54 protein-coding genes (1 of these 54 cut by a window edge) are annotated in these 56,419 nt (G+C 65.7%); 41 read left to right on the top strand and 13 right to left on the bottom strand.

The annotated features are described in order from the left end of the window. From nuoG to VHC04_RS17355, 10 genes are all read left to right on the top strand, one after another. Positions 1-782, top strand: partial view of an NADH-quinone oxidoreductase subunit NuoG gene (gene nuoG / locus VHC04_RS17400; protein ID WP_325683604.1) — the 3' end only. 1,294 nt of this gene lie to the left of the window's left edge; only the last 782 of its 2,076 coding nucleotides appear in the window; its start codon lies off the left edge, out of view; it ends in the stop codon at positions 780-782. A gap of 3 nt (positions 783-785) precedes the next feature. Next, positions 786-1,823 (top strand): NADH-quinone oxidoreductase subunit NuoH, encoded by a 1,038-nt coding sequence (gene nuoH, locus VHC04_RS17395; RefSeq protein ID WP_325683602.1) that lies wholly within the window; start codon positions 786-788, stop codon positions 1,821-1,823. Positions 1,824-1,888: 65 nt separating this feature from the next. Then, on the top strand, positions 1,889-2,377 hold the full coding sequence (gene nuoI / locus VHC04_RS17390) for an NADH-quinone oxidoreductase subunit NuoI (RefSeq protein ID WP_325683600.1): 489 nt from the start codon (positions 1,889-1,891) through the stop codon (positions 2,375-2,377). Next, the gene (locus VHC04_RS17385) at positions 2,374-3,090 is read left to right on the top strand and encodes an NADH-quinone oxidoreductase subunit J (RefSeq protein WP_325683598.1); all 717 of its coding nucleotides are present in this window, start codon (positions 2,374-2,376) and stop codon (positions 3,088-3,090) included. The genes nuoI and VHC04_RS17385 overlap by 4 nt, the downstream gene beginning before the upstream one ends. A gap of 45 nt (positions 3,091-3,135) precedes the next feature. Then, positions 3,136-3,447, top strand: coding sequence for an NADH-quinone oxidoreductase subunit NuoK (gene nuoK, locus VHC04_RS17380; protein WP_413789123.1), 312 nt, complete (start codon positions 3,136-3,138; stop codon positions 3,445-3,447). 2 nt (positions 3,448-3,449) lie between these two features. Continuing rightward, complete coding sequence (gene nuoL, locus VHC04_RS17375; RefSeq protein WP_325683596.1) at positions 3,450-5,390, top strand: NADH-quinone oxidoreductase subunit L; 1,941 nt, start codon at positions 3,450-3,452, stop codon at positions 5,388-5,390. 5 nt (positions 5,391-5,395) lie between these two features. After that, a complete protein-coding gene (locus VHC04_RS17370; protein WP_325683594.1) occupies positions 5,396-6,934 on the top strand; it encodes an NADH-quinone oxidoreductase subunit M in 1,539 nt (512 codons plus the stop codon). Next, positions 6,934-8,358 (top strand): NADH-quinone oxidoreductase subunit NuoN, encoded by a 1,425-nt coding sequence (gene nuoN / locus VHC04_RS17365; protein WP_325683592.1) that lies wholly within the window; start codon positions 6,934-6,936, stop codon positions 8,356-8,358. Before VHC04_RS17370 ends, nuoN begins: the two co-directional genes overlap by 1 nt. Before the next feature lie 180 nt (positions 8,359-8,538). Continuing rightward, a complete protein-coding gene (locus tag VHC04_RS17360; protein WP_325683590.1) occupies positions 8,539-9,660 on the top strand; it encodes a hypothetical protein in 1,122 nt (373 codons plus the stop codon). 139 nt (positions 9,661-9,799) lie between these two features. Then, positions 9,800-10,759 carry a sugar kinase gene (locus VHC04_RS17355; protein ID WP_325683588.1) on the top strand — a complete coding sequence of 320 codons (960 nt, stop codon included), beginning with the start codon at positions 9,800-9,802 and terminating at the stop codon, positions 10,757-10,759. Between the two features lie 118 nt (positions 10,760-10,877). On the opposite strand, the gene VHC04_RS17350 is transcribed toward VHC04_RS17355, so the two are convergent. Beyond that, positions 10,878-11,339 carry an RrF2 family transcriptional regulator gene (locus tag VHC04_RS17350; RefSeq protein WP_325683586.1) on the bottom strand — a complete coding sequence of 154 codons (462 nt, stop codon included), beginning with the start codon at positions 11,337-11,339 and terminating at the stop codon, positions 10,878-10,880. 154 nt (positions 11,340-11,493) lie between these two features. Here VHC04_RS17350 and ric point away from each other — a divergent pair, with 154 nt between their 5' ends. The 4 genes from ric (at position 11,494) to VHC04_RS17330 (ending at position 16,511) form a co-directional block, all read left to right on the top strand. Beyond that, positions 11,494-12,213, top strand: a complete 720-nt coding sequence (ric, locus tag VHC04_RS17345) for an iron-sulfur cluster repair di-iron protein (RefSeq protein ID WP_325683584.1) — start codon at positions 11,494-11,496, stop codon at positions 12,211-12,213. Positions 12,214-12,242: 29 nt separating this feature from the next. Continuing rightward, the gene (locus VHC04_RS17340; protein WP_325683582.1) at positions 12,243-12,725 is read left to right on the top strand and encodes a hypothetical protein; all 483 of its coding nucleotides are present in this window, start codon (positions 12,243-12,245) and stop codon (positions 12,723-12,725) included. A gap of 53 nt (positions 12,726-12,778) precedes the next feature. Further along, on the top strand, positions 12,779-14,059 hold the full coding sequence (gene hmpA / locus VHC04_RS17335; protein ID WP_325683580.1) for an NO-inducible flavohemoprotein: 1,281 nt from the start codon (positions 12,779-12,781) through the stop codon (positions 14,057-14,059). A gap of 361 nt (positions 14,060-14,420) precedes the next feature. Then, positions 14,421-16,511, top strand: a complete 2,091-nt coding sequence (locus VHC04_RS17330; protein WP_325683578.1) for a hypothetical protein — start codon at positions 14,421-14,423, stop codon at positions 16,509-16,511. Positions 16,512-16,715: 204 nt separating this feature from the next. Here the strand turns inward: VHC04_RS17330 and VHC04_RS17325 are convergent, their stop codons facing one another. Next, entirely contained in the window at positions 16,716-17,345 is a 630-nt protein-coding gene (locus VHC04_RS17325) for a glutathione S-transferase family protein (RefSeq protein ID WP_325683576.1), read from the bottom strand. A 79-nt stretch (positions 17,346-17,424) separates the two neighbouring features. On the opposite strand from VHC04_RS17325, the gene VHC04_RS17320 reads away from it, so the two are divergent. Both VHC04_RS17320 and VHC04_RS17315 read left to right on the top strand, forming a co-directional pair. Next, positions 17,425-18,216 carry an alpha/beta fold hydrolase gene (locus VHC04_RS17320; protein ID WP_325683574.1) on the top strand — a complete coding sequence of 264 codons (792 nt, stop codon included), beginning with the start codon at positions 17,425-17,427 and terminating at the stop codon, positions 18,214-18,216. A 102-nt stretch (positions 18,217-18,318) separates the two neighbouring features. Next, positions 18,319-18,813, top strand: coding sequence for a hypothetical protein (locus VHC04_RS17315; RefSeq protein ID WP_325683572.1), 495 nt, complete (start codon positions 18,319-18,321; stop codon positions 18,811-18,813). Between the two features lie 109 nt (positions 18,814-18,922). Here the strand turns inward: VHC04_RS17315 and VHC04_RS17310 are convergent, their stop codons facing one another. Together VHC04_RS17310 and VHC04_RS17305 are read right to left on the bottom strand one after the other, a co-directional pair. Continuing rightward, complete coding sequence (locus tag VHC04_RS17310; protein ID WP_325683570.1) at positions 18,923-20,077, bottom strand: LLM class flavin-dependent oxidoreductase; 1,155 nt, start codon at positions 20,075-20,077, stop codon at positions 18,923-18,925. Positions 20,078-20,127: 50 nt separating this feature from the next. Continuing rightward, positions 20,128-20,979 carry an MBL fold metallo-hydrolase gene (locus VHC04_RS17305; protein WP_325683568.1) on the bottom strand — a complete coding sequence of 284 codons (852 nt, stop codon included), beginning with the start codon at positions 20,977-20,979 and terminating at the stop codon, positions 20,128-20,130. Between the two features lie 103 nt (positions 20,980-21,082). On the opposite strand from VHC04_RS17305, the gene VHC04_RS17300 reads away from it, so the two are divergent. The 5 genes from VHC04_RS17300 (at position 21,083) to VHC04_RS17280 (ending at position 25,582) form a co-directional block, all read left to right on the top strand. Then, positions 21,083-21,688 (top strand): 2-hydroxychromene-2-carboxylate isomerase, encoded by a 606-nt coding sequence (locus tag VHC04_RS17300; protein ID WP_325683566.1) that lies wholly within the window; start codon positions 21,083-21,085, stop codon positions 21,686-21,688. Beyond that, positions 21,688-22,734: a TIGR03617 family F420-dependent LLM class oxidoreductase gene (locus tag VHC04_RS17295; protein WP_325683564.1), complete on the top strand. Its 1,047-nt coding sequence runs from the start codon at positions 21,688-21,690 to the stop codon at positions 22,732-22,734. Before VHC04_RS17300 ends, VHC04_RS17295 begins: the two co-directional genes overlap by 1 nt. Before the next feature lie 12 nt (positions 22,735-22,746). Beyond that, positions 22,747-23,895 carry an acyl-CoA dehydrogenase family protein gene (locus VHC04_RS17290; protein WP_325683562.1) on the top strand — a complete coding sequence of 383 codons (1,149 nt, stop codon included), beginning with the start codon at positions 22,747-22,749 and terminating at the stop codon, positions 23,893-23,895. Between the two features lie 12 nt (positions 23,896-23,907). Continuing rightward, complete coding sequence (locus tag VHC04_RS17285) at positions 23,908-24,990, top strand: acyl-CoA dehydrogenase family protein (protein ID WP_325683560.1); 1,083 nt, start codon at positions 23,908-23,910, stop codon at positions 24,988-24,990. A 397-nt stretch (positions 24,991-25,387) separates the two neighbouring features. Beyond that, positions 25,388-25,582, top strand: coding sequence for a hypothetical protein (locus VHC04_RS17280; RefSeq protein ID WP_325683558.1), 195 nt, complete (start codon positions 25,388-25,390; stop codon positions 25,580-25,582). 257 nt (positions 25,583-25,839) lie between these two features. On the opposite strand, the gene VHC04_RS17275 is transcribed toward VHC04_RS17280, so the two are convergent. Continuing rightward, the gene (locus tag VHC04_RS17275) at positions 25,840-27,531 is read right to left on the bottom strand and encodes a gamma-glutamyltransferase family protein (protein ID WP_325683556.1); all 1,692 of its coding nucleotides are present in this window, start codon (positions 27,529-27,531) and stop codon (positions 25,840-25,842) included. Positions 27,532-27,670: 139 nt separating this feature from the next. Between VHC04_RS17275 and oxc the strand changes: the two genes are divergently transcribed. The 3 genes from oxc to VHC04_RS17260 all read left to right on the top strand — a co-directional run bounded on the left by oxc (position 27,671) and on the right by VHC04_RS17260 (position 31,863). Next, on the top strand, positions 27,671-29,329 hold the full coding sequence (gene oxc / locus VHC04_RS17270) for an oxalyl-CoA decarboxylase (RefSeq protein WP_325683554.1): 1,659 nt from the start codon (positions 27,671-27,673) through the stop codon (positions 29,327-29,329). Between the two features lie 66 nt (positions 29,330-29,395). Next, on the top strand, positions 29,396-30,391 hold the full coding sequence (locus VHC04_RS17265; protein ID WP_325683552.1) for a hypothetical protein: 996 nt from the start codon (positions 29,396-29,398) through the stop codon (positions 30,389-30,391). A gap of 185 nt (positions 30,392-30,576) precedes the next feature. Beyond that, positions 30,577-31,863 (top strand): MFS transporter, encoded by a 1,287-nt coding sequence (locus VHC04_RS17260; protein WP_325683550.1) that lies wholly within the window; start codon positions 30,577-30,579, stop codon positions 31,861-31,863. A 92-nt stretch (positions 31,864-31,955) separates the two neighbouring features. Here VHC04_RS17260 and VHC04_RS17255 read toward each other — a convergent pair whose 3' ends face one another. Further along, entirely contained in the window at positions 31,956-32,777 is an 822-nt protein-coding gene (locus tag VHC04_RS17255; protein ID WP_325683548.1) for an NAD-dependent epimerase/dehydratase family protein, read from the bottom strand. A gap of 221 nt (positions 32,778-32,998) precedes the next feature. Between VHC04_RS17255 and VHC04_RS17250 the strand changes: the two genes are divergently transcribed. Further along, the gene (locus VHC04_RS17250) at positions 32,999-34,483 is read left to right on the top strand and encodes an aldehyde dehydrogenase (protein WP_325683546.1); all 1,485 of its coding nucleotides are present in this window, start codon (positions 32,999-33,001) and stop codon (positions 34,481-34,483) included. A gap of 42 nt (positions 34,484-34,525) precedes the next feature. Here VHC04_RS17250 and VHC04_RS17245 read toward each other — a convergent pair whose 3' ends face one another. Beyond that, positions 34,526-35,332, bottom strand: a complete 807-nt coding sequence (locus VHC04_RS17245; RefSeq protein WP_325683544.1) for a hypothetical protein — start codon at positions 35,330-35,332, stop codon at positions 34,526-34,528. Between the two features lie 120 nt (positions 35,333-35,452). Beyond that, entirely contained in the window at positions 35,453-36,424 is a 972-nt protein-coding gene (locus tag VHC04_RS17240; protein ID WP_325683542.1) for an Hsp33 family molecular chaperone HslO, read from the bottom strand. Between the two features lie 327 nt (positions 36,425-36,751). On the opposite strand from VHC04_RS17240, the gene VHC04_RS17235 reads away from it, so the two are divergent. Further along, positions 36,752-37,930 carry an MFS transporter gene (locus VHC04_RS17235; protein ID WP_325683540.1) on the top strand — a complete coding sequence of 393 codons (1,179 nt, stop codon included), beginning with the start codon at positions 36,752-36,754 and terminating at the stop codon, positions 37,928-37,930. Positions 37,931-38,077: 147 nt separating this feature from the next. On the opposite strand, the gene VHC04_RS17230 is transcribed toward VHC04_RS17235, so the two are convergent. Continuing rightward, positions 38,078-38,614, bottom strand: coding sequence for a regulatory protein RecX (locus VHC04_RS17230; RefSeq protein ID WP_325683538.1), 537 nt, complete (start codon positions 38,612-38,614; stop codon positions 38,078-38,080). A 288-nt stretch (positions 38,615-38,902) separates the two neighbouring features. Between VHC04_RS17230 and VHC04_RS17225 the strand changes: the two genes are divergently transcribed. Continuing rightward, complete coding sequence (locus VHC04_RS17225; protein WP_325683536.1) at positions 38,903-40,093, top strand: aspartate aminotransferase family protein; 1,191 nt, start codon at positions 38,903-38,905, stop codon at positions 40,091-40,093. Then, positions 40,090-41,046, top strand: coding sequence for an ornithine carbamoyltransferase (gene argF, locus VHC04_RS17220; protein WP_325683534.1), 957 nt, complete (start codon positions 40,090-40,092; stop codon positions 41,044-41,046). Before VHC04_RS17225 ends, argF begins: the two co-directional genes overlap by 4 nt. Before the next feature lie 107 nt (positions 41,047-41,153). Here argF and VHC04_RS17215 read toward each other — a convergent pair whose 3' ends face one another. Next, the gene (locus VHC04_RS17215; protein WP_325683532.1) at positions 41,154-42,389 is read right to left on the bottom strand and encodes an ABC transporter substrate-binding protein; all 1,236 of its coding nucleotides are present in this window, start codon (positions 42,387-42,389) and stop codon (positions 41,154-41,156) included. A gap of 240 nt (positions 42,390-42,629) precedes the next feature. On the opposite strand from VHC04_RS17215, the gene VHC04_RS17210 reads away from it, so the two are divergent. The 5 genes from VHC04_RS17210 to VHC04_RS17190 all read left to right on the top strand — a co-directional run bounded on the left by VHC04_RS17210 (position 42,630) and on the right by VHC04_RS17190 (position 46,941). Further along, positions 42,630-43,847, top strand: coding sequence for a CaiB/BaiF CoA transferase family protein (locus tag VHC04_RS17210; protein WP_325683530.1), 1,218 nt, complete (start codon positions 42,630-42,632; stop codon positions 43,845-43,847). Positions 43,848-43,849: 2 nt separating this feature from the next. Then, entirely contained in the window at positions 43,850-44,668 is an 819-nt protein-coding gene (locus VHC04_RS17205; RefSeq protein ID WP_325683528.1) for an enoyl-CoA hydratase, read from the top strand. A 168-nt stretch (positions 44,669-44,836) separates the two neighbouring features. Then, entirely contained in the window at positions 44,837-45,964 is a 1,128-nt protein-coding gene (locus VHC04_RS17200) for an acyl-CoA dehydrogenase family protein (protein WP_325683526.1), read from the top strand. A gap of 12 nt (positions 45,965-45,976) precedes the next feature. Next, a complete protein-coding gene (locus VHC04_RS17195; RefSeq protein ID WP_325683524.1) occupies positions 45,977-46,336 on the top strand; it encodes a DUF1491 family protein in 360 nt (119 codons plus the stop codon). 191 nt (positions 46,337-46,527) lie between these two features. Next, on the top strand, positions 46,528-46,941 hold the full coding sequence (locus tag VHC04_RS17190; RefSeq protein WP_325683522.1) for a GFA family protein: 414 nt from the start codon (positions 46,528-46,530) through the stop codon (positions 46,939-46,941). A gap of 25 nt (positions 46,942-46,966) precedes the next feature. Here the strand turns inward: VHC04_RS17190 and VHC04_RS17185 are convergent, their stop codons facing one another. Beyond that, positions 46,967-47,506 carry a hypothetical protein gene (locus VHC04_RS17185; protein WP_325683520.1) on the bottom strand — a complete coding sequence of 180 codons (540 nt, stop codon included), beginning with the start codon at positions 47,504-47,506 and terminating at the stop codon, positions 46,967-46,969. A 219-nt stretch (positions 47,507-47,725) separates the two neighbouring features. Here VHC04_RS17185 and VHC04_RS17180 point away from each other — a divergent pair, with 219 nt between their 5' ends. Then, on the top strand, positions 47,726-47,905 hold the full coding sequence (locus tag VHC04_RS17180) for a hypothetical protein (protein WP_325683518.1): 180 nt from the start codon (positions 47,726-47,728) through the stop codon (positions 47,903-47,905). Positions 47,906-48,018: 113 nt separating this feature from the next. On the opposite strand, the gene VHC04_RS17175 is transcribed toward VHC04_RS17180, so the two are convergent. After that, positions 48,019-49,134 (bottom strand): lysine-2,3-aminomutase-like protein, encoded by a 1,116-nt coding sequence (locus VHC04_RS17175; RefSeq protein WP_325683838.1) that lies wholly within the window; start codon positions 49,132-49,134, stop codon positions 48,019-48,021. 11 nt (positions 49,135-49,145) lie between these two features. Beyond that, the gene (locus VHC04_RS17170; RefSeq protein ID WP_325683516.1) at positions 49,146-50,372 is read right to left on the bottom strand and encodes an ABC transporter substrate-binding protein; all 1,227 of its coding nucleotides are present in this window, start codon (positions 50,370-50,372) and stop codon (positions 49,146-49,148) included. Positions 50,373-51,216: 844 nt separating this feature from the next. On the opposite strand from VHC04_RS17170, the gene VHC04_RS17165 reads away from it, so the two are divergent. The 7 genes from VHC04_RS17165 to VHC04_RS17135 all read left to right on the top strand — a co-directional run. Next, positions 51,217-51,630: a carboxymuconolactone decarboxylase family protein gene (locus tag VHC04_RS17165; RefSeq protein WP_325683514.1), complete on the top strand. Its 414-nt coding sequence runs from the start codon at positions 51,217-51,219 to the stop codon at positions 51,628-51,630. After that, entirely contained in the window at positions 51,552-52,547 is a 996-nt protein-coding gene (locus tag VHC04_RS17160; RefSeq protein ID WP_325683512.1) for an NAD(P)-dependent oxidoreductase, read from the top strand. The genes VHC04_RS17165 and VHC04_RS17160 overlap by 79 nt, the downstream gene beginning before the upstream one ends. Continuing rightward, complete coding sequence (locus VHC04_RS17155; RefSeq protein WP_325683510.1) at positions 52,547-53,317, top strand: CDP-diacylglycerol diphosphatase; 771 nt, start codon at positions 52,547-52,549, stop codon at positions 53,315-53,317. Before VHC04_RS17160 ends, VHC04_RS17155 begins: the two co-directional genes overlap by 1 nt. Positions 53,318-53,696: 379 nt before the next feature. Next, a complete protein-coding gene (locus tag VHC04_RS17150; RefSeq protein ID WP_325683508.1) occupies positions 53,697-53,918 on the top strand; it encodes a hypothetical protein in 222 nt (73 codons plus the stop codon). 90 nt (positions 53,919-54,008) lie between these two features. Beyond that, complete coding sequence (locus VHC04_RS17145) at positions 54,009-54,812, top strand: SDR family NAD(P)-dependent oxidoreductase (protein WP_325683506.1); 804 nt, start codon at positions 54,009-54,011, stop codon at positions 54,810-54,812. A 204-nt stretch (positions 54,813-55,016) separates the two neighbouring features. Next, positions 55,017-56,120, top strand: a complete 1,104-nt coding sequence (locus tag VHC04_RS17140) for an acyl-CoA dehydrogenase family protein (protein ID WP_325683504.1) — start codon at positions 55,017-55,019, stop codon at positions 56,118-56,120. Between the two features lie 12 nt (positions 56,121-56,132). Beyond that, positions 56,133-56,419, top strand: a 287-nt coding sequence (locus VHC04_RS17135) for an acyl-CoA dehydrogenase family protein (protein WP_325683502.1), incomplete at its 3' end; no start/stop codon positions are given.

Below are 56,419 nucleotides of genomic sequence, written 5' to 3'. Positions count from 1 at the left end.
AGGTACATGATTTCGCCAAGGTACTGGCGGATGCGAAGAGACCGCTGGTCATCGTGGGGCAGGGTGCCCTGGCCCGTCCGGATGGCGCTTCCGTCCTCGCGGCGGCGTGGCGTCTGGCCGCGCGGATTGGCGCGCTGACGCCGGACTGGCATGGCTTTAACGTATTGCACACCGCGGCGGCGCGGGTCGGGGCGCTCGATCTGGGTTTCCTGCCGGGGCCGCAGGGCAAGGGGTTCGAGGCGCTGGTCGGCGGTGGCGTCGATCTGTTGTGGCTGCTGGGCGCCGATGAGTTCGACACGATGGCCATCCCGGCCAGCACCTTCGTCGTCTATCAGGGCCATCACGGCGATGCCGGCGCGCATCGGGCCGACGTGATCCTGCCGGGGGCGGCCTATACCGAGAAATCCGGCACATATGTCAACACGGAAGGCCGGGTGCAGCGCGGCTTCATGGCGGTCTATCCGCCGGGCGATGCACGGGAGGACTGGAAGATCCTGCGTGCCTTCTCGGACGTGATCGGCAAGCGGTTGCCCTATGACACGATCGAGGCGCTGCGGACGCGGCTCGAACAGGTGAACCCGGTCTTCGGCACGCTGAGCCACCTGCCGCGCTTCGGTTGTTCCGACCTGACGGGTCCCGCTGGCGATCCGACGGCACTCAGCTTCACCCCGCTGGTCGCGGCGGTGGAAAACTACTACCAGACCGATCCGATCAGCCGAACCAGCCCGACCATGGCGGCCTGCGTGGAAGCGCACGCACAGCCGGCGCTGGCCGCGGAGTAGCCGATGTACGAGTTCTTCCATGCCACCGCCCTGGGGGTGGTGATCCTGACGTTCCTGGAGGCGCTCGCCATCCTGGTGCCGCTGCTGATCGGCGTCGCCTATCTGACCCTGGCGGAACGCAAGGTGCTGGCGGCGATCCAGCTGCGCAGGGGCCCCAACGTCGTCGGCCCGTTTGGCCTGCTGCAGCCCTTCGCCGACGCGCTGAAGATGCTGATGAAGGAAACGATCATCCCGTCGGGGGCGAATCGTTTCCTGTTCCTGATCGCACCGATGCTGACCTTCATGCTGGCGATGCTCGCCTGGGCGGTGATCCCGGTGGACGAAGGCTGGGTCGTCGGTGACATCAATGTCGGCATTTTGTACCTGTTCGCGATCTCCAGTCTGGGTGTCTACGGCATCATCATCGCGGGTTGGGCGTCCAATTCGAAATATGCCTTTCTGGGCGCGATGCGGTCGGCGGCGCAGATGGTCAGCTATGAGGTCTCCATGGGCTTCGTGCTGGTAACCGTGCTGCTCTGCGTGGGCTCGCTGAACCTGTCGGACGTGGTGCGGGCGCAAGGCCATTACTGGTTCGGCTTCATTCCGGCCTGGTATTGCTTCCCGCTGTTTCCGATGTTCGTGGTGTTCTTCATTTCCACCCTGGCGGAAACCAATCGCTCGCCCTTCGATATTCCGGAAGGCGAATCGGAAATCGTCGCCGGCTTCTTCGTCGAATATTCGGCGATGAGCTTCGCACTGTTCTTCCTCGGCGAATACGCGAACATGATCCTCATGAGCGGGATGACCTCCATCCTGTTCCTGGGCGGCTGGCTGTCACCGCTGCCGTTCGCGCCGTTTACCTGGGTTCCGGGCGTGATCTGGTTCGTCCTGAAGATCTGCGTCTGTCTTTTTTTCTTCCTGTGGGTGCGCGGCACCATGCCCCGCTATCGCTACGACCAGCTCATGCGCCTGGGCTGGAAGGTGTTCCTGCCGCTGTCGCTGGGATGGCTGGTGATTACCGCCGGCGCATTGATGGCCTTCGGATGGCTGCCTCATGCGTGACCATCCGATGCGCGGCCCGATCCTTCCCCCAATCCTTTCCTTGGCCCGTTCGGCGGAGTCCTGAGATGGCATTCCTCGACCGCACCGCTCGAAGCCTGTTGATGGGCGAGCTGCTGACAGGCCTCGGCCTGACCTTGCGTTATTTCTTCAAGCCGAAGGCGACGATCAACTACCCGTACGAGAAGGGGCCGCTGAGTCCGCGCTTCAAGGGTGAGCACGCGTTGCGCCGCTATCCCAACGGCGAGGAGCGCTGCATCGCCTGCAAGCTGTGCGAGGCGATCTGTCCGGCGCAGGCGATCACCATCGAGGCGGAGCCGCGTAATGACGGCTCCCGCCGCACCACACGCTACGACATCGACATGACGAAGTGCATCTATTGCGGCCTGTGCGAGGAAGCCTGCCCCGTGGACGCCATCGTCGAGGGCCCGAATTTCGAGTTCGCGACGGAGACCCGCGAGGAGCTGCTCTATAACAAGGAGAAGCTGCTGGCGAACGGGGACCGGTGGGAGCCCGAGATTGCACGTCGTCTGGAACTGGACGCGCCCTACCGATGATCACCACCATCTTCTTCTACCTGTTCTCCGCGATCCTGCTCGCATCTGCCGCAACGGTGGTCAGCGCCCGCAATCCGGTGCACTCGGTGCTGTTCCTGATCCTGGCGTTCTTCAACGCCGCGGCGCTGTTCCTGATCGCGGGGGCCGAATTCCTGGCGATGATCCTGGTCATCGTCTATGTCGGCGCGGTCGCCGTGCTGTTCCTGTTCGTCGTGATGATGCTGGACATCGATTTCGATGAGCTGCGCAGCGGATTCCAACGCTATCTGCCGATCGGGGCCGCGGTGGGCGCCGTCCTGTTCATCGAATTGCTGATGGTGTTCTCCGGCTGGAAATTCGCGCCGGAAGCGGTGCAGTTCCATGCCTCGCCGGCACCGGCCGGCGTCACCAATACCGAGGCGGTCGGCATGCTGATGTACACGGACTACATCCTGCTGTTCCAGCTCGCCGGCCTTGTGCTGCTGGTGGCGATGGTCGGCGCGATCGTGCTGACGCTGCGCGACCGCAAGACGTCGCGCCATCAGGACATCGCCGTGCAGACCGCCCGCAAGGTGGAGGAGACGCTGACCCTCGTCTCCGTCCCGCTGGGCGCCAGCGTTGCCGAAACGGGCGGGTTCCTGCGGCCCATGGTCGTGGAACCGCCGGAGCTGGTCGGCTCCGACGATGCGGGGCACGGGCATGACGATCATGGTCACGGCCATGGTCATCATTAGGGGCGGGGAGAGCGCCGCCATGACGACAATTCGGGAGCGCCGAGCATGATGGCCGTCGGCATAGGACACTTTCTGGTGGTGTCCGCCATTCTTCTGGTGCTGGGTATCTTCGGTATCTTCCTGAATCGGAAGAACGTCATCATCATTCTGATGTCGATCGAGTTGATCCTGCTTTCGGTCAACCTCAACCTCGTCGCCTTCTCGGCGCAGCACAACGACATGGCGGGTCAGATCCTCGCCATGCTGGTGCTGACCGTTGCCGCGGCCGAGGCGGCGATCGGTCTTGCCATCGTGACCATCTATTTCCGCAATCGCGGGTCGATCCAGGTTGAGGACGTCAACCTGATGAAAGGCTGACGATGCTTTATCTGCTTGCCGTATTCGCGCCACTGGCCGGCGCGCTGATCGCCGGCCTCGGCGGACGCGCGATGGGCGACAAGGCGGCCATGACCGCCTCGGTCCTGAGCATGATCGTCGCCGCGATCTGCGGGCCCTTGGCGTTCTTCCAGCTCGTTGGCCACGACACCGGCGACGGCGTCATCATGCTGTCCAGCTGGATCGATGCCGGAAAGTTTCACGTGGACTGGGCACTGCGCTACGACACGCTGTCGGCGGTCATGGTCGCGATGGTATCATTCGTGTCGATGCTGATCCATGTCTACTCGATCGGCTACATGGGTCACGACACGTTTCCGCGGTACCGGTTCTTCGCCTATCTGTCGCTGTTCTCCTTCGCCATGCTGATGCTGGTGACGGCCGACAACCTGGCGCAGATCTTCTTTGGCTGGGAAGGCGTCGGCCTCTGTTCCTACCTGCTGATCGGCTACTGGTATGACCGTCCGTCCGCGCGCGCCGCGGCGATCAAGGCGTTCGTCGTCAACCGTGTTGCCGACCTGCCCTTTGCCGTCGGCCTGGCGCTGATCTTCTTCAAGTTCGGCTCGCTGGATTTCAGCGTGATCTTCGCCGACCTGCCGCAGCACGTGAACGACGCCTACCGGCTGTTCGGCCATGTCTGGCCGGCCTTCGAGGTGATCGGCATCCTGCTGTTCATCGGCGCCATGGGCAAGTCCGCCCAGCTCGGCCTGCATGTGTGGTTGCCCGACGCGATGGAGGGCCCGACGCCGGTCTCCGCGCTGATCCATGCCGCCACCATGGTCACCGCCGGCGTCTTCCTGATGGCGCGCATGTCGCCGCTGATGAACTTCGCTCCCGGTGCGCTGGCATTCGTCACCTTCATCGGCGCCTCCACGGCGTTCTTCGCGGCGACGATCGGCTGCACGCAGAACGACATCAAGCGGGTCATCGCCTATTCGACCTGTTCGCAGCTGGGCTACATGTTCGCCGGCATCGGCGTCGCCGCATATCAGACCGCGGTGTTCCACCTGATCACCCACGCCTTCTTCAAGGCGCTGCTGTTCCTGTCGGCCGGCTCGGTCATCCACGCCCTGCATGATGAGCAGGACATGCGGAAGATGGGCGGGCTGTGGAAGACCATTCCGATCACCTGCACGGTGATGTGGATCGGCAACCTGGCGCTGGCCGGCATTCCACCCTTCGCCGGCGCCTATTCAAAAGACGCGATCATCGAGGCCACGTTCGCGTCGCACACGAATATCGGGATGTATGCCTTCATCTGCACCGTGGCCGCGGCGTTCCTGACCGCCTTCTACTCCTGGCGGCTGCTGTTCATGACGTTCCACGGTACCTCCCGCGTCGATCATCACACGCTGGAACATGCGCACGAGAGCCCCTGGGTCATGCTGGCTCCGCTGCTGGTCCTGGCGGCGGGGGCCATCTGCAACGGCTTCCTGCTGGATGACTGGTTCATCGGTGCCGGCTGGCAGGAATTCTGGAATGGCGCGATCGTCAACCCGAACCACGGTGAGATTCTGGAGGCGCTGGAGCACATTCCGACCCTGGCCGAGCTGGCCCCGCTGATCTGTGCGGTGGCCGGCATCGCACTGGCTTTCCTGATGTATATCGTCATGCCGACATTGCCGGAGCGGTTGGCCAGCACCTTCCCCGCCGTGTACCGCTTCCTTCTGAACAAGTGGTATTTCGACGAGCTGTACGACCGGATTTTCGTCCGTCCCGCCATGCGCCTCGCCGGGTTGCTCTGGCAGGTGGGTGACGCCACGCTGATCGACGGCGTCCCTAACGGGCTGGCGGAACTCACCACTGACGGGTCGAAGCAGGTGGTGAAGATCCAGACCGGTTCGCTCGCCCTCTATGCCTTCATGATGCTGATCGGGGTCGTCGTGCTCATTGCCATCTTCATGCTGACCCGGGTGACAGGATGAGTGCCGTGACCAATGCCGCCGGTTTCCCGATCCTGTCCTTGATCACCTGGCTGCCACTGATCGGCTGCGTGGTGATCATGAGCGTCCGCGGCGATGAGGAGACCGTCGCCTCCAATGCCCGCTGGACCGCGCTATGGACCAGCCTCCTGGTGCTGGCGCTGTCGCTGGTGCTGTGGTTCCGGTTCGATCCGACCGATCCGGGCTTTCAGTTCAATGAGCATATCGCCTGGCTGCCCGAGTACAAGGTGGGCTACAGCATGGGCGTCGATGGCATCTCCGTGCTGTTTGTCCTGTTGTCGACGGTGCTGACGCCGATCTGCATCCTGTCCGCCTGGGAAGCGATCCACACCCGCGTGCGCGAGTTCATGCTGAGCTTCCTGGTCCTGGAAACCATGATGGTCGGCATGTTCTGCGCCACCGATTTCGTGGTCTTCTATATGTTTTTCGAAGGTGTGCTGATCCCGATGTACCTGATCATCGGGGTCTGGGGCGGTCCCCGGCGCGTCTACGCAGCGGTGAAATTCTTTCTCTATACCCTGACCGGATCGGTGCTGATGTTGCTGGCACTGATCTTTATGTGGGTGCAGGCGGGCACGACCGATATCGGCGGGCTGTTGCACACCCAGTTCTCCCACACAGCGCAACTCTGGCTGTTCCTGGCGTTCTTCGCCTCCTTCGCGGTGAAGGTGCCGATGTGGCCGGTGCACACCTGGCTGCCCGACGCACATGTCGAGGCGCCGACCGCCGGGTCCGTCATCCTGGCGGGCGTGCTGCTGAAGATGGGCGCGTATGGTTTCATACGCTTCTCCATCCCGATGCTGCCCGAGGCATCGGCGTATTTCGCGCCCTTCATCTACACCCTGTCGGTGGTGGCGGTGATCTACACTTCGCTCGTGGCGCTGGCGCAGACGGATATGAAGAAGCTGATCGCCTATTCATCGGTCGCGCATATGGGCGTGGTGACGATCGGCCTGTTCACCTTCAACATCCAGGGCATCCACGGCGCGCTGTTCCAGATGCTGTCGCACGGCATCGTATCGGGCGCGTTGTTCCTGATCGTAGGCGTCGTCTATGACCGCATCCATACGCGAGAGATCGCCCGCTATGGCGGCCTCGCCGACCGCATGCCCGGCTATGCGCTGGTGTTCATGCTGTTCATGATGGCATCGGTCGGCCTGCCGGGCACCGCCGGGTTCGTGGGTGAGTTCCTGGTCATCATCGGTTCGCTGCAGGTGAATTTCTGGCTGGCCCTGCTGGGCGGCGCGGGCATGATCCTAGGCGCCGCGTACATGCTGTATCTGTACGCGCGGGTCGTGTTCGGCCGCATCACCAAGGACGACCTGAAGTCGATCCTGGATCTCAGCCCGCGGGAATGGGCGGTATTCGCCCCGCTGATCGTCCTGACGCTGTGGATGGGCATCTATCCATCCAGCTTCACCCGCTACTTTGACGCCACCGTGGGCCAGATGGTGCAGCAGCATACCGCCGCGCTGCAGCACGTCCCTGGCTCGCCCACAACCAAGCTTGCCGGGAATCTGCACTGATGAACTGGACGATCGTCGTTCCGGAGCTTGTGCTCGCCTGCGTCGCCATGGCGACGATGATCTTCGGCGTGCTGCGCAAGGGCCATGACAACACCCTGCTATGCACGATGTTCGCGCTGGGCGGCTTCCTGCTGACCGGCGTGCTGGTGCTCAACGGCGCCGGCGGCGCCGGCTTTCACGGCCAGCTGGTCGCCGATCCGTTCAGCGCCTTCAACCAGATCCTGATCCTGTCGGGCGCCGCACTCGTTTCCATCCTCGCACTCGACTGGAACCGCGCCCAGGGCATCGCGCGGTTTGAGTTCCCGGTGCTGATGATGTTCTCGACCGTGGGCATGATGATCATGGCATCGGCCGGCAACCTGATGACCTTGTATGTCGGCCTGGAACTGCAGTCCCTCGCGCTGTACGTGCTGGCTGCCTTCGCCCGCGATGATGTCCGCTCCTCCGAGGCCGGTTTGAAGTATTTCGTCCTCTCCAGCCTGGCATCCGGCCTGCTGCTGTACGGGATATCGCTGGTCTACGGCTTCTCCGGCACCATGGACCTGGCTTCGCTGCGCACGCTGCTGTCACAGAGCGGCGCGGTTTCCTCGGGGCTGATCGTCGGCATCGTCTTCGTGCTGGTGGGGCTGGCGTTCAAGGTTTCCGCCGTGCCGTTCCATATGTGGACACCGGATGTGTATGAGGGCGCGCCGACACCGGTGACGGTATTCTTTGCCACCGCGCCGAAGGTGGCGGCGATGTCGTTGCTGCTGCGCGTGATGGGCACGTCCTTCGCACCGCTGCTCGGGGCATGGCAGTCGCTGGTGGTGATCGTGTCCATTGCCTCCATGGTGCTGGGCGCCTTCGCGGCGATCGGCCAGACCAACATCAAGCGGCTGATGGCCTATTCGTCGATCGGCCATATGGGCTATGCGCTGATCGGCCTGGCGACAGGCACCGCCGCCGGCGTGCGCGGCGTGCTGGTCTACATGGTGGTCTATGTCTTCATGACCGCCGGCACCTTCGGCTGCATCCTGGCGATGCGCCGCAAGGGCAGGGCGGTGGAGCAGATCTCCGACCTGTCCGGCCTTGCCACCAATGATCCGGCGCTGGCCCTGGCGTTCGCGGTGTTCCTGTTCAGCCTGGCCGGGATCCCGCTGATGGCCGGGTTCTTCGCCAAGCTCTACATCTTCCTTGCCGCGGTGCAGTCGGGCCTGTGGACTCTGGCGGTGATCGGCGTGCTGACCTCGGTGGTGGGCGCGTACTATTATATCCGGGTCATCAAGGTGATGTATTTCGATCCGGCCGAGGAACCGTTCGACCGTCGCGGCGCCGGTCTGTCCTTCGTGGTGGCGGCGACCGGCTTGTTCACGGCATTCTTCTTCCTCTTTCCGGCTCCTGTCGTCGGCGCCGCCCAGGCCGCGGCGAGCGTGTTGTTCCACTGAGGCTTTCGTCAGGCCGCGCTTTGATATCCGGTCTGAACGGGATGTGGTCGGGCGGGACGGCTGTAACGGCCTGACACCCTTGCAGCGGCGCCCGCGGCTGGTTTGATCTTGGATGGGCACGGGCGTCCGGCCCGCCGGGTGGCAATATTTCGCCACGCCGTGTGAGTATTCGGAGGCGAAATGGATTCCACGACCGACGCGACGCCGGATCTCAGCGACCACGACCTGGTATTGAACTTCGAGAGTGTAGGCGACAATTGCGAACTGGGCCTCGTGCAACGCCTGGCGGGCGCGGAGCCGCTTGGATTGCTGCGGTTCGCCGGTGCTCCGCTGCGGTCTTTCCTGAGGGCCTTGTCCAATCGCTTCGACGGTATCGCCGATCCGGCCTCGATCCGGATTCACGAAGAAAACGGCGAATACATGGTCAAGCTGAACCGCTACGATTTCTACTACCACGCGCATATCAAAACCTCGGAGACCACACCCGAGGCCCTGCATGCGCAGCAGAGCCGCACGGTCGGCTTCCTGGCGCAGAAGCTGATCTCCGACCTCGAATCGCCCTCCAAAATTCTCGTGTTTCGGCAGAATGAACCGCTTCTGGCCGCCGACCTCATGGATCTCCGCATCGCGCTGGACCGTTGCGGTCCCAGCACGCTGCTCTGGGTCCAGGCCGCCTGCCCAGGTCATCCGCCGGGCACCGTGGCGGTGGCCGATGGGCGGCTGATGATCGGCTACGTTAACCGGCTTGCGCCGCGTGAGGATGTGCCCAACCTGCATCTGCCATCCTGGCTCAGCGTTCTGCGGAAGGCGCACGCCATCTGGCGCCTGCCGGAACCGGAACGGGTGGCGGCCGGCCGGCGCATGGCCGATGCGATGCGGCGGCATCAATTGACCTTCGGGACCGATGGCAATGCCGGACCGCATCTGGGCTTTGGCTGGTCCGGGCCGGAGGCCGGCTATCAGTGGTCGGTGGGTGAGCGGAGCTTGCTGACGCTTCCGAATCCTGGGCCGGCGTCCGAATATTGGTTGGAGATGGACGTCATCCCCTATATCCATCCGCCGCTGCTGCCGCGCCAGCGGCTGGATGTGTCCGTCAATGGCGGGTTCGTACACAGCTTCGATCCGCTCCCGCGGGCGATGGTGTGTTGCTCGATCCCCGGCGAGCTTGCCGTTGGCGATGCCCCATTGCAAATTCGCCTCGATCACCCGTTCGCGGCCAGCCCGGTGCTGGTGGCCGGCGGCGGCGATGATCGCCGCCTCGCCATCTCCTTCAGCCGTCTGGCGCTGACGGCCGTCCCATAGCCGCCGCGCCATCTTCGCTTGCCGCCGGCGCCGAACCGCGCCATCACGCCCGCCACACGCTGCCCCGCTTGGGCTCGCTCCAACAGGTTGCCCTAACGGGGCTGCGGCGAGGGCGGTGAGGAAAAGGGGGAACGCGGCGATGGCCGACACCGACGGGATTCCACGCAAGGCGGTGGCTCTCCTGTGCATGGGCGAACCGATGCTGGAGTTCAACCAACTGCCGCGCAATGCCGATGGCAGCCGTCATTACCTGGAAGGGTTCGGCGGCGACACATCCAACGCCGCCATCGCCGCCGCTCGGCAGGGCGCCAGCGTCGGCTATATCACGGCCCTTGGCCAGGACATGCCGGGCGATGCGTTCATCGGCCTCTGGCAGCGGGAAGGGGTCGATACCAGCACCGTCCGGCGCGACAGCCGGTATCAGACCGGCGTCTATTTCGTGACACATGATTCGGATGGACACCATTTCCTGCATTACCGGACCGGCTCCGCCGCGGCGAGGTATGCCGCCGCCGACCTGCCGGAGGCGGCAATCGCCGCGGCCCGGATATTGTTCGTGTCCGGGATCAGCCAGGGAATTTCCGCCTCGGCCTGCGATGCGGTCTTTGCCGCCATCGACATCGCCCGCCGGCACGGTGTGAAGGTCGCCTACGACACCAATTACCGCCCGCGTCTGTGGCCGCCGGCGCGCGCCGCCGCCGTGATGCACGCCGCGATGGCGGGAGCCGATTACGCCATTCCGGGGATGGAGGATGTCCAGATTCTCACCGGCCTGAGCGACCCTCAGGCGATGCTGGATTTCTACCTCCTCCTGGGATGCAAGGTCGTCCTCTTGAAGATGGGCGCTGCCGGCGCTTGGCTGGCGACCCACGACGAGCGTGCGTTGATCCCGGCGCATCCGGTCACCGCGGTGGACGCGACCGGGGCAGGGGACGCGTTCTGCGGTTCGTTTCTGGCCCGTATCCTGGCCGGTGACCCGCCGGACGCGGCGGCACGGTATGCCTCGGTCGCGGCGGCGCTGAAATGCACCGGTTATGGTGCCGTCGGGCCGATTCCCCATGCCCAGGACGTTCTGGCCATGCTCCGCCGAGACGAATGACGGTCCAGTCATCGGCATCGTGATCGGCCTACCTCATCGCGTGCCCCTCGCCATGGCGAACGCAAGCCAGCCATGACGGAGAGCATAGCGGAGGCGGCGGCATCACCGCCGTCTGGGATCAGGCGTTGGTCGGAGACACGCGTGGCGCCGCGTCCTCGTTCTGAAATCCGGCGCCGGTCAACAGGCAATCCGCCAGGGTGTATTCATCCAGGCGTGCATAAAAATCCTGCTCCGCCCGCGCAACGATGCCGCGCAATCGGCAGCCTGGCAGCAATGTGCAGCCCGAGTCGTCGGACTTGAAGCAGGCGACCATCGCCTGTCCAGCCTCCAGATGGCGGATCAGCGCGCCCAACCCGATCGTTTCGGGTGGCTTGGCCAGCATCACGCCGCCACCAGCCCCGCGCACCGTGCGGGTCACACCCTGTGCGGTCAGGTCCTGCACGATCTTGTGCAGGTGATGGCGTGACAGCCCGCCCAGCCGCTCCGCCAGCGTTTCCACGCTCAGATGGATATCCGGGGGTGCCTGGCCCAGGAGCATCAGGACACGCAGCGCGTAATCGGTAGAAGCGAGCAGCCGCATCGGGGCCCCTCCTGCGTCGCCGGATCAGTCGGCGGTGGGAATATGGCATTGACAATACCACAATAGCGGGCGCATGTAACTGGTATCGCCAATACCAAATTGACGATCGCCTTTTGCCGCGGCGTTTCGCGGCTTCCTTCGGAAGGCAGCCGCCATGAGCGCTTCCCTGTCTGAACACTCCGTTTTCGCCTCGCGCCCCGTCGGTGACATCGCCGCCACGCTTCCCGGCGCCACGGCGGTGTTTCGCCGCACCAAGCTGGACTTCTGCTGTGGCGGCCGCGCTTCGCTGGCCGCAGCCGCGGCTGCGAAGGGACTGGATCTGACGCGCCTGGAAGCAGAGCTGGCTGATCTGGTCGCGGCGGCCCGCCCCGCCGAGCCGCCGGTGGAGACCGATGCGCTGATCGACCGGATTCTGACACGGTTCCACGACGTCCACCGCCGGGAGCTGCCGGAGCTGACGCGGCTTGCACGCCGGGTGGAAGCGGTGCATCGCGCCCATGCCGACGTCCCCGCCGGTCTCGCGGACCTCCTCGAACAGATCACGGTGGACCTGGAGAGTCACATGCGGAAGGAGGAACAGGTGCTGTTCCCCATGATGCGCCGCGAGAGTGATCGCATGAGCGGTCAGCAGGCGGGTCAGCAGGTGGACCGTCATCCGATGATCGGTCAGCCGATCGCCATGATGGTGGCCGAACATGACGACCACGGTGCTTATCTGCGCCGGCTGGAGGCATTGACCCACGACTTCATCCCGCCGGCGGATGCCTGCCCGACCTGGCGGGCGCTCTATACCGGTGCCCGGAAATTTGCCGACGATCTGGTCGAGCATATCCACACCGAGAACAACATCCTGTTCCCGCGTTTCGCCGGCTGACCGCATCGACTCCGAGGGACTTGGCGACCATGAGCGACTTCATCCTGGCCCGCGTGCTGCACGTGCTGGCCGTGGTGCTGTGGATCGGCGGTGTCGCCATGGTCACCACCGTCCTGCTGCCCTCGATCCGCCGGTCGTACACGGCGGCGGAACGATTTGCCGTGTTCCATCGGCTGGAGGCGCGCTTCGCCCGCCAGGCGCGCTGGACCACGGCGATTGCAGGCGCCAGCGGCTTCTACATGACCTGGAAGTTGCATGCGTGGTCCCGGTTCCACGACGCCGGCTTCTGGTGGATGCACGCCATGGTCCTGACCTGGCTGATCTTCACCGCGATGCTCTTCGTCATCGAGCCGCTGTTCCTGGAGCGGGCACTTGCCCGCCGAGCGGCAGCCGATCCCGCGGGGACGTTCCGGCGCGTGGAATGGCTGCATCGCATCCTGCTCGCGCTCAGCCTGCTGACCGTGGCCGGCGCCGTGGCCGGCAGCATCGGCGGCAATCTGTTCGCCTTCTGAGGCTCTCCGGCCTCCTGGTTTTCTTCCCACAACGAAAGAGAGACTTTTTACTGATGACTGCCCGACTGACATCGGAGACCATCGCGCTGGTCAAGGCCACCGTACCGGCCCTGGAACAGCACGGCCTGGCGATCACGCGCCGCATGTATGAGCGGATGTTTCAGGACCCGGCCATCCGCGACCTGTTCAACCAGTCGCATCACCAGGATGCCGCCCAACCGAAGGCGCTGGCCGCCGCCGTGCTGGCCTATGCCCGCAACATCGACAACCTCGGCGTGCTGGGTGGGGCCGTGGAGCGCATCGCACAGAAGCACGTCGCCCTGAACATCCTGCCGGAGCATTATCCGCACGTCGCCACGTCGTTGCTGGGCGCGATCGCCGACGTGCTGGGTGAGGCCGCAAGCCCCGAAGTTCTGGGCGCCTGGGGTGACGCCTACTGGGCGCTGGCCGATATTCTGATCGGACGTGAGGCGGCGATCTATCGCGATCTGGCCACCCGGCCCGGCGGTTGGAACGGCTGGCGCGACTTCGTCGTGGAAAGCACGGAGGAGGAAAGCAGCATCATCCGGTCCCTGATCCTGGTGCCGGCGGATGGTGGCGCCGTGCTGCGCCACAAGCCGGGCCAATATCTCGGCTTCGCGCTGGACCTGCCCGGCCTGGGCACTGTGCGGCGAAACTACTCGATTTCCTGCGCGCCGAACGGTCGTGCCTATCGTATCACCGTGAAGCGGGAGGCGGAGCCGAACGTGCCGCCCGGCGCGGCGTCGAACTGGCTGCATGACAAGGCGGTGCCCGGCACGGTTCTGCGTGTCGCCGCACCGGCGGGCGACTTCTTCCTGGATGCGCCGGCTGGCGCGGCGATCGATGCTGGCCACCCGGTCGATGCCGGCAAGCCGGTTGCCTTGGTCAGCGGCGGTGTCGGGCTGACGCCGATGGTCAGCATGCTGGAGACGATCGCGGCGGAGCAGCCGGACCGGCCGGTCTGGTGGGTGCACGGCGCGCGTAACGGGCGCGTGCATGCGATGCGCGAGCATGTCCGCACGCTGGGCCGTCGCATCGCCACATTCCACGCCACGACCTTTTATGACACGCCGCTGCCCGAGGACCGTCAGGGCGAGGACTATGAAGCCCGCGGCATGATCCCGGTCGACATGCTGGTGCAGGCCACGCCGTCGGACACGATGTTCTACCTGTGCGGACCGAAGCCGTTCCTGCGCCACCAGGTACGCGGCCTGGTTGCCTCCGGTGTTTCCACGGCACGCCTCCGCTATGAATTCTTCGGCCCGGCCGATGATATTCTGAATGACGATGGTGCGAAATTGGCGGCCGACTAAGGCGCGATTTTCCAAGGCCGCCGGTCGGATGGCATAACGCGCGCCGTTAAATCGATGCGCCACGGAGCATGGTGGGATCGGCTTCGTCCTGTCATGCTCCGGAAGCGCGGGTTCTACACCATGCTTGGCAGCCGGGGCGATGAGCAGCGGGCGATTGCATGGCTGGATCGGCCCGAGGACGCATGTGATCGGAACGAACCGGTACCGCGCGGCCGCAACGGTTTTCGCGCTGGTTTTCGTGGCGAACGGACCGAGAAACGCTGCCTTTGACGGAAGACATCTTGTAATCGCCGAATATGGGAACATTTAGCGAACATTATGCGGTGCGAGCCGCTCGGCAGCTATTTCAGGAACCGATCGTATGAGCGTCATTCTATCCGGCACCCGCGTGGTCATGGCCGCACCCGGGCGGCCGATGCTCGCCGCTTCGTTGGGTACCGCAACGCAGAGCAACCCGGCCAGCGGTCTCGCCGCGGTCAGCGGATTGGCCGGCTGGTGGGATGCCGGTGTGGCGGCAGGCATGCTGGATGCCTCCGGTTCCCCGCTGACCGCATCGGGCGCCGCGGTCGCCGCCGTCGCGGACAAGTCGGGCAATGCCCAGGTCCTCTCCGTCTGGCACGCATCCTCCAACGGTTCAGCGCCGGTCGCCACGCCACGGCTGAACGGGCTGCTGGGCGGGCTTGGCCGCAGCACCGTCATCCCGCCGGCGCTGCCCACCGGCTCGCAGCAATTGCCGGTGATGGATCCCGATCAGGGGCTGCGCAGCGGCAGCTTCAGCATCGGGACCGGCGCGGCCTGGACCGTCTTCCTGGTCTGGTCGCGGCCGAACTGGCGGCAGGGCAGCACGACCGCCAGCCCGCTGCTGAGCATCAACGGCACCACCGTACTGGCCGCCGACAACAACGGCGGCACACGCCTTGTGCTGTTTCCCGGCACGCAGCAGACCGTGCTGAGCACGATCTTGACCCGCCGCCACTCCCATGCGGTGATTCTGCGTAACACGCCGGGTTCGGGCATGGATGTCTGGCTGGATGGCACCCAGCTAGCCAGCGGCGCGCCGAACCCGCTGGGCAGCAGCCTGAACGCGCCGCTGCTGTTCCTGCATAACGGCGGCGGCCAGGGCGGTGCGGAGTGCTGGTTCCATGAGGCGGCCTTCTGGCCGCTGGCGGTCTCCGCCGCCGGGATCGCCACCATTCTGTCCTATCAGAGCCGCTGGTACCTCGGCGCTCGGCGCGGCATCCAGATCCTGGTCTGTGGCCAGTCGAATGCCGGCAATGGGTTGAACGATGGTGCCTGGCACCTGCTGGCGCAGGGTGTGGCCTGGCATCTGGGCGCGCTCGCCTATGGCGTGGTCGGCACCTACGGCTATCCGCCGTCGGCGACCTGTATCGGCGGCCAGGGTATCTATCCGGTGCCGGCGCTGGGGTTTCCAGGCTCCTTCCTGACCAATCCCGGCGACGGAAGCGATCCCTCCACCTGGGCCTTGGGCGCCGACGGGCTGGCGGTGCAATCCTATCTGGCGAACAGCACAGCGGCCGCTGATGCCAATGATATCGCCGTTCTGTTCTGGCCATGGTCGGAGACCGATTGCACCCGGCAATACAGCGAGAAAGCCACCTATGAATCCGCGGCTCGGCGTCTGCTGGCACTGGAACGAGGCATGCTGTCGCGCCGCGCCGCGAGCCTGCCGCTGGTGTGGTGGTCGGCAATCCCCTTCGCCTATGGCAGCAACGATCCTGGCATGCAGATGCAGCGCGAGGTGGTCGCCGAGATGGCGGCGGATGGCACGCAGAACGTTGCCGTCGTGCTGCCGCAGACCGCCGACACCCTGCCGCGCGGTGCCATCCAGGCGGCCGACGGAACCTGGAGCGGCGGCGATTCGCTGCATCGTGACGCGGTGGACAATCTGCGCTTCGGCCGCCTGGCGTCACCGCTGGTGGCGCGGGCGGTGCTGGCCTGCGGCGGCGGCGACACGATCAGCGCCTTGCCGGCCGGCGTGCCGATGATGGGCGGGCCGGCAGTGACCCATGTCTATCGGCAATCCAACACCACGTTGGTCGTCACGATCGCGCATGATTGCGGCACCGACCTGATCGTGCCATCGCCGCAGGGGTCAGCCGGGCTGGGTTGGGCGGTCATGGATGGCGGCATTGCCGCGATGCCGGGCAACATCGTGACTGCCACCGCCTGCGTCCGGCTGAACGCCACCCAGTTGCAGTTGACATTGGCCACGGCGTTGACGACGGCGAGCCAGTATTGCCGGCTGTTCTATCCGTACGGCACCACCACGATCGGCCGCGGCAACGCGGTGACCGACAACCGTGCCAGCGTTGCGCCGCCAACCGGCTGGGACATCACCGCCGATCTGGGGGCCGACTGGGGCGTCAACATGCCAGTGCACGTGCCGATGTCGTCGCCGGGCGGTATCGGGCTCAGCGATACGCCGACGTAATCAGCGCGGCAGGACCGCCCGTACGTCGCATGGCGTTGCCGTTGACCGCCTCGTTGTTCCACCCGCCATGGCCGCCAACGCTTGCCACTCAGATCCTGGCCCAAAAGCTGGTGGTTTGAATTGGGATTCTCGACGCCGAGGCGCCGGCGCCTCGGCATGCCGCGCCGGCTTCGCGAATCAGTCAATCCCTGCGCCGGTCAGCGATCATCGGTCGTCCACCGGCATGTTCGCCGCCACCGCGGGGCGGGCATTGAAGGCGGCATGCCAGGCCGCCAGCCGCGGATGGCCGTCGCGCCAGCGCATGGCGTCGAAGCGGAAATCCAGATAGCCCAGCGCCACACCGATCGCCAGATGACCGACGGTGAAGCCACTGGCGGCCAGGTCCTCGGCCTCCTGCTCCAGCGCGTCCACGCAGGTCCGCAGCTTGGCGCGCCATAGCGCCATGTGCGGTTCGCTCTGGCGCTCCGTCGGCCGGAAACCCTCGCTCAACAGCGCCAGCGCGGCATCCAGCATGCCCTGGCCCAGCGCGTGGCGGCGCAGCGCGGTCAGCCGAGCGGGCCACGCGGCGGGGAAGAGTTTCGGACCGGTGTGCAGGGTGTCAAGATATTCCAGGATCACCGGTGAATCGTAGATCACCGTACCATCCGGCAACTGCAGCGTGGGGATCTTTCCGAGCGGATTGACCTTCATCAACTCCCAGTGCGGGACCGTTCCGCCGGTCACGGTGCGCACGGTCTCCACCCGGTCGTGCAACCCCATCTCATGCAGGGCGATCATCACCTTGCGCACATAGGGCGAGCGCGGGGACCAGTGCAGGATCATCTTCTGGGTCATGATGGTTTCGGACGCGTGCCTTCACGGACAGCGGGCCGCTGTCTATCCTGCGGCCCAAGATGTGGAGGGGACGTTTGCCATGAACTGGATCGAAGTCAACGGCACCGGCTTGCGCTGGGAGGAAAGCGGCAGCGGTCCGACCACGCTGGTGCTGGTGCATGAAATGGGTGGCACGCTGGATAGCTGGGACAGGGCGTTGGGCGCCTTGAACAACAGCCGCCGGGTGCTGCGGTACGACACGCGCGGCGCCGGCCTGTCGGAGAAGATCCGGGGCGGCGTCACCTGGGACCAGATGGCCGACGACCTGAAGGCGTTGCTGGATGCAACCGGCCATTCCGGGAAGGTGGCTCTGGCCGGCATTGCCGTCGGCGCCGCCATCGCGGCGCATTTCGCCGTGCGGTATCCCGACCGGGCCGCTGCCCTGGTGCTTCACGGGCCTGCCATGGGAGTGGCTGACGACCGCAGGCAGGCGACACTGGATCGCGCGGCCGCGGTGGAAGCCGGCGGCATGCGCGGGGTGGTGGAGACCAGCCTCGCGGCGTCCTATCCACCCGTGGTGCGCCTGGATGAAGCCGTATTCGCCCAGTTCCGGGCGCGCTGGCTGGGTAATGACCCTGAAAGCTTTGCCGCCATCAATCGCATGCTGGCTGGCGAATCGATTGAACACGAGTTGCCCCGCATCGCGTGTCCGGCGCTGTTCACGGCCGGCCGGCACGACAGCCTGCGGCCGCCATCGGTTATTCGTCCGATGTCGGAACGGGTGCCGGGCGCCGAATTTCTGGAATTGAACACGGGCCATTTCGCCTCCGTGCAAACGCCTGGAGTGATGGGTCAGGCGATCCACTATTTCCTGCACGCGCTTGGCTATTGAGCCAGCTCATGGCGCCGTGATACCGGCGCCGGATTGGATCATCGCGGCTGCGAGACGCTCCGGCAGCGTCCTGCGGCCGGACCGCCCCGGAGAGGCAGAGACATGACACGCTTACGCAAGGCTTTAGGGAGCGTTTTGCTGGTGACGCTGCTCGCCGGATGTACGACGGTACTGACGCCCGGGGCACCGCCGGTCGTTATTCAGAGTACGCCATTTGGATCGACAGTGATCGCAGGTGGCGGGCAGGCGGGTGCGCCGCCGGCGAATCTGGACCCGGACCTGCCGGGAACGCTGCCAGCCATGGGCGGGCCGCGCGACGGGATTTATAGCGGCGTTGCCGTGCCGCTGAGCACCGGTGGCGGCATGTGCATCAATACCCAGACGATCGACCAGTTCCGCGTCGAGGGTGATCGCGTCCGCTGGGGCCTGTTCCGTGGTCGCATCCAGGGCAATTCATTGCAGATGGTGCAGGGCAATACGTGGTTCTTCGGCACGTTCGACGGCAATCGGTTCAATGGGCAGATCACCGTCGAGAGCCGGCGGATGGGGCCGAGCTGCACGTTTATGGTGGCTTTGGCGAAGACCGGGTCGCTGTAGGACGTCATCGGACCGGGTTCACCCGGCACCCGTTCGGCTCAGAGGTGCGGTTCGCGCCGTCCGGCCATCATGCCAGCCGGCGCGAAGTCTGGTTCGGCGTGTTCCGGCGCTACTCGGCCGCTGCGCGCTTGGCGGCCAGCTTATCGATCTCGGCCTGCACCGCGGCGCCGGATTCCGTCGTGAATGCGGCGTGGTGGTCGCGGGCATACTCGTAGCTGTCGATCCGCCACTGCCGGTTCGCCTGGAAATGCGGGTGGACGAAGCGGGCCATCAGCTCGTAGTGCCGCTTGGTTTCTGCCCAGTCGGCCCAGTTATGCGCCAGTTCCAGGATCGCGCCAAAGCCGCCGGAGCCCTTCAGCAGCCGCTCGATGAAGGCGATCGCGTCGTCCGGCGTGCCGATGCAGGCCGATCCGCTTTCCACCATGTATTGGTACCGGTCGGCGATGTCGCCCGGCACGATCGGGAAGGTCGCGACATCGCGGAAATAGTCGCAGAATCGATCCAGCCCATGGCGGACGTTCTCGCGGGCTTTTTCCCGCGTCTCGGCGACATGGATCAGGGTGACGAGGCGCCAGTTCCTGCGGTCCGGCCGGTGGCCGTTCTGGATCGCCGTCTCGGCATACAGTTCCCAATTCTTCGCATGGTGCTTCAACGCGTCGTCGCTGGTGCCGCCGATCGACAGCATGCCGATGCCGTGCCGCCCCGCCGCCAGCGCGCCGGCGGGGGAACGGGAGGCTGCCACCGCCATCTCCATTCGCGGCTGGCTGTAAGGCGGCAGTTGCAGCCGCGCATCATGCAGGTCGAACCAGTCGGTCTTGCGCGTGACGGTCTCGCCACGCAGCAGTTCCACGATCACGTCCAGGCCTTCGTTCATCATGCGGCGCTGGTCGGCAGGCTGCACGCCGATCTTCTTCGCGTCATGCACCAGGGAGCCTGGTCCGACGCCAAACATTGCCCGCCCGCGCGTCTGGTAGTCCAGTTGCACCATCCGGTCGGCGACGATGAAAGGGTTGTGGTACGGCAGGGAAACGACGCCAGTGCCCAGGCGGATATGCCGGGTGCGTTCGGCAGCGGCCGCAATGAAGACTTCCGGGCTGCTGATGATCTCGAACCCGCCGGAGTGATGCTCACCGATCCAGGCTTCATGGTAGTTCAGCGCGTCCAGGTGCCGCACCAGCTCGAAGTCGCGCTCGATCGCCAGGATCGGGTTCTCACGCGTGTCGTGGAACGGCGCCAGAAAGATGCCGCTGCGCAGATAGGTCATGGGTCGCCTCCGTCATGGTTGCGCGGTCTCGGGGTGGCTGTCGCGTGGCTTCACACGTCCAGCCGATAGGTGTCGCCGTCGCGGACGATGCGGCCCGCGGTGGCGCCGGCGAAATGGGTGCCGATGACCAGCACCGGCGCGCCGGCCAGGCGCTGGAACATCAGGCGGCGGGTTTCAATACCCTGGTCCGGATCGCTGTCAGCCAGCGTGCTCCATTCCGGATGCGCGATCTGGCAGGGATGGTGCATGAAATCGCCGGTGATCATCGCCGTCTCGCCGCGGGATTCGATCATGACGCTGACATGGCCCGGCGTATGGCCGATCGTGGGGATCAGGCGGATTTCATCACAGATCCGCTCCGTCGTGTCGACCAGGGTCGCGAGGCCGGCGTCGATGATCGGCGTCACGGAATCCGCCATGAGCTGCGCCATGTCCGGCCGATCCTTCACGGTGATCCAATGCTCGAATTCGGTGCGGCCGAACAGATAGCGTGCATTTCGAAATGTCGGCGCCCAGCGTCCGTGCTCCAATTTCGTGTTCCAGCCGACATGATCGACGTGCAGATGGGTGCACAGCACCGTGTCGATCGAATCCGCCGGAAAGCCGGCTTCCGCCAGGTCCGCCAGGAACGGACCGGTGCGGTCGTTCCAGTGCGGGATGCGCCGCCCCTGCTTGTCGTTGCCCAGACAGGTATCGACGATGATCCGCCGCGACGGCGTCTGCACAAGGAAGCTGTGGATGCTCATCTTCAGCCGCCCGTCGGCATCGGCGAAATGCGGATACAGCCAGACGATCGGCTTCACCGCCTCGGGTGTCGCCTGGGGCAGCAGGAACCGGCTGCCGCCGGTCGCCTCCATTTCGACGAGCTTCGTCACCGTGACGTCGCCGATCGTCCATTGCATGCGGAGCGCTCCTCTTTGGCACAACTCTAGCCCGGTTCGCCCGGCTTGTGCCAATCCGAGCGCTTCGCCAGAATCGGAGGCAGCGACGTTCGGGACGAAACGCATGGCTCTCCACATCGATTACTATGTCTCCCTCAACTCCCCCTGGACCCATCTCGGTGCCGCTCGGATCGAGGCCATGGCGATGGCGCATGGTGCCACGATGCGCATCTATCCGGTGGATTTCGGTGCCATTTTCGCGAAGTCAGGCGGCCTGCCGCTGCCACAGCGATCCCCCCAGCGGCAGGCGTACCGGCTGCAGGAACTGGCGCGGTGGCGCGATCATCTGGGCATCCCGGTCAAGACTCATCCGAAATATTTTCCATCCAGCGAGACGCTGACAGCCGGCTGCGTCATCGCGGTGCGGGAGACGATCGGTGACCAGCCGGCGATCCGGCTGGCGCACCGCATCCTGAAGGCGGTGTGGCAGGAGGAGAAGAACCCGGCCGATACCGCCACGCTGTCGGGGCTGATCACCGATGTCGGGCTGGATCCGATCGAGGTGCTGAAACTGGGCGAGGAACCGCGTTGGGCCGAGCGGCGGCTGGCGGACACGCAGGCGGCGCTGGATCGCAACGTGTTCGGCGCGCCGTTCTACGTGATCGGGGACGACCTGTTCTGGGGACAGGACCGGCTGGACTTCGTTGAGCGCCGGCTGGCGCGCGGCTGATGCGCGTTTTTACCAGCCTGCCGCAGCGGCACTGGCGTGAGGTGGCGCCTGCCGCCCGGGCCGCCGAGGCCGCCGGCTTCGACGCGGTGATGACCGTGGAGCTGGGCCATGACCCGCTCACCCCGCTCGCCGTCGCTGGCCTCGCCACGCAACGTCTGGAACTGACTCCCTCGGTGGCCGTTGCATTCCCGCGCAGCCCGACCGTGCTGGCGCAGCAGGCGTGGGATATCCACGCCAATTCCGGCGGCCGGTTCGTCCTGGGGCTGGGCAGCCAGGTGAAGGGGCATAATGAGCGCCGTTTCGGCATCGCATGGACCGCGCCGGCGCCGCGGATGCGCGATTACGTGCGGGCGCTGCACGCGGTCTGGACCGCGTGGGAAACCCGCGGTCGATTGAATTTCGACAGCCCGCACTACAAACTGTCGCTGATGACCCCGGATTTCTCCCCCGAACCGACCGGGTTGCCGATGCCGGCGGTGACGATTGCGGCGGTGGGTGAGGCCATGCTGCGCGTTGCCGGCCAGGTTGGCGACGGGGTTCGGCTGCACCCGCTGTGCTCGCGTGCCTATCTGGAGCAGGTGTGCCTGCCGCAGATGATGGAGGGAATGCGCCGTTCCGGCCGCTCCCGCCTGCATTTCGACGTTCATGGCGGCGGTTTTGTCTGTACCGGCCCGGATGAGGCAACCGTCGCGGCCGAAGTGGAAAAGGCCCGCCGGCGTATCGGATTTTACGGATCCACCCGAACCTATCTGCCGATCCTGGCGCTGCACGGTCTGGAGGACCTGTCGGCCAGATTGCACCGCATGTCGGTGGAAGGCCAGTGGGACAAGATGGCGGCCGAGGTGTCCGACGAGGTAGTCGGCATCTTCGCCGCCCGCGGCACCTATGCGGAGCTGCCGAAAGCCGTGGAGGCGCGGTTTGGCGGCCTGGCGGATTCCATCGACGTGCATTTTCCGCCGGAAACACCGGCGGGCCTGGCGAGGGAGGTGGTGGCCGACATCCGGCGCATTCCGCACACTTTCGCCGGGTTCAATACGAACTGGTAAGGGGAGCATCCAATGGTGACACCGATGTTTCGTTTCGATCCGGTGGAATTGCCGCCGGAAGCCCTGGCCCTGCGGCAGGAGGTGCGCGCCTTCATCGCAGAGCACCAGGACGTGATGGGATTCTTCCGCTCCTCCTTCAACCGCGATTTCAGCAAGGCAATGGCTCGGCGCGGCTGGATCGGCATGACGTGGCCGAAACAATATGGGGGCCATGAACGCTCGGCGTTCGAGCGCTATGTCGTGATCGAGGAAATGCTCGTGGCCGGCGCGCCGCTATCCGCCCATTACACCGGCGACCGGCAGAGCGGACCGAACATATTGCGGTTCGGCACCGAGGAGCAGAAGCGGTTCTTCCTGCCGAGGATCGCCGCCGGAGAGCTGACCTTCTGCATCGGCATGAGCGAGCCGAACTCCGGCAGCGACTTGGCCGGCACACGTACCCGCGCGGTGAAGGTGGATGGCGGCTATCGCATCAACGGCAGCAAGCTGTGGACGTCGAATGCCCATCGCGCGGACTATGCCATCCTGTTCTGCAAGATGGCGAGCGACGGGCAGCAGGAGGTCGATCGCCATGCCGGCGCGACGCAGTTCCTGCTGGACCTGAAGACGCCGGGGATCGAGATCCGTCCGGTGATCAACCTGCTGGGTGAGCACCATTTCAACGAGATCTTCCTGACCGACGTGTTCGTCCCCGACTCGCTGCTGCTGGGCAAGGAAGGCAATGGCTGGAACCAGGTGACCAGTGAACTGGCGTTCGAGCGCAGCGCGCCGGACCGGTTCCTGGTGCTGTTCCAGATGCTGCGGGAGATGGTGCGGATGGCCGGCCCTGATCCGGACAAGGCGACCGCCGCGGCGTTAGGTAAGCTGATTTCCCAGTTGGCGACGCTGCGGAGCATGTCGCTGTCGATTGCCGGCATGCTGCAGGACGGGTTGCAGCCGAACAACGAGTCCGCCGTGGTGAAGGATCTTGGCACGCGCTACGAGCAGGACATCCCTGTCGTGGCTCGACAGCTGTTTCCGACCGAACCGGAACTCGAGGCGGTCGAGACCTATGTCTCCATGATCGCCCGCTCGACGATGAACGCGCCGCGCTTTTCCATCCAGGGCGGCACACGCGAAATCCTGCGCGGGATCATCGCCCGCGGCCTGGGTCTTCGGTAAGGGAGCACGGTGATGGCGATGCGCGACGAAACCCGGATGCTGCTGGAAAGCATGACCCGGCTGTTCGAGGACAAATCCACCAAGCAGGTGGTCGACGCCGCCGAAACGGGCGTGTTCGCCGCCGATCTATGGCAGGCGGTGGCCGAAACCGGCGTGCCGCTGGCGGCGCTGCCGGAGGCGTCGGGCGGCGCGGACGCGGAATGGTCCGACCTGTTCGCGGTACTGCGCGTGGCGGGCCGCTTCTCGGCCCCGATCCCGCTGGCGGAGACGATGCTGGCTGGCTGGGTGGCCGCCGGTGCGGGGCTGGAGGTCGCGGACGGGCCGATGACGGTCGGCCCCGTCCGCCCCGGCGAAACACTGACGCTGGCGCAAGACGGCAATGGCTGGCGCCTGTCCGGTACCGCCAGCCGGCTGCCATACGCGTCACACGCAGCCAGGACCGTTCTGATTGCGGATGGACCGGACGGCGAGATGGCGGTCGCGCTGGATGGCACCGGCGAGGCACGGGTGACGGCCGGCAGGAACATCGCCAATGAGCCGCGCGACACGCTGGCCTTCGATGGAGTCCGCATTGCCGCCGACGCCGCCGCGCCGCTGAACGCAGGTGTCTCCAAGGCAGCGTTGTACCGTCGGGGGGCGCTGGCGCGGGCGACGATGATGTCGGGCGCGCTGGAACGGGCGTTGGACCTGGCCGTGACCTATGCGCAGGAACGCGTGCAGTTCGGCCGGCCGATTTCGAAATTCCAGGCCGTGCAGCAGAACCTCGCGGTGCTGGCGGGACAGACCGCCGCCGCCGTGGCCGCGGCCAATCTGGGAATCGAGGCGCTGGGCAAGGGCGATCCGGCGCGCGAGACGTTCCTGATCGCGGTGGCGAAGGCCCGCGTGGGGGAGGCGGCGACCCTGGCGGCCGAGATCGCGCACCAGGTGCATGGGGCGATCGGCTTCACCAAGGAGTACGCACTGCAACTGTCCACGCGGCGCCTATGGTCCTGGCGCGAGGAGTTCGGTCCGGATCCGGAATGGGCAGTCCAGGTCGGTAAGGCCGCCTGTGCGAATGGCGCCGACGGGCTGTGGGCGATGCTAACGGCGGTATAAAAAACGCCGCCCTCCGGAACGACGTCTGTCACCTCAACCCGCTATCGAGGCGACGAGCGACAGACATCGGCACGGGCAAACGCAGACTTCAGATTCCGCCTCGCGGTATCAAACGGACAAGCCGGTTTCGCAGGGCTTTCTGCGGCTTGCCGGCCTGTTTCCGACTGTGGTTGTAATGATGGCGATCGTGTCGGTACCGTCCGTTTTCAAGATATCGCCAGTGCTGTCACCTCGGATCGGCTACGCGGTTCTGGCGCGATGACGAGATCTACCGCATCGCGCTGCTGGCGGGACCGGCGCCGATATTGGGGATACTGCTGGCCTGCGCGGTGTGGGGCGGCATGACCGGTATCAGAACGTTCGGCGCCGCCGGACCATCGACGGAAACATCGGTGCCATGGGCGACACCCCCAGCGTCGCAGGAATGGCCGGTCCGATCCTCGACGTCGATCAGATCAACGCGGCTGGTCCGAAATCGTCGCTGTTCGTGGGGGCCGGCCTGGAATTTCTCGTTGCCCGCGAAGCCGGTGTCGGCAGGGTGAAACGCCGGTCAACTGCCTCATGCGCCTTGGCTTCGGTCCCCACCAGGTAACTTCGCATGTGATTTTGGACATGGTGTCGGGCACAGACCGTTACGAAACAGCACTGTTCCAGCTGCAGCTCGGGCTTTACCCGATCGGTCGGGCGTTTGGCTGGCGGCATGGCTCGACGGTAGCCGGTCCCGCCAGCATGACCATTCTGGTTCGCGCTCCGGGGGACGCAGACCTCAGACCAGCGACCACCAGCGGTTTCGTGCGCCAGACCAAGCCCCGATCGGACTGAACCGCCGCGCGTCCCCTATCGCGTCCCCTATATCGCGATCGCGTAGGCCGGCCGGCGAGGGTCGGCGCCCGCACCCATCAGCCCGGTTTTCGGGTCGGTCAGGATCGCCTCCACCGATCCGGCCAGCCACGTCCAGTCCGGCCAGTCATGGATGCGGTGCCCGCGCGCGGCCAGGTCGTCGCGTGTCGCGGCGTCGATCCGTCCCTCCACCGCCAAGCGTCCCGGAAAATATTCGAACGGGGCGAAGGAGGACGGGAAGTTATAGGACGCGACGCGCGGCGCCTCGATCGCCGTCTGCGGGTCCATGCCAAAATGCATGACGTTCAGCAGCACCTGCAGCATGGCCTGAGTCTGCACGTCGCCGCCCGGTGTGCCGAACGGCATCACGCCGCCATCACGCGTCACCAGCAGCGCCGGGTTCGGCGTCAGCCGCGGCCGCTTGCCGGGTGCCACGCCGGCCGGATGGTTCGGATCGGGGCGGCTCTGCGATCCGCGGCCCGAAGGCGTGATGCCGAGGCGGGGCACGACGGGCACGTTGCCGGACCCGTCCGAGGGCGTCGCGCTGAACGCATTGCCCCAACGGTCGACAACGCAGCAGTACGAGGTATCAGCCTCAACTTTCGGCAGCACCGCGTCCGTCACCGCAAACGCCGCGCCCGCTCGGTCGAGCGGCGCCGGCATGGTGTCGAACGCCATGTCGTCACGAAACGAAGCCGCACGGCGCGCGATGGTCGCGGGATCCAGCAGCCAGTCGATCGGCACGTCCACGAAGCGTGGATCGCCAAAATAATGCTCCCGGTCCGCCAGCGCCAGGTCCAGGCACGCGACGATCCGGTGCAGGTAGTCCGGCGAATTATGCGCCAACCCGTCGATCCCCACCCGTTCGACCAGCGCCAGCGCCTCTTGCAGCGCCGGTCCCTGGCACCACGGACCGCAGGTGATCAGCTCATGCCCGCGCCAGCGCCGCCGCACCACCGGTTCGATGGCGGACCGGTATTCCGCCATGTCCTGCATCGACAGGTAACCGCCTTCCTGCTGCTGGAACCTCACGATCTCCGCGGCGATATCGCCGTGATAAAAGGCGGTGTGCGCGGCGGTCAGGCCGGCGTCGCGGTCGGGTCCGGCCGCGCGGTCCTGGTCCGCCATGAACTGGATGGTGCGCGCCAGATCGGCCTGCAGGAATTTTTCGCCCACATCCGGCACCCGCCCGTTGGGCAGGAACACCGCCATGTTGGACTCCCAGCGCCGGTACTCGGCCTCATGCGAGGCGATGGAGCGTGCCAGCAACGGATAGACGGAAAACCCTTCGGCCGCGAAACGGATTGCCGAGGCGGCGACGTCGGCAAAGCGCAGTGTACCGTGGCGGCGCAGCGCGGTGATCCAGGCATCCGGCGCGGATGGCGCCACGGTCCGCAAAACGCCGTCGGGGATTTTGCCGTTGTGCTGCCGCATGAACAGATCGGCGGGCAGTGTCTTCGGCCACCAGCCCAAGCCGGCGATGCTTTCCACCGTGCCGTCCGCCAGCCGGATCAGGATCGGTGCGACGCCGGCGAAGTTCACCAGGTCGGGCTGCAGCACGCCCAGCGCGATGCCGGCCGCGACACCGGCGTCGATCGCGTTGCCGCCGGCCTCCAGGATAGAAAATCCGGCCGAGGCCGCCAGGTAATGCCCCGCCGAGATCGCGTGCCGCGTGCCATGAACGGTTGGACGATGGGTCATGCGCCGTGTCCCCTCCGCTGCGGAAAGACGCAGCGTGCGGCAAATCCCGGCGCCGGTCCATAGGCCGACCCCCTTCCCAGCCGGCCGATTCTCCCGCAGTCTTTCTGTCAAACGACAAGCGAAGGGAAAGGGAACACACATGGGCAAGATCAATGGCGCCACCCTGATGGCGCGCAGCCTGAAGCAACAGGGCGTTGAATACATGTTTGGCGTCGTCGGATTCCCCGTCGGCCCGATCGCCGAGGCGGCGCAGGCCGCCGGGATCAAGTATTACGGAATGCGGAACGAACAATCGGCGTCCTATGCCGCGCAGGCCGTCGGCTATCTGACCGGCCGGCCGGGCGCCTGCCTGGTGGTGTCCGGCCCGGGCGTGGTGCATGGGCTGGCGGGCCTGGCGAACGCGCAGCAGAATTGCTGGCCGATGATCCTGATCGGCGGTGCCTCCGCCGTCCACCAGAACGGCATGGGCGCGTTCCAGGAGGAGCGGCAGGTGCTGATCACCACGCCGTTCTGCAAGTTCTCCCACGCCGTCGAGCACACCCATCGCATTCCGTTCTATGTCGAAATGGCCGTGCGCACCTCCATCTACGGCCGACCCGGCGCCTGTTACCTGGACATGCCGGACGACATCATCCTGGGCGAGGTGGATGAGGAAAAGGTCCATCCCGCCGCGCGTGTGGCCGATCCACCGCGCATGATCGCGCCGGAGACCGAGATCGAGCGCGCGCTGAACGTCCTGGAATCGGCGCAGCGCCCGCTGGTGATCGTCGGCAAGGGCATGGCCTGGTCGCGCGCGGAAGACGAAGTCCGCGCCTTCATCGAGCGCACGCAGGTACCGTTCCTGGCCTCGCCGATGGGCAAGGGCGTGATGGACGACAACCACCCGCTGTCGGTCGGCGCCGCCCGCTCCCACGCCCTGCAGGAGGCCGATGTCATCTACCTCCTCGGCGCGCGGCTCAACTGGATCATGCATTTCGGGAAACCACCGCGCTTCAACAAGGATGTGCGGATCGTGCAGCTGGATATCGCGGCGGAGGCGATCAGCCAGAACGTGCCGGCCGAGGTCGCGCTGGTCGGTGACGGCAAGGCGATCGTCGGGCAGTTGAACAAGGGGTTGGAGAGGCGCCAGTGGTTCTATCCAAAGGATACGCCTTGGCGCTCCGCCATCGCGGCGAAGGCCGAGGCGAACGCCAAGCAGATCGCCCCGCAAGCGGCCGACGATACCGCTCCGATGAACTATTACCGGGCGTTCAAGGACATCAGCGCGATCCTGCCGGAAAACGCGGTGATCATCGGCGAGGGTGCGAACACCATGGATATCGGTCGCACCCAGATGCCGAACAAAAATCCCAGGCTGCGGCTGGATGCCGGCAGCTACGGCACCATGGGCATCGGCATGGGCTTCGTCATCGCCGCCGCCGCCGTGCATCCGGACCGGCCGATCGTTTCGGTCTCGGGCGATGCCGCCATCGGCTTCTCGGGCATGGAGATCGAGACCGCGTGCCGCTACGGCATGCCGGTGAAGATCATCGTGCTGAACAATGGCGGCATCGGCAGCGGCATCGCGGAACTGCCCAGGGACCGGCTGACGATCCCGCCGCGCGTGATGTCCATCGGCTCCGGCTACGAGAAGCTGATGGAGGCGTTCGGCGGCCGCGGCTGGTATGTGGAGGATCCGAAGGACCTGCGGAAGGCATTGAATGAGCTGATGGCGCATGACGGTCCCGGCCTGGTGAACGTCAAACTGGCGCCGACGGCCGGGCGGAAGCCGCAGCAATTCGGCTGGCATACCTCCTAATCAGCTTTTCGGCGCAGGGCGACCAGGCTATGCAACGCCTGATTGTCCTGCGCCGAGAGAGATTGGATGCAACGCGACGCGCTGTTTTCGGCGTTCGAAAGCCTTGGGAATAACTGCGAACTGGGCTTTGTGCAGGACGCGGCGGGGTGCAAGAGCCTGTCGCTGTTCAAGAATGTCGGCTTCGACCGCACCGAGCAGATCATCGACGCGCTGGAGGCGGGCCTGGAGGGGATGTTCGAACCGGGCGCCTATGCGTTCGCGCATCCTTCGGATTGGCCCGACTACGCGTTGGATTGTCACCGCTTCGGCTTCCGTTTCCACACCGGGCTGGCGGTGACGCAACCGGATGCGGAACGGCATTTCGATTCGCTGCTGACAGCATTTCGCTGGCTGCGCGGCAAGTTCCTGGATGACCTGCGGGCGGGCGTGAAAGTCTTCACCTATCGTCACCAGCTCCAGTTCGATCCGGCGCTGGCCGAGCGGCTGGCCGCGGCGATCCGTGGTTACGGTCCCGGGTGGTTGCTGTGGGTGCGGGCGGATGACCGGCCCGACCGCTGCTTCGCCTGGGTCGAGCGCGGGGCGGTGGAAGGGCTGCTTTTGGGCGGCATGCCGCATCTGGTCGCGGAGCCGCCGCCGCGTGTCGCCTATGACGCTTGGGAGCAGATTGCCCGCCAGGCGCTGCGGCTGCGGGACGGGCAGGATGTACCGGAGTCACCGACCAATGCCGCGGTCCGTCCTGTCACGATCGGCACCTGGTCCGATCCGGTTTCGGTGCAGCCGAATACGACCCTGGTGGCTCATAGCTGGGTCTGGCTGCCGCCCCGCTTCGCCGCGACGCATGTGGCGATCACGGCCGATGGTGCCGTGGCGGGGCAGGGACAGCCGGTCGATACGAAGCGACATGAGTCCTGGCAGCCGGTCTGGACCCTGCTGCGGGTCAACGCCGATCGCACCCAGGTCCGATTGGGCTTCACCACCATCGATGGCGCCGCTCCCCGGATCTATACAACTGGATGGACGATCCGCCATCTGAACCAGACGCCCAGACCCAGAGCGCCATAGCGATGCGCCATAGCGATCCGGCACGCCTTGTCCATCAGGTGGCCGGGGCCTGCTTTGACAACGGGCGCTTTGCTTTGACAAGAGGAGAGCGGCGCGCCACCGTCTGGTTTCCAAAGGCGCCGGCAAATCGACCCCCACGAGTGCAACCAGAACCGACCGGCACCATGGTAGGGAGCAATCTGACCATGAACAACCGCCGGCTGTGGGTCTGCGTTTTCCTCTTCGCATTGACTACCATCAACTACACCGACCGCGTCGCCCTGTCGGTCGCCGCCAAACCGGTCTCGGTCGAGTTCGGCCTGACACCGATCGAAATGGGCTACCTGCTGTCCTCGTTCCTGTGGATGTACATCCTCTGCCTGATTCCGGTCGGCCTGCTCGTCGACCGCTTCGGCGGCAAGGCCGTCAACGCCGCGGGTATCGCGGTATGGTCGGCGGCGACGGTGGCGACCGGCCTGTCCGGCGGCTTTGCCGGCATGGCGGCAACCCGGATGGTGATGGGTGCGGGTGAGGCGACAAGCTGGCCGGCGTCCAACCGCATTATTCGCGAATGGTTTCCGGCGAGCGAGCGCGCCTTCGCCAACGCCGTGTTCGGCGCCGGATCGGCGGCTGGCCCGGCCCTGGGCGCAATGGCCGTCACCACCGTGGTGGGCTTCTTCAACTGGCGCATGGGCTTCTATGCGGCCGGAGCCGTCGGGTTTCTATGGCTGATCCTGTGGCTTGCCCTGTTCAATCGCCCGGAGCGTGTCGCTTGGCTGAGCGAGACGGAACGCACAAAAATCCTGGCAGAGCGGGATGGCAAGGTTGCGCCCACCCAGCGGGCACCCACGCCGCTGTCCCGCCTGCTGACCATGCGCTCCGTCTGGGGGCTGTTCTTTACCCAGGGCTGCATGGTGTATGGCGGCTACATGCTGCTGACGTGGCTGCCCAGCTATATGCAGCAGGCGCGGGGATTGAGCCTGATGAACGCCGGCTTCGTATCCGCCATTCCCTTCGGAGCCGCCGCCGTCATGAGCATCGTGCTCGGCCGGATCGGCGATCTGTGGCTGAGCCATGAGGATGTGCATGCCGGCCGCCGCCGCTCTATGATCGCGCTGATGCTGATGGGGCCGGCGCTGATGCTGCTGATCCCATATGTCAGTGCGCTGTGGGAGATCGTCGTGGTGCTGTCGGTGGCCGCGTCGATGGGCTGGACCGCCAGCGCGCTCAATTTCGCCCTGGTTACCGACCTCGTGCGCAATCCCGTCGACATCGGCAAGGTCACCAGTATCACCGTGCTGGGCGGCAACATCTTCGGATTGATGGGACCGATCGTGACTGGCTACGTCGTGCAGATCACCGGCGGCTACAGCGCGACCTTCGTCGTGGCGGGCGTGCTGGCGGTCCTGGGCGCGGTGTGCACCCTGTCCTTGACCCGTCGGCCGATCGAGGTTTCGGATGCAGACGCCTTGCCGCGTGTGCAGACCGCGTAAGCGGGGGCGGCGGCCGGATCAGCCTTCCACCACCAGGTCGCCGCCGCCAACCGGTTGTCCGGTGCTGCCGAAGATTCCCCTTGTGAGCCCCCTCAGCGCGGCGGATGTTCCGGCGCGCGTGCATGGGAGCCACCGTGCTCTGGCCACTCCCATTCCTCGCGGTCGGGTCCGTCGACATCGACGCCCCTGACGCGCAGGACATCGCGGAAGTTCTCGGCATCGTCACGGGGTTGATAGCCCAGCGTCGCCCAATTCGGATCGCGCGTCTTCAGCCGCGTGTTGTTGGAATAGCCGTTGACGATCAGACAGCCCGGATCGGGATGCCGCAGCGACACATCGACCAGATGGACGACATCGCGCGGGCTGAGCCAGGTCGCCAGGGACCGCTGGTCGATCGGCTTGGATCGGTAGGTGCCGATTCGTAATGAGACCGACCGGATGGCATGACGATCATAATAGTTCTGCAGCATCACCTCGCCCCAGACCTTGAACACGCCGTACAGGCTGTCGGGCCGCGGCGGCAGGGCCGGCGAGACGGTCTCGGTGATCGGATAGCAGCCGAAGGCGTGGTTGCTGCTGGCGAAGATGATACGCTCGACACCGGCGAGACGGGCGGACTCGAACACGTCGAACAGGCCACGCGCGTTGACCCGGAACAGGTCCTCCAGCGTGTAATGGCCGATCATGCCGGCCAGATGCACCACGGCACGCACGTCGCGCATCATGCCATCCAGTGCCGCGCGATCGGCGATGTCGGCGATGACGGCCTCCTCGTTGTTCGCGAGGTCCGCGACCGGGCGGACATCGGTCAGCCGCAGATGTCGCCAGGTGCCGCGCAGCCCGGCACGCAAGGCCGTGCCGATCGCGCCGGCCGCGCCGGTGATCAGCACACGATCCGTCTCGGGGTTGATCATCGCCGGCTTCCTCCCACGTGGTGTTCGCTCTGCTATCATGTCCGCCCCGGCATTGTGTCGGCACAGCGGCTCCCGCGCCAGGGATGCCGTGTTCCACAGCGGTGCCCGGCGGACTGTTCCCGTGGCTCGGGGGATCGCCGAGCCAGCCTGACCTGCTATATACGATCAATCATAGCGCGCGCGACAACCGCGTATGACGGACCGAAGACGGAGACGATTCCATGTCCCTTCCCAGATATCAGGTGCTGATCGGCGGTGAGTGGCGGGATGCTGCATCCGGTGCCGTGTTTGAGACGCATGATCCCTATGCCGGCAAGGCGTGGGCATTGATTCCAGAGTGCAACGACCAGGATGTCGACCGCGCCGTCGCCGCGGCGAAGGATGCGTTCGAGCGCGGGCCATGGGCAACCATGACCGCGACCCAGCGCGGCGCCCTGCTTCGCAAGCTGGGCGACCTGGTGGCCGCCAATGCCGAGAGCCTCGCCCGAACCGAGGTCCGCGACAACGGCAAGCTGATTTCGGAAATGCTCGGACAGACCCGTTACGTTCCGCAATGGTATTATTATTTCGGCGGTCTGGCCGATAAGGTGGAAGGTGGCGTGCTGCCGATCGACAAGGCGGGTGTGTTCAACTTCACCCGCTGGGAACCGCTTGGAGTGGTGGCGGCGATCGTGCCGTGGAACTCTCCGCTGTTGCTGCTGACCTGGAAGCTGGCGCCGGCGCTGGCGGCGGGCAACACCGTGGTGATCAAGCCCAGCGAGTTCACCTCTGCCTCGGCCCTGGAATTCGGCCGGCTGTTCGAGCAGGCGGGGTTTCCGCCGGGCGTGGTCAACATCGTCACCGGCTACGGCAAGGAGGTCGGGGAACCGCTGGTGACGCATCCGGACGTGGCGAAGGTCGCCTTCACCGGCGGCGAACTGTCCGGCCAGCGCGTCTATGAGAGCGCCGCCAGGGGACTGAAGCGGGTTACGCTGGAGCTGGGCGGCAAGTCGCCGAACATCGTGTTCGACGACGCGGTGATGGAGGACGCGGTGAAAGGCGCGATCTCCGGCATTTTTGCCGCCACCGGACAGACCTGCATCGCCGGCTCACGGCTGCTGGTGCAGCGGTCGATCCACAACGAATTCGTCGACCGGCTGGTCACCTTTGCCCGCACCGCGAAGATGGGCGATCCGGCGGATCCCGACACCCAGGTGGGGCCGGTCACGACGCCGCCGCAATACCGGAAAATCCTCGACTACATCGCGGTCGGGCGCAGCGAGGGCGCGCAGGTGGCGCTGGGCGGTGGCCCCGCCGACAAGGCGCGCTTCGGCGATGGCTGGTTCATCGAGCCGACCATCTTCACTGGTGTGAACAACCGGATGCGCATCGCACAGGAAGAGATTTTCGGGCCCGTACTCTCGGTGATTCCATTCGAGGACGAGGAAGAGGCGATCGCGATCGCCAATGACACCGCCTATGGCCTTGCCGCCGGCGTATGGACGCAGAGCATCCGCCGCGCGCTGATGATGTCGGAGCGGCTGCGGGCCGGCACGGTGTGGGTCAACACCTATCGCGCGGTCAGCTTCATGTCGCCGTTCGGCGGCTACAAGCGCAGCGGCCTGGGCCGTGAAAGCGGGCAGGAGGCGATCTACGAATACCTGCAACAGAAAAGCGTCTGGATCAGCACGGCGACGGAGGTGCCGAACCCGTTCGTGCTGCGGTGATCTGCCGGGTTTGGCGGCCTGCCGACGCAGCCGCCACGGGTCCTACCGCAGCGGCGTTGGTGAGGCATACGGATCGATGGGCAGGGTACCCAGGGTCCCCGTCGGCAGGGAGCCTGCGGGCGGCGGCGACAGCGGGGTAGGCTGCAACGGCGTGGGTTGCGCCGATGCCGGCGGCGCCAGCGTCCCCATCGGCGGTGAACCCGGCAGCGTGGAAGGCGCCAGCGGCGGCGCCTGGCGGCCGTCCAGCGGGGTGGCCTGCACCGGAGCGGACGGCGCCGTGGGTTCGGCCAGGAACGCCTTCAGCGTGTGGCGGATCTGGTACTCGAACTCGATGTTCATGTCGTCCATCATCGCCTTGGTGAACGTGTACAGGGCCAGTCGCAGATTGCCCGTGATACCCACCTGATGGCGCGTCACCTGCGCGCGGGCCATACCCAGCGGGCGGCCATCACCGGCGATGAGCTGAAGGGTGACAAGCATGGTGCCGTCGATCGTGTCCCCCTGCTTCGACAGCGATGCGTTGAGGATCGCGAAGATCGCCTTGCCCGACGTGCCGTACAGCCTGAGCCGGTCCTGCGCCATGGTCTTCAGCGCGGCGACCGGCGGCACCGGGTCCAGTGCCGTCACATCGGGCCGAGCGCCGGACGGCATGAAGTCTTGGCGGATCTCCAGCGATGCCACATTCAGGCCGATCGGCGGCAGGTAATCATAGCGCAGCGGTTCCACCGTCACCGGCGACGTATCCTCGCTGCTGCCGCAGGCGGCGAGAAAGGCGGGCAAGGCGATCACCGGCACCAGCAGGGCCAGGCGGCGGGATATCCCGCAGGCAGGCCGCGGGCTACGGGCCAATAGGTGGGGAGCCAATGAGTGGGGGGCCAACGGGCCGGGGATCGGTGGATGGGAAGGCAGCGGCCTGGAGGCCAGCAGTCGGGCAGGGATGGCGCGGTAGGGCAAGCGGTCGGTTCCCGTTCAATGCGAGGCAGCGCCGCCGGCGGCCTTGCCGTGGACCTCCTCCCGCGAGAAGCGGAAGTCGTGGTTGCAGAACTCGCAGGTCATGACGATGTCTCCATCCACCGACATATGATCAAGATCGTCGTCTGGAAAGCCTTCCAGGATGCCCGCGAGGCGGGCCCGCGAGCAGCGGCAGCCGTAGGACAGCGCCCGAGCGCGGTCCGCGGCGATACCCTCGGTGTGGAACAGCCGGTACAACAGGCGCTCCGGTGGCAGCGAATCGTCCAGCAGCTCATGGTCGGTCAGGGTTGCCGCCAGCGTCGTGGCGGTGCGCCAGCTTTCCTCCTGTGCTGCTTCATCCAGTTCCGGATCGACGCCGCCGGCGCCGGCGATCTTCTCCAGGATCAGCGCCCCGGCGCGCCAGCCCGCCGGGGTGCGCTCGCAGGCCAGGTGCACGAAGCAGCGCAGCTGCTCGCTGGTATCGAAGTAGTGCAGCGCCATGGCGGCCAGCGAGCCGCCCTCGATTGCGACGATGCCCTGATGGCGATGCTCATCCGGGCCCTGATCGACGGTGAAGGCCAGATAGCCCTTACCCAGCAGCGCGTCGGCCGCCGGAGCAGGATCCCGGGACAGCAGCGCCGCCAGGCGGTCGGCGTCGGCACGGGCATAGCCGCGCACGGCGCCCATGTCGGTGCAGTCGGCCAGCAGCATGCCGACCGGGCCATCCCCCTTGGCCTGCAGGCTGAAGGAGCCGCGGAATTTCAGCGCCGCCGACAGTCCCGCGGCCAGCGCCATCGCCTGGCCGGCCAGGCGGGTGACGACCGGATCGTTGTCATGCCGGGTCAGCAGTGCGTCGGCCAGCGCGCCCAGCCGCACCAGGCGGCCGCGGACCGGGCGGTTCGGCAGGTAGAAAGGCAGCATGCCGCGCGGCACCACGATGTCGGGTACGGGCGGGCGGCCGCCGTCGAGGAAGGCGGGTGTTTCTGACATCGCGCCAAGATAGGCACGCCAGCGTGCGATCGCTACCGGCCGCCGGTTGATCGGCCCAAGATTTAAGCGACCCGCCATGAATCGACGTGGCATGAATCGATTGGGCATGAATCGACCGGGCATGAATGGACCCAGCATGAATGGACCCAGTATGACTGGGCCGGGTATGACTGGCCCGGGCATGAATGGATCAGGCGACCGCTCGGGTTTGGCACGCCGGAGTCGAGGCGTCTCCGGCCGGCGCGCCGTGATGGCCAATCACGGCCATGCGCGGTAAGACACCGGCCCGGGCCCATCGGCGCGTCCGGACAAGGAAACGGACATCGCATGACGCTGCGTGCCTGGTTCATCCTGGCGGCCCTGACGATCGGTCGGATCGCCTTCGGCTACCAGTTCCAGAGCATCGCCACCCTGGCAACCGACCTGCTGCCACGCTACGGCCTCACTTATGCCCAGCTTGGCTCCCTCATCGGCGCATACATGATTCTGGGCGTGTTCACCGCGCTGCCTCTGGGCCTGGCGGGGCGTCGTTTCGGCGACCGCATCGTTCTGAGCACCGGCCTGTTCCTGATGACCGCGGGCGCGGCGTGGTGCGCATTGGCCGGCGGGCCGGGCGGGATGGCGGCAGGCCGGGCGGCAGCGGGCGTGGGCGCCGTGGCAATGATCGTGATGCAAGGGAAGATCATCGCGGAATGGTTCACCGGGCGCTTCTTCATGCTGGCGATCAGTCTGACGGTCTGCGCCTTCTCGGTCGGCATGGGCATGGCGCAGCTTCTGCTGCCGTCGCTGGACGCCGCTTTCGGGCTGCATGGCGCGCTGCTGTCCGGCGCGGTGCCGGCGGGCCTGGCATTCCTGCTGTTCGCGCTGGGCTACAGCACGCCACCGCACGCGGCGCCGGTTTCGAGGACCTTTTCGATGCCCAGCCTGCGGGAATGTGCGCTGCTGAGTGTCGCGGGCTTGACCTGGATGACATTCACGGCCGGCTACAGCGCCTTCGCCTCCTACCTCCCGGCGACGCTGATCCTGCGCGGCGACGGCGCGGCGGTGGTGGCGGTCGCAATGACGTTCCTGACCTGGGGGAACGTGCCGGCGACCATGGGCGGCGGCGGGATGGCCAACCGGTTCGGCAACCTGCCGGTATTTCTGTTCGGCACGGCGGCGATGGCCGCCGGGATGGCGGGGATGGCGCTGTTCGGCTGGCCGCTGGCCTGGGCCGTGATAGTGGGCATTGTCGGCGGCATTCAGCCGGGGGTGATCATGGCCGTCGGCACCCTGTCGGCACGGCCTGAGAACCGGGCAGTGGGAATGGGGCTGTTCTACATGGTCTATTATCTGGGCGGCGCCGCGGCCCCGGCGCTGTCCGGGGTAGCGGCGGATGCCTGGGGCGGACCGGCCGGCGGGCTGCTGGCCGCGGCGGCGCTGGGAGCATTCGGTATCCCCTGCTTTCTCCTGCACCGGATGCTGAGCCGTCGGTGGAGCCCGGTCCGGGCCATGGCGGTGGGATAGTACTCGGGCCTCGGCCTCCGTCGCCGCGACCGTCACGACGATCGAGGTCAGGCCGCTCGGTGCCGGTCAGCGGCCAGCCGCTCACGGCGTGGGGCGGGGCGATGGGACCTTTTCCGGTCGAACAAACCAGCCGGATGGGGACGGCCATCAGCCCGGCGGGCTGGTTTCCGAGCGGAGGGCGTGGATGCGATCGTCGGCTTCCGCGCGGTCCATGGTGAGGGCTTGTTCCGCCGTATCCCGGCTGAAGCCGGCTCGGGCGAGCAGGCCGAGTTCGCGTTGGTGCACGACGCGCGCATCATCCGGATCTGCGACCCGATAGGGGCCGATGCGGCGCTTGCGGGCCAGCACCAGTGCGGCTGCCAGCTCAACCGCCGGATTCTCGCCGGCGGCGTCACGGGCCAGGTCCGGCGCCACACCCTTGGCCACCAGCTTCGCCTGCACGGCGCGGCGCGACTGCCCGGCGCGCATCAGCGATCGCGCGCGGGTCTCGGCAAAGCCAGAGTCGTTGATCGCCCCCAACTCGGCCAGCCTGCGGATCAGCGCGTCGATGGCCTGGCGTGCCGTCTCGACGGCCGGCAGGGCGGTGTCCCGGTCCGGCTGTGCCTGTAGCCAGCGATCGATCCGGCGCAGCAGCACGCGGCGCAGCCCGGCTTCGGTCGCCGCATAGCGGCCCAGATAGGTCATCGCCGCATCCCGCAAGGCGGCGGCATCGATGGACGGAGGCATGCGCGGAGTCATGTCGGCAACGATGCCAGGGTAGGGCGCGGATGCAAGCGCGATCCGCATCCGCGGGCGCTGCCGTGCCACTAGCGCATGGCACACGCGCAACCCTGCCGGAACCGGTCCTAGAACCCTTGTTTGACTTCGCCTTGCCGTTCGCCCAATGATCGCCGCTTCCACCGGACCCGCCCCGAACGGTCGCGGGCGGGGGATCCGTTTGGAAAGTCCAGAAACCAGGGGTTCTTCCCGCTTATGATTTCCGCTCTGCTGCCAAACTACGCTCGGCTTGACCTCGCTTTCGAGCGGGGCGAGGGCTCGTGGCTGTGGACGACGGACGGGCGACGATTCCTGGATTTCGGATCCGGCATCGCCACCGCCTCGGTCGGCCATGCCAATCCGCACCTGGTGCAGGCCATCGCCGAACAGGCGGCAAAGGTGATGCACACCTCCAACCTGTACCGGATTCCGCAGGCGGAACGGCTGGCCCAGCGGCTGGTCGACGCGACCTTCGCGGACAGTGTCTTCTTCTGCAACTCGGGCGCCGAGGCGAACGAGGGCATGATCAAGATGATGCGCCGCGCGATGTCGGACGCCGGCAAGCCGGAACGCTTCCGCATCATCTGCTTTGAAGGCGCATTCCACGGCCGCACCCTGGCCACGCTGGCTGCCACTGGCAACCACCATTACCTGGAAGGCTTCGGTCCTGAGGTGGAAGGGTTCGATCACGTGCCGTTCAACAACATGAACGCCGTGCGTGACGCGATCGGTCCCGGCACATGTGGCATCATCGTCGAGCCGGTGCAGGGTGAGGGCGGAGTGCGCCCGGCCGACCCGGAGTTCCTGCGTGGCTTGCGCGCGGCTTGCGATGAATACGGCATCATCCTGGGCATGGATGAGGTGCAGACCGGCATGGGCCGCACCGGCAAGCTGTTCGCCCATGAATGGGCGGGCATCACGCCGGATGTCATGTCCTCGGCCAAGGGCATTGGTGGCGGCTTCCCCCTCGGCGCCGTCTTCGCCAAGGAGAAATACGCCGTGGCGCTGAAGCCCGGCACGCATGGCACGACCTATGGCGGCAACCCGCTGGCCTGCGCCGCCGGCAATGCGGTGCTGGACATCATCTTGGCGCCCGGGTTCCTGGATAGCGTCGTCGCCAAGGGCAAGACGCTGCGGGCGGAGCTGGATCGCATCGCCCGCGACTTCCCGACCGTGTTCAGCGAGGCGCGCGGCCAGGGTCTGCTGCAGGGGCTGAAATGCCTCGTGCCGCCGGCCCAGGTCCAGGCCGCCTGCGCGGAGCAGGGGCTGATGGCGATCACCGCCGGTGACAATGTGCTGCGCCTGGCGCCGCCGCTGGTCATCACCGAGGCGGAGATCGATCAGGCCATGGCGATGCTGACCAAGGCGGCAGCCTCGGTCGCGGCATCGGCGAAGTCGGCATCATGAGCGGCGCGGCCAGACGGCTGCAGCCGGAGGGAGGGTCCGACGGCGGCGTCAGGCACTTCCTTGACCTGCGGGACTTCGACACCGCGACGCTGCGTCAGATGCTGGATGTGGCGGTTGGCTTCAAGCGGGCGGGGGGGGTCACCTCCCGCCCATTGGCCGGCAAGACCCTGGCACTGATCTTCGAAAAGCCGTCGACTCGTACCCGCGTGTCCTTCGAGGTCGGGATGCGCCAGCTTGGCGGCGACGTCATCGTGCTGTCCGGCAAGGACACGCAGCTGGGCCGTGGCGAGACGATCGCCGATACCGCGCGCGTGCTGTCGCGCTATGTCGACGCGATCATGCTGCGCACCGATCGTGAATCGAAACTGACGGAACTGGCGGAATACGCCACCGTGCCCGTGATCAACGGCCTGACCGAGGCATCGCACCCTTGCCAGCTGATGGCTGATGTCATGACGTTCGAGGAGCATCGTGGCCCGATCGCCGGGCAGGTGGTTGCCTGGTGCGGCGATGGCAACAACGTCGCGCGCAGCTGGATCGAAGCCGCGGTGCGGTTCGGCTTCACTCTGCGCCTGGCGACGCCGGAAGGCCTGCGGGCGCCGGCCGAGCTGGTGGACTGGGCGCGCGCGCAGGGCGGCCGGATCGAGGAGACCAGCGACCCCGAGGCCGCCGTGGCCGGCGCGCGCTGCGTGGTGACGGATACCTGGGTGTCGATGTCGGACGACCCGAACGAAAGCCGGCACAACCTGCTGGCGCCGTATCGGGTGACGCAGGCGCTGATGGCAAAGGCCGCGCCGGACGCGATCTTCATGCACTGCCTGCCGGCCCATCGTGGCGAGGAGGTCGATGCCGACGTGATCGACGGCCCGCAATCGGTGGTGTTCGATGAGGCCGAGAACCGGCTGCACGCGCAGAAGGGCGTGCTGGCCTGGGTGATGGGGGCGGCGCGGTAGATCCCCTGAGTTCGTCGGCACCAGAAACGACCGGGATACGATCTGACAATGACAGGACGGATCGGCTCGAAAGGCCGGTCCCTTTGCCTCGACTGCCCATTCCAGCCTCATGCTTTCGGCCAGATCGCTGGCGCGACCTGCATTTCCGGCGGATAGGTCGTGACGATCCGGCCATTCTGCCATTGTACGATCATCAACTCGGCGTCGACCCGGCGGCCAGCCGCGTCATACTTGACATGATTGCCGGGGAATAGCTTCGCTGGTCCGTCGCGCAGATCGAACGCTCTGATCTGCGCGGCAACCTTTGCCGGGTCGGCGGAACCAGCGCGTTCGACCGCCTCGGCCAGCAGCATGATGTGGCCGTAGGCCATCACGGGTTCCTGCAACATCCAGGGCTCTCCCGTGCGCGTCATGTAGCGCCGCTCGATGTCCTCCAGCCCGCGGCCCGCGCCGGCGGCAGTGATGATCATGATCCCCTGCACGACCTCCTTGCCGGCGTTGTGCATCAGTTCCGGTGTCGCCCAATGGCCACCATTGCCGATGACGGGCAGCTTCCCGCCACCGAGGCCAAACTCCGCCATCTTGTCCAGGATCATCTTGTCGTCACCGACATTGGACGGCAGGGCCAGTAGAAAATCGGGCCGAGCGGAACGGACATGTTGAATGAGGGTCGTGGCGTCGGACAGTGGCGGGGTGAATACTTCATCGACGACCGCGGTCAGCTCAAGGTCCCTCAGGACGTGGTCCCGGATCGGGCGAAGAAAGCTGACCGAGGAGGCCGTGTTGTCAGCGATGATCCCGATCTTGCGTGGCCGTCTGCCTGTACTGTGCTCCGCCAGGGCAAGGATCGATGGCAACGCCTTTTCCGCCTGGTCCACAGCCGTGGGCGAGGATTGGAAGACATAGTGGAAACCTCGACCGGTGATCAGGTCCGAGTATGATTGGGTGAACCACGGAATCCCGGCGCGCTCCGTCACTTCTGTCACGGCCAATGTAAAAGTCGATAGCCAGGCACCGAAGCCTCCGGATACGTCGGGATGCTGCGCGACCAGTCGCTGCGCGGCATCTTTAGCCTTATCGGCGCTGTCTCCGGCATCGTATTGAAGAAGGCGCACGGCTGCGCCGCCCAGGGACTTGATTCCGCCGGCCTTGTTGATGTCGTCGACTGCCATTTCGGCACCGCCGCGCTGCAATTCGCCTTCGCGCGCCCACGGACCCGACAAGGGACTGATCATCGCTAAAATAACGTCCTTCGCCGCCTGGGCACGTGTTGCGTGAACCAAAGGCAGGCTGCCAATCCCACCAAGCAAAGCACGTCGTCCTGGATGGTCTTTTGCGTCCATCGTCGCCTCCCGCCGATTTATTTTCTTGTGGAAAAGCAATATGGCCGGCGACCAGGATGCGTTGCCACGGCCATGTCCATGGTTTGACGCAATTCACGGCGCAGGTCGAATCCGGGTCCCGATCATGGCCAGAGCGGTATCTGCCGGGGCTATGCCGTATCGACCCTCGCACCCGCGCCCCTTGAGCAAACAGCAAGACAGGCCGATGATCCTCCGAACGCTCCAGGAGGATGGAAGAAAATGCCAGAAAGCCCCACCGACAAGGCTGCCTATGCGGAAAGCCAGACGCGCCTGCCGCTGAACGGCATCACCGTGCTGGACCTGACCCTGGCGCGCGCCGGACCCACCGCCGTGCGGCACTTCGCCGACTGGGGCGCGAACGTGATCCGCATCGAGCCGCCGGCGGGCGAGGGGGAGGACGTCGCCGGCCGCCGCCATGGCTTCGACTTCCAGAACCTGCACCGCAACAAGCGCGCCATCACCCTGAACCTGAAGACGCCGGAAGGGCACGCCGCCTTCATGAGGCTCGCAGCCAAGGCGGACGTGATCCTGGAGAATATGCGGGCCAACGTGAAGCACCGGCTGAAGGTCTCCTATGACGATGTGAAGGCGGTGAACCCGCGCATCGTGTATGGCAGCATCTCGGGCTTCGGCCAGGACGGCCCCTATGGCGCGCGCGCTGGCGTCGACCAGATCGCCCAGGGCATGGGCGGATTGATGTCCATCACAGGCGAACCTGGCCGTGGCCCGATGCGCGTCGGCATCCCGGTCGATGACCTGACCGCCGGCAATCTGCTGGCGATGGGCTGCCTGATGGCGCTGCTTGACCGCGAGCGCACCGGCGTCGGCCGCTGGGTGACCACATCGCTGCTGGAAGCGCAGATCTTCATGCTGGACTTCCAGGCCAGTCGCTGGCTGATGGAGAAGGAGGTTGCCGGGCAGGCCGGCAACGACCACCCGACCGGCATCCCGACCGGCGTCTTCCCCACCGCCGACGGCCATATCAACATCGCCGCCTCCTCATCCCGCGTGTTTACCCGCTTCTGTGAGGCGATCGGCCGCAAGGACTGGCTGGCGAAGGAGGAATGGAAGACCCAGGTCGGCCGCAGCAAGGACCGCAAGGCGATCAACGCGGCGATTTCCGAAATCACCGCGACCAAGCCATCGAACCACTGGATCGAGCTGTTCGAGGCGAACGGCATTCCCTGCGGTCCGATCTACACGATCGACCAGGTCTTTGCCGATCCGCAGGTGAAACATCTTCACATGGCGACGAAGATGACCAGCCCCTATGTCGGGGAGACCGAGGTGGTGGCCTCGGCGCTGAATATTTCCGGCTTCTCCAAGGCCATTCGCACCTATACGCCCGATGCCGGGGAGCATAACGCCGAAGTTCTGAAGAGCGTCGGCTACACCGACGAGGACCTAGCCGACATGCGGAAGAAAGGAGTCATCTGAGAATGTTGCCGGAGCACGCGGAGACGCGCCCTTATGCGGGCGGCAAGATGCTGGCTGCCAAGGCGGACGGGATCGGGTTGATCACATTCAACCAGCCCGAGAAGCGCAATGCCATGTCGATGGAGATGTGGACCGGCTTCGGCGAGATCCTGGATGCGTTCAGCGCTGACGACAGCATCAAGGTCGTGGTCCTGACGGGCGCCGGCGACAAGGCGTTTGTTTCGGGTGCTGATATCAGCCAGTTCGAGAAGAACCGCAACAGCGCGGAAGCTCAGAAGGAATATGACCGGGCAACTGGTATCGGTCGAAACAAGTTTCATGCGTTCAGGAAGCCGAGCATCTGCCGCATCCGCGGTTTCTGCATGGGCGGCGGGCTGGCGATCGCCATGGCCGCCGACCTGCGCATTGCCGCCGCCGGCAGCCAGTTCGGCATCCCCGCAGCCCGGTTGTCCATCGCCTATGCGCCACACTCGGTGAAGCAATTGATCGACCTGGTCGGGCCGGCCCATGCGCGCATGATTCTCTACACGGCGAAACGGATCGACGCGGCGGAAGCGGAACGGATCGGCCTGATCAATCGGATGACGGAAGACGGTGCGCTGGACGACGTGGTGATGGATATCGCCCGAACCATCGCCGATAACGCGCCGCTGTCGGTCGCCGCCTCCAAGATCACCATCAATGAGATGCTGAAGGACGAAAGTCAGCGCGACATGGAGGCGGTGCGCGTGATCAGTGAGACCTGCTTCAACAGTGCCGACTACAAGGAAGGTCGGACGGCATTCATGGAGAAGCGGCAGCCAAAATTCGTCGGGCGGTAGCGACAGACATCACCACGGATGGCCGGCCCAGCGAAGTGGCCGGGTGTCAGCCATGCACTATCGGACCATGGCACCTGGTTGCGTCGGAACACGCGTCCGGCCATCAGGTACCGGCCATTTTTGATCGGGACGCAAGGAAACATGTTCGAACTCCCCGAAGAACACCGGATGCTGCAAGATCTGGTGGCGAAATTCATCGAACGCGACGTGATGCCGCTGGAGAAGGCGACGCTCGACCGTGAGATGTCCGGCCAGAAATCCAGCCTGCCGCCCGAGGAGGAGGAGAAACTGCTGGCCAGGTGCAAGGAACTTGGCCTGTGGGGCCTGGACGTGCCGGAGGAATATGGCGGTGCCAACCTGCCCTACAGCGCCCTGGTCGGTGTCTATGAGGAGCAGGGCCGCACGCCGGTGCCGTTCACCTTCCCACCGGACAGCCCGAATCTGCACATGCTGATCGCGGTGGCGAACGATGAGCAGAAGAAGAAATATCTGGATCCGTACGCGCGCGGTGAGGCGCACTCGGCGATCGCCATCTCCGAACCCGGCGCCGGCGGCGACCCGGCGGGGATGACCACCCGCGCGGTGAAAGACGGCAATGACTGGGTGATCAACGGCCGCAAGATCTGGGTCAGCCGCGTTCCGGCCGCTGACTTCCTGATCGTGATGGCCCGCACCGGGGAGGGCAAGCGCGCCGAGGGTGTCACCGCCTTCATCGTCGAGCGCGGCACCAAGGGTTTCATCATCGAGCGCGAAATCCCGATGATTGGCGGCCAGCGCACCTATGAACTGGTGTTCGATGATTGCCGCATCCCCGCCAGCCAGTTGCTGGGGGTGGAAGGCAAGGGCTACGCGCCGATGCAGCTTCGCCTGACGGTGCGCCGCCTGCAGATGGGAGCGTGGTGCATCGGCATGTCCCGCCGCGCGCTGGAGATGATGGTGGAGCACGTCAAGCAGCGCGTGACCTTTGGCGTCCGCCTGGCCGACCGGCAGGCGATCCAATGGTGGATCGCCGACGCGGCGACCAAGATCCATGCTTGCCGCCTGATGGTGTATGATGCCGCCACCAAGGCGGATGCCGGCAAGGACGTCCGCACCGAGGCATCGATGATCAAGCTGTATGCCACCGAAATGGCCACCGAGGTCATCGACCATGCGATGCAGGCTTTCGGCGCCATGGGGATGGCGAAGGAGCTGCCGCTGCAGCTGATGGCCCAGAAGGTGCGTACCATGCGCGTCTATGAGGGCCCGTCCGAAGTCCACCGCATGGCGATCGCGCGGCGCATTATCGGCAAATGAGCGAGAACGTCATTGAGTGACGATCGGAGCGCCGGCGGCCGGCCGCCCCGGGTCAAGGCAGGGCTGTGGGTGCAGATGGCGTTGCGGATGGGCAATGCGGACGGGCGCTATGGCGCCGTCCTGCGCAAGGGCGATCCGGATGCCGGTGGCATCCTGGTCGTCCTGCGCCATGGCCAGGAGGTCTCGGTACTGTCGCAGATGCGCTCCGCCGAGGGCGAACTGGCCTGGATGCGCGCCACCGGCCCCGGCCCGGTCGATGACGCGACGGCGGACGCCTATATCGCCCGGCAGGTGAAGTTCGATCCCGATCTGTGGGTGATCGAGTTCGAAGCGCCCGACCTGTTGCCGCCTTTCGAGGCGCGGGTCGTGTAACGCCCGGGCGGACAGGCCCGCGTGAAATGTCGACAGGCCGTGAGCTCCGCGACAAATCGAACGTCACACCGCCTTCACATGGTCTGGCGGGGTGAGGGCGGTCCGAGCGATACTCAACCTCCTGCCAAACATGCTGGCATTTCCGGCGCACGCTGTGGCACGTTATAGCCCCGCGTATTACGGAGGAGAAAATGCCAGCCATTCACGGAAGCTGTGCGTGCGGAAAGCTGACCTACAGCGGGACCGCCGAACCGATCTTTGCGGGCATCTGCCACTGCCGGACCTGTCAGAAGAGCGGCGGCTCCGCCTTCGCCACGGTCATCGGGGTGCCGTCGGACGCGATACATTTCAGCGGTCAGAAGATCCAGTTCGACGGCGTCGGGGATAGCGGCAAGGCGACGCATCGGTGGTTCTGTCCGGCCTGTGGCACCTCGGTCGGGGCCAGCGCCGACCTAATGCCCGGTGTCACGATGCTGCCCGTCGGCACACTGGATGACCCGACCTGGGTGAAACCGGCGATGCAGATCTTTTGCGATAGCGCGCAGTCCTGGGCGGTGCTGCCGGGTCTGCAGGCTTTTCCAAAAATGCCGGGTCCGCCGGGCTGAGGAACTGTACTGCTGTCGCGGCCGGTCAAATCGGCAGCGGCGTGACCTTTGCCGGTCCTTCATACCCGCCCTTTACGACGACGACCCGGTCGGCCTCCCAGAACAAGCCGCGCCGGTAGAATATCCTACGCCTGGGGTCCGCCAGCAGGTCGACGCCGCGCACGCGGATGGTCAAAAACTCGCCATCGCCGCCGTAGTTCTGGGCCCGGGCCTGCCAATCTTCCGGTTCACCCAGGAAGAAGTACACGAAATCGGTGTAATCCCGGTCCGCCGCGCCCTGGAACACCGATGGATCGACAATCCGGTGGTCGCGCAACGTCGCTCGCATCAGGTGCAGCAATCCGTCGCCGGTCTTGCCGCTGAGGCGGACACGGGCGTTCGGGAAACCGGTGGAATCCGACGCCGATCCTTGGATCACAAACCGCTTGGCGATCGCGACGCTGACGCGATGCACCAGGACGCTGTCGGCGATATGGCGTCTCATTGCATCGGACACAGGCACGGCCAGGGAAAACCCGGCCTTGAGCTGGTTCAATCCGGATTGGAGCAGACCTTTCGCGTCCATCGCGATCCACCGCTGAGCAGCTGGCGTGTCCTTCGCCTGCCGTCATGGTTCCACACCCGGTCCGATCTGTCTATATCACGCGCCAGGGCTCGGCTGGCGCACTCTCCACAAATGCCTTGCCATTTTGTCGTTGATCCAGCGCCGCGCCCGGTCCATGCTGCATCGCACAAATCAAGGATGGAAGCGTCCGGTTCAACCTCGGTTGAAAGGAACGCCGGCATGCCTGATCCGGATTTTTGGACGCAGTCCGCCGAAGCGATGGAGCAGACCATCCAAGGCTCCCAATTGATCGCCGCCGAGCTGGCCGATCTCGCCCGCCAGCTTTGGCACATGCTTGCGAATCAGTTTGACGGCTTGGTCAGTAGGCTTACCGACCGACGGCGCCTGCCGCCGATCTGACCGTCCAATCCCGGCGAGGATCACGCCTTGGAACCAAATGGGATAGAGCGTGATAGGGCCAACCTGACCCATCATGCTCCGGACTTTCGCGGCAAGGCGTGGGTACCTGGTCTTCACCCAGCATCACGGCTGGCGTCTTCGGTGTGCCGTTTGGTCTCATGGTGTCCCGCGCCGCTTGGCCTCGGCCATCCGCCGCCGGACGGATGACGATGGCCGTTGATGTCGGTGACGGACCCGTCGGCCTGCCAGTAATCCGGCCCAACCGGCACTTTTCCGTGTCCGCCCGGGATATCCAGCACGTAGGTCGGCCAGGCCAGGCCGGTGACACGGCCGCGCAACCGTTCCAGCAGCGCCCGTCCTTCCGCGATCGGTACGTGAAACCGAGCGGTGCCGGGAGCCGGGTCGAGCTGGTGCAGATAGTACGGTTTCACCCGCTGCGCGATCATCGCGCGGAGCAGTGCTTCCAGCGCCTCGGCCGTATCATTGACTCCCCGCAGCAGCACCGACTGGCCCAGCACCGGCACACCCCGCATCCGCACCCGCCGCAGTGCCGCCGCCGCTTCGGGCGTGAACTCCGACGCATGGTTGGCGTGCACGACCAGCCACAGCGCGCGGTCGGTGTCCATGGCATCGGCCAGTTCGTCCGTCAGCCGCAACGGGTCGGCGATCGGCACGCGGGAGTGGATGCGGATGGTCTGCACATGGGGCAGGGCGCTTAGCGCCGACACGATCCGCCGCATCCGGCGCGGCGACAGCATCAGCGGGTCGCCGCCGGTCAGGATCACCTCGGTCACCGCCGTATGCGCGGCGAACCAGTCCAGCGCCGCGCGCAGCTCCGCCTCGGTCAGCAGGCCGCCATCGGGGCCGACATGCTCGCGGCGGAAGCAGAAGCGGCAATAAACCGGACAGACCAGCAGCGGCTTCAGCAACGCACGGTCCGGGTAGCGATGCACCACGCCTTTGACCGGCGACAGTGCGTCGTCGCCGATCGGGTCCGTCCGTTCGAACGGCGCGGTGACCAACTCCGCCGGATCGGGGATGAACTGCCGGCCGATCGGGTCGTCGGCCCGGTCGATCAGCGCGCGCAGGGCCGGCGGGATGGCGACGGCGTACCGCGCCTCCACGGCCGCCACGTCCGGTTCAGCCTCGGGCGGGATCAGCCCGGCCCGAACCAGCGCGGCGGCGCTGCGCAGGGTTGCCGGGGCGTCGGCCCCGGCCCCGGCGCTCAGGTCTTGGCGGCTCAGCTCTTGACGAAGCTGCAGCCGAGAACCTCCATCGACTGGAACGCCTTGTCCTCTGGAATTGTCGCCAACAGCTTGTACTGATCCCATTCGCCCTTCGACTCGGCCTTGCTCTTGGTCACCCATACACGGTTGGCATGGACGAACTTGCCATCCTTCCGCACATGGCCGGATCCATACAACGGATCGGCAACCGGCAGGGCCTTCATCTGCTCCACGGCAGCTCTGCCGCTGGCTTTTGCCTTGTCCACGCCCATCGCCTCGACCGCCTTCAGATAATGCGTCACCGCCGAGTAGGAACCGGCGTGGTAGTAGTTCGGATAAGCCTTGTGATAGCGCGGCGCGAACCGGGCGGCGAAGGCTCGGGTGTCGTCGTTCATATCCCAGTAGAAGGGCATGGCGCCGACGATGCCTTCGGCCAGTTCCAGACCGACCGAGCGGGTGATGTAGTCCTGGTAGACCAGGGCGGCGATCTTGATGCCGGACTGCGTCAGGCCGAACTCATGCGCCTGTTTGATGCAGTTGGCGGTATCATCGCCGGCATTGGCCAGGCACAGCACCTTCGCCTTGGATGCCTGGGCCTGCACGATATAGGCCGAGAAATCGGTGGTGCCGGGGAACGGATAGGCCGCCTTGCCCAGCACCTTGCCGCCCAGGCTTTCGACGATCGTGCTGGTGTCCTTCGTCATGGTGTGGCCGGAGATGTAGTCCGGTGTGATGAAGAACCAGGTATCGCCGCCGGCCTCCACCAGGCCGCGGGTGATGGCGTTGGCGTTGGACCACAGGTCGTAGGTCCACTGTACCTGGTTCGATGTGCAGTATTTGCCGGTCAGGTCCGGGATGCCGGCGGCGGTGAAGATCACCACCTTGTCCTTGGCCTTGGCGACCTCGCCCACCGCGATGGCCACGGCGGATTGCGGGATATCGAAGATCGCGTCCACGCCCTGCTGGTCATACCAGTCCCGCGCGATGGAGGCGCCGACATCCGGTTTCAGCAGCATGTCGCCCTGGATGACCTCCACATGGACGTCGGGATGGGCTTTCATGAAGTCCTCGGCGGCCATCTGCGCGGCGAGATAGTCGCCAGGGCCGGAGGCTTCGGCATAAGGGCCCGACATGTCGGACAGCACGCCGATCTTGATGCCGTTCGCCGCCTGGACGCGGCGGATCGCGGGCATAGCGAGGACAGCAGCGCCCGCGAGGAGCGTACGGCGGCGGATGGGCATGGAAGTCTCCGGATTGTTCGTGGATTGGGAGCCGCTTTGCCGGGGTGGCTGGGCTGTGTCAATCTCTCAAATCATACCGCATCGGAACCTGACCGCCCGTGAATTCGGAACGACCCGCACCGATCTATCGTTCGAGATTGCTTTCAATTTTGTAACCATGCATAAAATAAATGTTTGCCATCGATAACTATGATACGAAGTGCCAAAGGTATTTGCCGCTCTTGGAAATGGGGGCTGGGAATACTCGCGTATACCGCAGTCCTTATCGACGACGGGTTGAACACCTTTGCGAACTGTGACTTTGCTATCTGGACTATAAAGCGGCACAACAGACGGAAGCCCTGAAACAGACGCTTGAAGCCAGAGCCAAGCATCATGCCCAGGGCATATGGGAAGCGCGGAATGGCCAAACCATAGACGAACAGTTGGCGATGATACTGGACAACCAATGTCGAATGCCTTCTTCGCAACCTAATAGTGATGCCGAAGCGCAAACAAGCCTGCCGGCAACGATGCTGTAGAATAGTTTTTATCTGTCAGGTGCATTCTGAACAGATATGAAAGACCTGCAATCCGCGACGATGATCGTCTTCCACCGAAACATTCGGCAGAGGGTTCCGCGACAATGCTGCGCAAGTCCGGCCAAACAGTTTTGCGGATGGCCCTCGTCGCCGGGAGGGCGCCGGTTGAAGCCGGTCTTTCGCGCGGTCGCTCCGGCTCGTGTGGCACGCCCGATCGATCGTACCCCAGTCGGGTAGGCGCTCGTCCCCGCTTTCCACCTTGCCCCACCGACCCGCCGCGCCTAGGGTCCGCGCCGTCCAATTCAAGCAGGAGACGCGCACCCATGGCCGAAATCCCGAACCGTCCAGAATATCAGAGCGACCTGTTCAAGAAGGGCCTCGCCGTGCGCCGTGAGGTGCTGGGTGCCGATTATGTCGATGCCTCGCTCGCCCGTGCCGATGATTTCAATGCCGTGTTCCAGCAGATGACCACGGAAATCGCTTGGGGCATGGCCTGGACACGCCCCGGCCTGGACCGCAAGACCCGCAGCATCATCAACCTGGGCATGCTTTCGGCCCTGAACCGCGGCGCCGAACTCCGCCTGCACCTGAAGGCGGCGCTGACCAACGGCGTCACCCGCGACGAGATCAAGGAAGTGCTGGTGCAGGTCGGCGCCTATTGCGGCATCCCCGCCGCGCTGGAAGCGTTCAAGATCGCCACCGAGGTGTTCAAGGAAGCCGACTCGGCGAAAGGGTAAGCCGCATGGCGGATAAGCAGAGCGTCGGCTTCATCGGGGCCGGCAACATGGGCTGGCCGATGGCGGCCTGTCTGGTGAAGGCCGGTTTCCCGGTCAATATCAGCGATTCCCGCCGCGAGGTCGCCCATAACTTCGTCCAGCAGGTCGGGGGGTTCGCCCCCGATACGCTGCGCGACCTGGCAGGCAAATCCGACGTCGTCGTGACCATGCTGCCCACCAGCGCGATCGTGGAAACAGTGCTGACCGGCGGCGATGACAACATCTTCGCCGGCATGAAGCCCGGCACGATCGTCATCGACATGACCTCGGGCATCCCCTCGGTGACGCAGCGCCTGGCCGAAAGGGTCGCGGAGCTGGGTGGCATGCTGATCGACGCGCCGGTCTCGGGCGGTGTGCCACGGGCGAAGACCGGCGAACTGGCCATCATGGTCGGCGGTGACGGCGCGGCCATCGACAAGGCGATGCCGGTGCTGTCGGCGATGGGCACCTCGGTGCTGCGCACCGGCGGCGTCGGCTCCGGCCAGGCGATGAAGGCGCTGAACAACCTGGTCAGCACCGGTGGCTTCCTGATCGGGATCGAGGCGCTGCTGATCGGCCAGCGTTTCGGCCTGGATCCGGCCGTCATGACGGATGTGTTGAACGCCGCGACCGGCATGAACAACTCGACGCAGAAGAAGTTCAAGCAATTCGTGCTGTCACGGACGTTCAATGCCGGCTTCACCATGGGCCTGCTGGCGAAGGACTTGTCCATCGCGTTGCAGGTCGGACGGGAAACCGGGACGGCGGCACCGCTATCGGCCCTGGTGAAGGAGTTCATCGTCTCCGCCGAGGCGAAGTTCGGGCCGAACGCCGACCACACCGAGATGGCCCGCCTGTGCGAGATCCTGGCGGGATCGGAGCTGGGCGGCGGCGACTGATGCGCGCCGCTTCCTGTGCCGTTCTGGCAAGCATGCTGCTGGCGGGCCTGGCCCCGTCGGCAGGATGCGCCGCCGACCCCTCGGCGCTGTGGAAGATCGTGCACGACCAGTGCGTGCCGAATCAGGAAAAGACCGGAGAGCCGGATCCCTGCACCCGGGTCGAATTGGAAGCAGGCGTTGCGAACGGCTACGCGCTGCTGAAGGACATCCGCGGGGTCGCGCAGTTTCTGCTGATTCCGACCGCGCGCATCTCCGGTATCGAAGATCCGCTGATCCTGCTACCGGACAGCCGCAACTACTGGGCACCCGCCTGGGAGGCGCGCTATCTGGTGGAGGACCGGCTGGAGACGACACTGCCGCGCGACGGTTACGCGCTGGCCATCAATTCCCAGTATGGCAGGACACAGGATCAGTTACATATCCACATCGATTGCATCCGTCCCGACGTTCGTCAGGCGCTGAAGGACCACCTGGCGGAGATCGGCACCCGATGGGCGCCATTCCCGGTGCCTCTGGCCGGCAACCGGTACAGAGCCATCCGGATCAACCAGGAAACGTTGCAGTCCGTCGATCCATTCCGGGTGCTGGCCGACGCCGATCCCGAGGCCGCCGCGAACATGGGCCGGCATACGCTGGTCCTGGTAGGCCAGACTTTCGCCGATGGCAGCAAGGGCTTTGCCCTGCTGGACAGCCAGGCCACGACGGTACCTCCCGACCCCGGCTCCGGTGAGCGACTGGAAGACCATAGCTGCGCAGTCGCACGGCGCTGACCGGAGGCGCTGCAACAGCAACAATCAGATCGGCGGGCCCAGCGGGCTTCACATCAACCCTTTGTGATATCGATCGGAACATCCCGGACGGCGTGGACCTTGACCGCTCTTTCCCGTCATGAAAAGTGCCGGCCCGCCATCCGAGCTTTACCCAAACCCAGTTCCACACTGATGCTTTCCATTGCGAAGTGCGGGTGCCGGGTGTGCGCCCGCACGGCAAGGCGGCACTTTCGACGGCTCAATGCCAGCGACGATCGGTATCAGGCCACGACGCTTCGTATCAGTTGTGTGAAGCGCTTCAGCGCGGCGGACGGCGGAATGCCCTACGTCTCCGGTCATTCCGGCGGCAACCGCTGCCGCAGTCCGAGAGGAGACCGCCATGTCCTCCCAGAGTTCCGGTGATGGGCACCATTCGGTTGATCCGATTGCCGACATCTCCGATGCACTGGACCGTCTGCTGCGCCAGACGACCATCAGCCACGACCGAACCGACAAGCCGCAACTGGACCAGTCCGCCCCGGAACCGCGGCCGGTACCTCCGCTGAACTGGCCGCCGAACCTGTTCGCCGAGCCCGTCACCTGGTCGCCGGCGGCGATTTAGCCGTCGTCCTCGGCACCGGGTTCCGTCAGCGCCGTTGCATGCCACCGCTCCAGATGGTGCAGTGCCCTCCCAACCACGCGGGGGACATCCATGACGCAGGACGCATCGCTGTTCGGCCTGACCGGCAAGAAGGCGCTCATTATCGGGGGCGGCCAGGGCATGGGTGAGGCCAGTGCCCTGTTTCTGGCTCGGGCCGGCTGTGACGTGGCGCTGGTCGACCTCGTGGAAGACCGAGCGGCAAAGGTCGCGCGGGCGGTGGCGGCGGTCGGTCGGTCGGCGCATGTCGTCATCGGCGATGTACTGGACGATGCCCAGGTACCACGGATCGTCGACGAAGCGGAGTCGAAGCTGGGCGGTTTGGACGCCATGGTGTCCATTGTCGGGGCTGCTGCCTGGGGATCGGTACTGGACACGACGCCCGATGTCTTCGACCAGCAGATCCGGCTGAACCTGCGCTATTTCTTCCTGGCCTGCCAGGCATTCGCCCGGTCCCGCATCCGCCGCGGTCAGCCCGGTGCCATTGTCGGCATTGCCTCGGTCGACGGACAGCGCGCGGCGCCGATGCGGGGTGTCTATGGCGCGGCCAAGGCGGGGCTGATCAGCCTCGTGCAGACCATGGCGGTGGAATGGGCGCCCCATAATATTCGGGTCAACGCCGTGGCTCCCGGCCACATCGTCACGCCGCGCCTGTTCGACACGCCACAGCGGGCAGATCTGTATGCCAACAGCCTGCTGCCGATGCGGCAGAGAGGCACGCCGGACGATATCGGCAAGGCGGCGCTGTTTCTGGCCTCCGACCTCGCGCGCTACATCACCGGCACCACTCTGGACGTCGATGGCGGCCTGTTGGCCGCCAACCTGTTCCCGCGCGGCCTGCCAGGACATAACGGCTGAACCCGCACGGCGCCGATCCCCCGCACGGCTGATCCCACGCAGGGCTGATCCCACGCACGCCTGATCCCACGCACGCCTGATCCCACGCTGGCCGGCGCGCCGAATCGCCAGACTGAGCCTCGACGCGCGGGCGCTTCACAGCCACCGCCGACCCTGGCACGGTGTTGCGAACGCGGCACCGGGACGGCGCGAAAGGGAACGGCCATGAACTTCGACTTTTCCGATGACCTCAAGCAGTTGCGCGACCAGGCGCGGCGCTTCCTGTCGGAGCGCTGTCCGACCTCGGTCGTCCGCCGCTCCCTGGACGGGCAGGAACCTTTCGCAGCCGATCTGTGGAAGGAGATCGCGCAGATGGGCTGGATCGGCGCGGCGATCCCCGAGGACCTGGGCGGGGCCGGACTGGGCTACGAGGGATTGTGCGTCCTGGCGGAGGAAATGGGGCGGGCCATTGCGCCGGTACCGTTCGCCTCGACGGCCTATCTGACGGCCGAGGCAATCCTGACTGCCGGGTCCGATGCGCAGCGGCGCGAGTACCTGCCGAGAATCGCGAACGGCTCGTTGATCGGCTGCTTCGCCATGGACGAGGGCGTCGGCAACCCGACGGCCGAGGCAATCCATGCGCGGGTCGTCGGCGAGCGGCTGAGTGGCACGAAATGGCCGGTGGCGGATGGCGGCGTGGCCGACTTTGCCGTCGTCGTTGCCTGTGATGAACACCGGCAGCCGGGCCTGTTCCTGGCCGATCTGAAAGAGGTGGAGCGGCGCACTCTCAAGACGCTGGATCCCACCCGGAACCAGGCCAGCCTGACGTTCAACGGCACGCCGGTGCGGCGACTGGAGTCCTCGGGCTGGGGATCGGTGCAGCGGGTGCTCGACCGCGCGGCGGTCCTGTTCGCGTTTGAGCAGGTGGGCGGCGCCGACGCCTGCCTGGCGATGGCGCGCGACTACGCCCTGGAACGCTATGCGTTCGGCCGGCCGATCGGCTCCTTCCAGGCGATCAAGCACAAGCTGGCCGACGTCTACGTTGCGCTGGAGCTCGCTCGGTCCAACGCTTATTACGGTGCCTGGGCACTGGGGTCCGACGATCCCGACCTGCCTCTGGCCGCCGCCACGGTGCGTGTTTCGGCCACCGAGGCGTTTCATCTGGCGTCGAAGGAGAACATCCAGACGCACGGGGGCATCGGCTTCACCTGGGCGGTCGACTGTCACTTGTTCTATCGCCGGTCGAAACAGCTGGGACTTGCGATCGGGTCGCTGCCATTCTGGCAGGACCGGCTGGCGGAGCTGCTGGAAACCCGGAACGCGGCGTAAGGGAGGATCAAAATGGACTTCAACGACACACCCGAAGAAGCCGCCTTCCGCGCCCGCGCCAGGGCGTTTCTGCAGGCGAATGCGAAACCCAAGGCAGGCTCGCGGCCGGTGCTGCGCCTGAGCGGCGTGGATGCCGAGGGTGTGAAGGCCTGCAAGGCCTGGCAGGCGAAGAAGGCGGATGCGGGATTCGCTGGTATCACCTGGCCCAAGCGGTTCGGCGGCCAGGAGCTCTCACCTATCTTCCAGGTGATCTACAACCAGGAGGAGGATGAGTTCGTCGTCCCCAAGGGCCTGTACGA

The sequence above is a fragment of the Rhodopila sp. genome, from assembly GCF_035548095.1.
Classification (GTDB): domain Bacteria; phylum Pseudomonadota; class Alphaproteobacteria; order Acetobacterales; family Acetobacteraceae; genus Rhodopila.
The sequence above is the reverse complement of the archived record's forward strand: the minus strand, read 5'-3'. Positions and strand labels throughout refer to the sequence as shown.

What these genes read in the sequence shown, in the direction of transcription:
- nuoH (WP_325683602.1), top strand. Translation starts at nt 786, where the DNA reads ATGTACGAGTTCTTCCATGCCACCGCCCTGGGGGTGGTGATCCTGACG.
- nuoI (WP_325683600.1), top strand. Translation starts at nt 1,889, where the DNA reads ATGGCATTCCTCGACCGCACCGCTCGAAGCCTGTTGATGGGCGAGCTG.
- VHC04_RS17385 (WP_325683598.1), top strand. Translation starts at nt 2,374, where the DNA reads ATGATCACCACCATCTTCTTCTACCTGTTCTCCGCGATCCTGCTCGCA.
- nuoK (WP_413789123.1), top strand. Translation starts at nt 3,136, where the DNA reads ATGATGGCCGTCGGCATAGGACACTTTCTGGTGGTGTCCGCCATTCTT.
- nuoL (WP_325683596.1), top strand. Translation starts at nt 3,450, where the DNA reads ATGCTTTATCTGCTTGCCGTATTCGCGCCACTGGCCGGCGCGCTGATC.
- nuoN (WP_325683592.1), top strand. Translation starts at nt 6,934, where the DNA reads ATGAACTGGACGATCGTCGTTCCGGAGCTTGTGCTCGCCTGCGTCGCC.
- VHC04_RS17360 (WP_325683590.1), top strand. Translation starts at nt 8,539, where the DNA reads ATGGATTCCACGACCGACGCGACGCCGGATCTCAGCGACCACGACCTG.
- VHC04_RS17355 (WP_325683588.1), top strand. Translation starts at nt 9,800, where the DNA reads ATGGCCGACACCGACGGGATTCCACGCAAGGCGGTGGCTCTCCTGTGC.
- VHC04_RS17350 (WP_325683586.1), bottom strand. Translation starts at nt 11,339, where the DNA reads ATGCGGCTGCTCGCTTCTACCGATTACGCGCTGCGTGTCCTGATGCTC.
- ric (WP_325683584.1), top strand. Translation starts at nt 11,494, where the DNA reads ATGAGCGCTTCCCTGTCTGAACACTCCGTTTTCGCCTCGCGCCCCGTC.
- VHC04_RS17340 (WP_325683582.1), top strand. Translation starts at nt 12,243, where the DNA reads ATGAGCGACTTCATCCTGGCCCGCGTGCTGCACGTGCTGGCCGTGGTG.
- hmpA (WP_325683580.1), top strand. Translation starts at nt 12,779, where the DNA reads ATGACTGCCCGACTGACATCGGAGACCATCGCGCTGGTCAAGGCCACC.
- VHC04_RS17330 (WP_325683578.1), top strand. Translation starts at nt 14,421, where the DNA reads ATGAGCGTCATTCTATCCGGCACCCGCGTGGTCATGGCCGCACCCGGG.
- VHC04_RS17325 (WP_325683576.1), bottom strand. Translation starts at nt 17,345, where the DNA reads ATGACCCAGAAGATGATCCTGCACTGGTCCCCGCGCTCGCCCTATGTG.
- VHC04_RS17320 (WP_325683574.1), top strand. Translation starts at nt 17,425, where the DNA reads ATGAACTGGATCGAAGTCAACGGCACCGGCTTGCGCTGGGAGGAAAGC.
- VHC04_RS17315 (WP_325683572.1), top strand. Translation starts at nt 18,319, where the DNA reads ATGACACGCTTACGCAAGGCTTTAGGGAGCGTTTTGCTGGTGACGCTG.
- VHC04_RS17310 (WP_325683570.1), bottom strand. Translation starts at nt 20,077, where the DNA reads ATGACCTATCTGCGCAGCGGCATCTTTCTGGCGCCGTTCCACGACACG.
- VHC04_RS17305 (WP_325683568.1), bottom strand. Translation starts at nt 20,979, where the DNA reads ATGCAATGGACGATCGGCGACGTCACGGTGACGAAGCTCGTCGAAATG.
- VHC04_RS17300 (WP_325683566.1), top strand. Translation starts at nt 21,083, where the DNA reads ATGGCTCTCCACATCGATTACTATGTCTCCCTCAACTCCCCCTGGACC.
- VHC04_RS17295 (WP_325683564.1), top strand. Translation starts at nt 21,688, where the DNA reads ATGCGCGTTTTTACCAGCCTGCCGCAGCGGCACTGGCGTGAGGTGGCG.
- VHC04_RS17290 (WP_325683562.1), top strand. Translation starts at nt 22,747, where the DNA reads ATGGTGACACCGATGTTTCGTTTCGATCCGGTGGAATTGCCGCCGGAA.
- VHC04_RS17285 (WP_325683560.1), top strand. Translation starts at nt 23,908, where the DNA reads ATGGCGATGCGCGACGAAACCCGGATGCTGCTGGAAAGCATGACCCGG.
- VHC04_RS17280 (WP_325683558.1), top strand. Translation starts at nt 25,388, where the DNA reads ATGGGCGACACCCCCAGCGTCGCAGGAATGGCCGGTCCGATCCTCGAC.
- VHC04_RS17275 (WP_325683556.1), bottom strand. Translation starts at nt 27,531, where the DNA reads ATGACCCATCGTCCAACCGTTCATGGCACGCGGCACGCGATCTCGGCG.
- oxc (WP_325683554.1), top strand. Translation starts at nt 27,671, where the DNA reads ATGGGCAAGATCAATGGCGCCACCCTGATGGCGCGCAGCCTGAAGCAA.
- VHC04_RS17265 (WP_325683552.1), top strand. Translation starts at nt 29,396, where the DNA reads ATGCAACGCGACGCGCTGTTTTCGGCGTTCGAAAGCCTTGGGAATAAC.
- VHC04_RS17260 (WP_325683550.1), top strand. Translation starts at nt 30,577, where the DNA reads ATGAACAACCGCCGGCTGTGGGTCTGCGTTTTCCTCTTCGCATTGACT.
- VHC04_RS17255 (WP_325683548.1), bottom strand. Translation starts at nt 32,777, where the DNA reads ATGATCAACCCCGAGACGGATCGTGTGCTGATCACCGGCGCGGCCGGC.
- VHC04_RS17250 (WP_325683546.1), top strand. Translation starts at nt 32,999, where the DNA reads ATGTCCCTTCCCAGATATCAGGTGCTGATCGGCGGTGAGTGGCGGGAT.
- VHC04_RS17240 (WP_325683542.1), bottom strand. Translation starts at nt 36,424, where the DNA reads ATGTCAGAAACACCCGCCTTCCTCGACGGCGGCCGCCCGCCCGTACCC.
- VHC04_RS17235 (WP_325683540.1), top strand. Translation starts at nt 36,752, where the DNA reads ATGACGCTGCGTGCCTGGTTCATCCTGGCGGCCCTGACGATCGGTCGG.
- VHC04_RS17230 (WP_325683538.1), bottom strand. Translation starts at nt 38,614, where the DNA reads ATGACCTATCTGGGCCGCTATGCGGCGACCGAAGCCGGGCTGCGCCGC.
- VHC04_RS17225 (WP_325683536.1), top strand. Translation starts at nt 38,903, where the DNA reads ATGATTTCCGCTCTGCTGCCAAACTACGCTCGGCTTGACCTCGCTTTC.
- argF (WP_325683534.1), top strand. Translation starts at nt 40,090, where the DNA reads ATGAGCGGCGCGGCCAGACGGCTGCAGCCGGAGGGAGGGTCCGACGGC.
- VHC04_RS17215 (WP_325683532.1), bottom strand. Translation starts at nt 42,389, where the DNA reads ATGGACGCAAAAGACCATCCAGGACGACGTGCTTTGCTTGGTGGGATT.
- VHC04_RS17210 (WP_325683530.1), top strand. Translation starts at nt 42,630, where the DNA reads ATGCCAGAAAGCCCCACCGACAAGGCTGCCTATGCGGAAAGCCAGACG.
- VHC04_RS17205 (WP_325683528.1), top strand. Translation starts at nt 43,850, where the DNA reads ATGTTGCCGGAGCACGCGGAGACGCGCCCTTATGCGGGCGGCAAGATG.
- VHC04_RS17200 (WP_325683526.1), top strand. Translation starts at nt 44,837, where the DNA reads ATGCTGCAAGATCTGGTGGCGAAATTCATCGAACGCGACGTGATGCCG.
- VHC04_RS17190 (WP_325683522.1), top strand. Translation starts at nt 46,528, where the DNA reads ATGCCAGCCATTCACGGAAGCTGTGCGTGCGGAAAGCTGACCTACAGC.
- VHC04_RS17185 (WP_325683520.1), bottom strand. Translation starts at nt 47,506, where the DNA reads ATGGACGCGAAAGGTCTGCTCCAATCCGGATTGAACCAGCTCAAGGCC.
- VHC04_RS17180 (WP_325683518.1), top strand. Translation starts at nt 47,726, where the DNA reads ATGCCTGATCCGGATTTTTGGACGCAGTCCGCCGAAGCGATGGAGCAG.
- VHC04_RS17170 (WP_325683516.1), bottom strand. Translation starts at nt 50,372, where the DNA reads ATGCCCATCCGCCGCCGTACGCTCCTCGCGGGCGCTGCTGTCCTCGCT.
- VHC04_RS17165 (WP_325683514.1), top strand. Translation starts at nt 51,217, where the DNA reads ATGGCCGAAATCCCGAACCGTCCAGAATATCAGAGCGACCTGTTCAAG.
- VHC04_RS17155 (WP_325683510.1), top strand. Translation starts at nt 52,547, where the DNA reads ATGCGCGCCGCTTCCTGTGCCGTTCTGGCAAGCATGCTGCTGGCGGGC.
- VHC04_RS17150 (WP_325683508.1), top strand. Translation starts at nt 53,697, where the DNA reads ATGTCCTCCCAGAGTTCCGGTGATGGGCACCATTCGGTTGATCCGATT.
- VHC04_RS17145 (WP_325683506.1), top strand. Translation starts at nt 54,009, where the DNA reads ATGACGCAGGACGCATCGCTGTTCGGCCTGACCGGCAAGAAGGCGCTC.
- VHC04_RS17140 (WP_325683504.1), top strand. Translation starts at nt 55,017, where the DNA reads ATGAACTTCGACTTTTCCGATGACCTCAAGCAGTTGCGCGACCAGGCG.